The sequence below is a fragment of the Salmonella sp. SAL04214 genome, from assembly GCF_046550615.1.
Taxonomy (GTDB): Bacteria; Pseudomonadota; Gammaproteobacteria; order Enterobacterales; family Enterobacteriaceae; genus Salmonella; species Salmonella enterica.
The window spans coordinates 109,753-163,006 of the sequence record NZ_JBGDXT010000012.1 but is presented as its reverse complement, the minus strand read 5'-3'; the positions used below and the strand labels follow the sequence as shown (position 1 = coordinate 163,006).

Here is a 53,254-nt window from a genome sequence, read left to right as displayed (position 1 = left end):
CAAAACGCTAACGCGTTTTGGCGAGCACTGCCCAGGACCAAAATGGCAAGTAAAATAGCCCTAATGGGATAGGCTCTAAGAAGGGATTCTGATAGCGTCCCTTCCTTCAATTTACACTCTATTTTCAATACTAAGATTGGCCTCATCAGGCCTGTTAAACGTCGACCCGACGGAAAAATGTTTATCGCAGGGCGTCCAGCCCTGCGAGCGTCAACATTTCTGCAAACGGAGTAAGGTTAGCCAATAAGTTTAAGATTTTTTATCACTCAATCATTTAACCGTTCCAGGCCTTAACCGGCCTACAAATACGCTTATTTAGCTAACCAGTCGAGTATCCCCTGCGCGGCATGTCGGCCTTCTGCCATCGCCGTCACCACCAGATCGGCGCCGCGCACCGCATCGCCGCCGGCGAAAATTTTCGGGTTGGACGTCTGGTAACGAAACTCGCTCTCGACGCTGGCGGCAATACGTCCCCAGTTATCCACCTTCACGCCATGCGATTCCAGCCACGACATACCATGCGGATGAAAACCAAACGCCATAATGACCGCATCCGCCGGCATCACGAACTCGCTGTCCGGTACAGGTACCGGGCGGCGTCGCCCCTGACTATCCGGTTCGCCAAGCCGCGTACGCAAAAAGCGAATACCGCTGGCGCGCCCGTGCGTATCCAGCACCAACTCAACCGGCTGAACGTTAAATTCAAAGTTCGCGCCCTCTTCCCGCGCGTTTTTCACCTCTTTTTTCGACCCCGGCATATTGGCCTCATCGCGGCGATAAGCGCAGGTGACGTTAGCAGCGCCATGACGCAGCGCCGTACGCACGCAGTCCATTGCGGTGTCACCGCCGCCCAGCACAACCACGTTAAGGCCCGCAGTATCAATAAACGGCTCGTCAGGCAACGCCGGAAGCCCCATCACCTGTTTGGTATTGGCGATGAGGAATGGCAACGCATCATATACCCCCGGCGCGTCTTCATTCGGTAAATCAGCCTTCATGGAACGATAGGTTCCTACCCCGACAAAGACGGCGTCATAACTTTCCAGCAGCGTCTCCAGAGAAATATCTTTCCCTACTTCGCAGTTAAGCTCGAAACGAATCCCCATCGCGCTGAAGATTTCCCGACGGCGCGCCAGCAGAGATTTATCCAGTTTGAAAGCCGGAATACCAAAGGTGAGCAAACCGCCGATTTCCGGATGGCGATCGTAGACGGTGGCGCTTACGCCATGGCGCGCCAGCACGTCAGCGCAGGCAAGACCTGCCGGCCCCGCGCCGATAATCGCCACGCGCTTATCGCTCTTCTGTACGTCCGACAGGTCGGGACGCCAGCCTTTGCTCAGAGCGCGATCGGAGATATAGCGCTCAATGTTGCCGATGGTAACCGCGCCATACTCATCGCGGAGTGTACACGCACCTTCGCATAGCCGGTCCTGCGGACAGACGCGCCCGGTAATTTCCGGCAGGCAGTTGGTCTGGTGGGAAAGCTCTACCGCCGCATCAATATCGCCAGCTTTCACCAGTTCGATCCACTGGGGAATATGGTTATGCAGCGGACAGGTCCATTCGCAGATACTGTGTTCCCCGCATGTGAGGCAGCGGGACGCTTCACGCTCGGCCTGCGCGGCGCGAAACGGCAGATAAATTTCCTCAAAGGTGGTTTTACGCGCTTCAATCGCCAGTTTATCCGGTTCGCCGCGCGGCGGCGTCGCCTGCATACGCTCGACTTTGCTGCTTGCTGTCCCACGGTGTTGTGTATCAACGGTATGCCAGGGGCGAATCTCCTGCCGGGCGGTACGCAGCCGTCGCGTTTTAGCCAGACGGGTCAACGAGTCTTCGGTGACCAGTTGCAGCGCATCCGCCGGGCAATTTTCCACACAAGCCGGACCCTGTTCACGTCCCTGACACAGATCGCATTTATGCGCGCTGGCTTTGAACTGGTTTGGCGCGACGGGCGTCAATACCATCTGCATGGTGCCGAATGGGCAGGCGACGACGCAGGATTTACAGCCGATACACTTCTGCGCATTGACCTGCACGCTGTCGTTAATATGCGCGATCGCGCCGTTCGGACAGCTACGGGCGCAGGGCGCATCTTCGCAATGGTGACATGTGACCGCGCTGCGCTGGTGCTGATGTTTGATGACAGTAATTCGGGGCTGATAGCGCTGTGACGTCAGGACATGTCGCTCATCATTGTGAGCCATTACGCAGGCGACCTCGCAGGCATGGCAGCCCAGACACTGCTGGCTATTGGCCATAATAAAACGATTCATGGCATCCTTCTGTTTTGGTTGTAAAAACCTTATTCTTTATATGAGCATTGTTATTAACTGACGAAGGCGGGGTCGGCAATGTTCATCTGCCCAGGAAGCACAACTATCTGTCCAGAACCTGTGGCAGATCAATTTATTTCAAAGCAAATGCAATTGCGATTCAGCTAAATGCGGGGAGTGCCAGCGTGACGGTTAAACGCCCGGTCTCAGCCAGTCTGGCTAAGGCTTTTTTCTATATTGTGCTGTTGTCTATTCTGTCCACCGGCAGCGCATTACTGACGCTGACCAGCAGTTTACGGGATGCAGAAGCGATCAATATCGCCGGCTCGCTACGAATGCAGAGCTATCGGCTGGGTTACGATCTGCAAAGCCGTAGCCCGCAGATTAATGCGCATCGTCAACTTTTCCAGCACGCGCTCAACTCGCCGGTACTGCAAAATCTCAACGCCTGGTATGTGCCGCAGGCGGTGAAAACTCGCTACGCGCGCCTGCACGCCAACTGGCTGGAGATGAATAGCCGCCTACAGGACGGCGACATTGCCTGGTATCAGACCAATATCAACAATTACGTCGATCAAATTGATCTCTTCGTTCTGGCATTACAGCATTACGCCGAGCGTAAAGTCATGCTGGTCGTCGCCATATCGCTGGCGGGCGGTATCGGCATCTTTACGCTGGTCTTTTTTACCCTACGGCGTATTCGCCAGCAGGTCGTTCGCCCGCTGAATCAACTGGTCACCGCCAGTCAGCGAATTGAACATGGTCAGTTCGCCCCGCTGCCGCTGGATACCAGCTTACCCAATGAGCTGGGATTGTTGGCGAAAACGTTTAGCCAGATGTCGAGCGAGCTGCATAAACTTTACCGTTCGCTGGAAGCCTCGGTGGAAGAAAAAACGCACGATCTGCACGAAGCGCATCGCCGCCTGGAGGTGTTATACCAGTGCTCCCAGGCGCTGAATACCAGCCAAATCGATGTCCACTGTTTTCGCCATATTTTGCAAATTGTCCGTGAACATGACGCCGCCTGGTATCTGGAGTTAACCGTGGGCGATAACTGGCGGATTAGCGAAGGCATGCAAAGCCCCGACCTGCCGATGCAAATGCTGCCAGTGACGATGCAGGACACGGTCTATGGCGAACTCCACTGGCAAAGCCCCAACGTTAATGCCTCTACGCCGCTGCTGAACAGCGTCTCCACGATGCTGGGGCGTGGTTTGTACTTTAATCAGGCGCAAAAACACTTCCAGCAACTTTTGTTAATGGAAGAGCGCGCGACGATTGCCCGTGAGCTACACGATTCACTGGCGCAGGTACTTTCTTATTTACGTATTCAGTTAACGCTTTTGAAGCGCGCCATTCCAGAAGATAACGCCGGCGCGCAAAGCATCATGGCGGATTTTTCCAGAGCGCTGAACGACGCCTACCGTCAGCTTCGCGAGCTACTCACCACGTTCCGTCTGACGTTACAGCAGGCCGATTTACCCTCCGCATTGCATGAGATGCTGGAAGATTTACAGAGTCAGACCCCGGCCAAACTCACGTTGGATTGCCGTTTACCCACGCTGGCGCTGGATGCGCAAATGCAGGTGCATTTGTTGCAAATTGTGCGTGAAGCGGTCCTGAACGCCATTAAACACGCCAACGCGAGCGAAATCGCCGTGAGCTGCGTCACCGCGCCTGACGGCGATCATACTGTTTATATTCGCGATAATGGCATTGGTATCGGCGAACCGCATGAGCCTGCCGGACACTATGGTCTGAATATAATGCGTGAGCGCGCGGAGCGCCTTGGCGGCACGCTGAATTTTTCGCAACCCTCCGGCGGCGGCACACTGGTCAGTATCAGTTTTCGCTCCTCCAACAAGGAAGAGAGTCAGTTAACGTAAAGAACGGCAAATCGCCGGAAGGCCAGATGTCAGGCTTTCCGGCGTTGGCACAAAAAGTATGCTGTAAAAGCGCATGATAATTTACATTATCTCCTTTATTTCTCCACGTTTGGCTCGTAGCTTGCCGCTACAGTGAAGCAGTTCAAATCTATAACGATATGTAGAAACACGAGGTTCCCCTTTAATGGCGAATTTTTTTATCGATCGCCCCATTTTTGCCTGGGTGCTGGCTATCCTGTTGTGTCTGACAGGGGCGTTAGCCATTTTTTCTTTACCTGTTGAACAATATCCCGATCTGGCACCGCCCAACGTACGTATTACCGCGAATTATCCGGGAGCGTCGGCGCAAACGCTGGAAAATACCGTAACCCAGGTTATTGAGCAGAATATGACGGGCCTCGATAATCTGATGTACATGTCATCACAAAGCAGCGGAACCGGACAGGCGACCATTACGCTGAGCTTCATTGCGGGAACCGATCCTGATGAGGCGGTTCAGCAGGTGCAAAATCAGTTACAGTCCGCGATGCGTAAACTGCCGCAGGCGGTACAGGATCAAGGCGTCACGGTACGCAAAACGGGCGATACCAATATTTTGACCATCGCTTTCGTCTCTACCGACGGTTCTATGGACAAGCAGGATATCGCCGACTACGTCGCCAGTAATATTCAGGACCCACTCAGCCGCGTCAACGGCGTCGGCGATATTGACGCTTATGGTTCACAGTACTCTATGCGTATCTGGCTCGATCCTGCCAAATTGAATAGTTTTCAGATGACCACGAAAGACGTGACCGATGCAATTGAGTCGCAGAATGCGCAAATCGCCGTCGGGCAGCTTGGCGGTACGCCTTCGGTCGACAAGCAGGCGCTGAACGCCACCATTAATGCGCAGTCATTGCTGCAAACGCCGCAACAATTTCGCGATATCACCCTGCGCGTTAATCAGGACGGTTCCGAGGTCAAACTGGGCGATGTCGCCACCGTGGAGCTGGGGGCGGAAAAGTATGACTACCTCAGCCGTTTTAACGGCAATCCGGCTTCCGGTCTTGGGGTTAAGCTGGCTTCCGGCGCGAATGAAATGGCGACCGCGAAGCTGGTACTGGATCGCCTCAACGAGCTGGCGCAGTACTTTCCCCACGGCCTGGAATACAAGATCGCGTATGAAACCACCTCCTTTGTCAAAGCCTCGATTATCGATGTGGTCAAAACGTTGCTGGAGGCTATCGCTCTGGTTTTCCTGGTGATGTACCTGTTCCTGCAAAACTTTCGCGCCACGCTGATTCCGACGATCGCCGTGCCGGTAGTATTAATGGGCACCTTCTCTGTGCTTTACGCGTTTGGCTACAGTATTAACACATTAACCATGTTCGCGATGGTGCTGGCAATCGGGCTCCTGGTCGACGATGCCATCGTGGTGGTGGAAAACGTCGAACGTATCATGAGCGAAGAAGGACTCACGCCGCGTGAAGCGACGCGCAAATCCATGGGACAAATCCAGGGGGCGCTGGTCGGTATCGCGATGGTGCTGTCTGCGGTATTCGTGCCGATGGCGTTCTTTGGCGGTACCACCGGGGCGATTTATCGTCAGTTTTCTATCACCATTGTCTCGGCAATGGTGCTGTCGGTGCTGGTCGCCATGATTCTGACGCCAGCGCTGTGCGCAACGTTATTAAAACCGTTGCACAAAGGCGAACAGCACGGGCAACGCGGATTTTTCGGCTGGTTTAACCGTACCTTCAATCGTAATGCCGAACGTTATGAGAAAGGCGTAGCGAAAATTTTGCATCGCAGCCTGCGCTGGATTCTGATTTATGTTCTGTTGCTTGGCGGCATGGTGTTCCTGTTTTTGCGTCTCCCCACCTCCTTTCTGCCGCAAGAAGATCGGGGCATGTTCACTACGTCTATCCAGCTACCGAGCGGTTCTACGCAACAGCAAACCCTGAAAGTCGTTGAAAAGGTTGAAAACTATTATTTCACCCATGAGAAAGACAACATTATGTCGGTCTTTTCGACGGTCGGTTCCGGCCCTGGCGGGAACGGGCAAAACGTCGCGCGCATGTTTGTTCGCTTGAAAGACTGGGACGCGCGCGATCCCACCACCGGCTCCTCGTTCGCCATTATTGAGCGGGCGACAAAAGCGTTTAACCAGATTAAAGAAGCTCGCGTCTTCGCCAGCAGCCCGCCGGCAATTAGCGGTCTGGGCAGCTCCGCCGGTTTTGATATGGAATTACAGGATCACGCCGGAGCAGGCCATGACGCGCTGATGGCCGCACGAGATCAACTCATTGAGCTGGCCGGGAAAAACAGTTCCTTGACCCGCGTGCGCCACAACGGCCTGGACGACAGCCCGCAACTGCAAATTGATATTGACCAACGAAAAGCGCAGGCGCTGGGCGTATCGATTGACGATATCAACGACACCCTGCAAACAGCCTGGGGATCGAGCTACGTCAACGACTTTATGGACCGGGGCCGCGTGAAGAAGGTCTATGTTCAGGCCGCAGCGAAATATCGTATGCTGCCGGATGATATTAATCTTTGGTATGTCCGTAACAAAGACGGCGGCATGGTCCCCTTCTCCGCCTTCGCCACCTCGCGCTGGGAAACCGGATCGCCGCGTCTGGAACGCTATAACGGCTATTCGGCGGTAGAAATTGTCGGAGAGGCCGCGCCGGGGGTCAGTACCGGGACGGCGATGGATGTCATGGAGTCGTTGGTGCATCAGCTACCGGGCGGTTTTGGCCTGGAATGGACAGCCATGTCTTACCAGGAACGGCTCTCCGGCGCGCAGGCGCCCGCGCTGTACGCTATTTCGCTATTAGTCGTCTTCCTGTGTCTGGCGGCATTGTATGAAAGCTGGTCGGTGCCCTTCTCGGTGATGCTGGTTGTGCCGCTCGGCGTCATTGGCGCGCTACTCGCTACCTGGATGCGCGGGCTGGAAAACGATGTTTACTTCCAGGTGGGGCTGTTGACCGTTATCGGCCTCTCGGCGAAAAACGCGATTCTGATTGTGGAATTCGCCAACGAAATGAATCAGAAGGGACACGCGCTGTTAGACGCCACGCTGTACGCCAGCCGCCAGCGCCTGCGACCGATACTGATGACTTCGCTGGCGTTTATATTTGGCGTATTGCCGATGGCCACCAGCACCGGGGCAGGCTCGGGTAGCCAACATGCTGTCGGAACCGGCGTGATGGGGGGAATGATCTCAGCAACCATTCTGGCTATCTTCTTTGTACCCCTGTTTTTCGTGCTGATACGTCGCCGCTTCCCGCTGAAGCCGCGCCCGGAATAAGCTCCCGGCCAGCCTGATACGAGGTATCGGGCACAAAAAAGGCGACTTTCGTTGAGTCGCCTTTTCTTATCCCCTATGGGAGCGCAGTGCCTTCCAGGCATTTATTTACGAAGCATGACTTCGATAAAATCTTTCCAGTTCCCCAGTTCACGTTCAATCATAATAGCCTCTCTTATTATTATGGGTATTCTACGTAGTTAGCGGTATAGAGAGAAGTTCATTTAACCGATTGTTGCGATATCCTCTGGTTACGCTGTCTATGATATTACTATGGCGCTGTAGCCGTAAATTTTATGTGACTTACTGCAATATTTAGCAACATTAATACCTTTTCTACTACTTTATCAAATCGGGTTAAAAAACAATCAATTGCATGTGCGCAAAATAGGATTTTCCTCGCGAATTATAAACAAGCCACATCTGGAACGTTTTGGAATCATTATTCACATTCACTCAACAATGTTATATTGATTGCCGATCAGCGCTGGATAAATAACCATTAACAGCCACACTTATTATCCCGCAGACGATACTATTGATTATTTATTCGAATTTCGCGTTAAAGGATTCAATATGATTACCCTCTATGGCATTAAGAATTGCGACACGATCAAAAAAGCGCGCCGTTGGCTGGAGGAGCATGGCATTGATTATCGTTTTCACGATTACCGTGTGGATGGCATAGACCTCCCTCTTCTTAATACCTTTATTGCCGAACTCGGCTGGCAGCCTTTACTGAATACGCGCGGCACAACATGGCGCAAACTGGATGAAGGCGATCGCAGCGGGATTACCGATGCCGACTCCGCCGCTGCTCTCATGGTTGAACAGCCGGCAATCATCAAACGCCCATTGCTCTGCGCGCCCGGGAAGCCTATGCTGCTTGGTTTCAGTGAATCCCGTTATCAGCAGTTTTTTGATGAGGTGTAGTCTATGTCGTGCCCGGTTATTGAGCTGACACAGCAACTTATTCGTCGCCCCTCCCTGAGTCCGGATGACGCAGGCTGTCAGGCATTAATGATTGAACGCCTGCGTAAAATCGGTTTTACCATTGAGCATATGGATTTTGGCGACACGCAAAATTTTTGGGCATGGCGTGGGCGTGGCGAAACGCTGGCGTTCGCCGGGCATACTGACGTCGTACCGGCTGGCGATGTCGATCGCTGGATCAATCCGCCGTTTGAGCCTACGATTCGCGACGGAATGTTGTTCGGTCGCGGCGCGGCGGATATGAAAGGTTCACTGGCGGCAATGGTGGTGGCTGCTGAACGTTTTGTTGCGCAGCATCCTCATCACCGGGGCCGCCTCGCGTTTTTGATTACCTCTGATGAGGAAGCCAGCGCAAAAAATGGCACCGTCAAGGTGGTTGAAGCGCTGATGGCCCGTCACGAGCGGCTGGATTACTGTCTGGTCGGCGAACCTTCCAGTACTGAAATTGTGGGTGATGTCGTCAAAAACGGGCGTCGCGGTTCCCTCACCTGTAACCTCACTATTCATGGCGTTCAGGGGCACGTCGCCTATCCGCATCTGGCGGATAACCCTGTTCATCGCGCCGCGCCTTTTCTTAATGAACTGGTCGCTATCGAGTGGGATCGGGGCAATGATTTTTTCCCGGCCACCAGTATGCAGGTAGCCAATATCCAGGCAGGCACCGGCAGCAATAATGTCATTCCCGGCGAACTGTTCGTGCAGTTTAACTTCCGTTTCAGCACGGAACTGACCGATGAGATGATCAAAGAGCGGGTACATGCGCTGCTTGAGAAGCATCAGCTACGTTATACCGTAGACTGGTGGCTTTCCGGCCAGCCGTTCCTGACCGCACGCGGCAAGCTGGTGGACGCGGTGGTAAACGCCATTGAGCACTATAATGAAATTAAACCGCAATTACTGACGACGGGCGGTACGTCCGACGGACGTTTTATCGCCCGTATGGGAGCGCAGGTGGTAGAACTGGGGCCGGTGAACGCCACCATTCATAAAATTAATGAATGTGTGAATGCCGCCGATCTCCAGCTACTGGCCCGTATGTATCAACGCATTATGGAACAGCTCGTCGCCTGATGAGCGTTCCGGTAAGAGGAAATAAGCATGGACTGGCTGGCAAAATATTGGTGGATTCTGGTATTGGTGTTTCTGGTAGGCGTACTGCTGAATGTGATCAAAGATCTCAAACGCATCGACCATAAGAAATTCCTTGCCAATAAACCTGAGCTGCCCCCGCATCGCGATTTTAACGATAAGTGGGACGATGAAGACGACTGGCCGAAGAAAGATCAGCCGAAAAAGTAACCGGATAACATGCCGGACAGGTATCGCTATCCGGCATGGTCCCCACCGCCGGGCATTACGTCGCGTAAACGCTGCGTTCGTCCGGCATCCAGCGCAATCAGCGCCTGCGCCGCCTGCGCACGCTGCAACGCCAGCAGAGCTTTACGGCCTGAAATGCGTAGCCGGGCGCACAGTTCGGCATCGCTGGCTTTTTCTTCCAGCCGCCCTCTCAGCGCCGGTAATGGCAATGCGCTGTATTGCAGTAAACGATGCAGGCAACCTAACGATGTCAGTAGCGGGCGGTGCGCGAAAGCAAAACCGACCAGCTCACGCCAGTCTTCATCATTAAGCGCCTGTTCGCGTAACGCCGCCAGCGGTATCGCCTCGCCGTTCCACTGCGTCAGGATATCCGCATCGCGGCGCAAACGTTGGTGTTCCTGCTGCGCCAGCCGTTTTCCCGCGTCGCTCAGCGGCAATAACGCCATCGCCGTATAGCAACCGCTGCTCGCCTCCCGATGGTTGCCCATCCGTACCAGCACAAAGCCGCAGCGTTGCCAGAAACGCCACAGCTCCGGCGTATAGCCAAAGCTGACGGAAAGATAATCACACTGCGCCGCCTGCTCGCACGCGCAGGCAATCAACTGCTGACCGATGCCTTCGCGCTGGCGGGCGGGGTGCACCGCGATACGGCTTACGCGACGCCCGACCAGCGTCGCGGCTAAAGGGTCGCTACCGTGCGCCGCCAGCGACTGCGCCACCAGATTTCCACGCGGACGCCGGAAACCGCACCATACAGCCTGACTGAGTTCTGCGGATAACCCGCCCTCTTCGACCAGCCAGACGGCGCCCGCCACACGGTTATTCGCCGTGGCCTGCAAGAAATGCTGTCCTGGCGCATCCATCATTCGGCGCAGATCCAGCGGCGAAGTACGATAGTGCGCCCCCGACAGTAACTGATACACAGCCCTCGGCAACGCGGGCGTCTCCCCCCAGGCCTGCTGGTAAAACGCCGAGATTGCTATCGCACCATGTGGCGCCTGCGCAAACGCTTCATCGTTGAATATCAGCGCCTCGCTGACGATATTTTCCAGCGGGCATTCTGGCGCCCAGCGGACAGGCTGACGAAGCGTGAAGCGGTGAAGCTGCGGAAAACGGGCGCAAAACTTAAGTAAAAAACCGCGTCCCGTGCCTTCGTAGCCCTGAACGGTGGTGGTGAGTAGTATGCGGGGAAAGCGCGAAACCAGTTGCAGCAGCAGCGGTGCGGGGATTGCCGCCGCCTCGTCAACCACCAGCCAGTCGGCACTTGCTCCGCTCGCCAGCAACGCATCCGGCGCCATAAAGCAGAACCGCTCACCGGCAAACGCTGCCAGGATATCCGTTGCCGTTTTCGCCGGTGCGGTCACGATAGCCGTGCCCGCCATCCGGGAGATGAATTGCCCGGCCAGCGCCGATTTGCCGCGCCCACGGGGGGCAATCACCGTCGCCACGCCGGGCGGCATTTCACGTAAACGCGATAAGATAGCCGCCTGCTCCGGCTGCGGCTCGCCGGTGGCGGGTCGCCAGCGTCCACGGAAAGGATAAGATGGCCAGCAAAACGGCTGGCGCTGTCGCCAAAGCAGCGTTTGCGGATCGCGGGAAAGAGTCCGTTTAAGATGCTGTGCAAACTGCGGTGTAGGGATAGGCTGCGCGCAGTCGCTCCAGCGCAGTGAATCGGTATCAGGCCTGCTTTCCCACGTCTCATACGGCGGCATCAGCAGAAGCAGCCAGCTTCCGGCCTGCAAGGTCCCGCTCAGGGCGGCAAACGCTGCGGCGTCAAAGCCCTGCCAGGCATCAAATATCGCATGACGGAATTCACGGCCCAGCAGCGTTTGTAACGCCTGTGGCGTACAGCGCGGCTGGGCGGGCGCGTCAGGCGCGACCCACAGCCAGTCACCGGGCAGCGCAGCGCGTATCGCCTCGGCCCGCTCCCGGCACCACGCCGCATCGCCGCTGATGACCAGTAAACGGCGAATGCCTTCCTGTGTCATTTGCGACGTTAACGCCTGTAGCGCATCGATATCAGACATCCCTGCCCCGGTTTATCAAAAGTTTTTGCCAAACGTATTACATTGCGCCGGGTCACCGCTGTCAAAGCCACGCTTAAACCAGCTGTAGCGCTGTTCTGAGGTGCCGTGGGTAAAACTATCCGGCACGACGCGCCCCTGCCCCTGTTGCTGTAAGCGATCGTCGCCGATAGCCTGTGCGGCATTGAGCGCCTCTTCCAGATCGCCCGCCTCCAGTACGCCTTGCTGCTGCATACTGTGTCCCCACACGCCAGCAAAGCAATCCGCCTGTAGCTCCATGCGCACCGAAAGGCGATTCACCTCCGTTTGCGACGCGTTTTGCTGCAACTGGCGTACTTTCGGCTCAATACCTAACAGTTTTTGTACGTGGTGGCCGACTTCGTGGGCGATGACATAACCCTGAGCAAAATCACCGTCCGCGCCCAGCTTATTTTTCATATCATCGTAAAATGAGAGATCGATATAGACGGTGCCGTCCGCCGGGCAGTAAAACGGCCCCATCACGGACTGACCCGCACCACAGCCGGTACGCGTCATACCACGGTACATCACCAGTTTTGGCTGCTGATAGCCGCGGCCCATTTTTTGAAAGAGTTGCCCCCAGGTATCTTCGGTCGTCGCCAGAATCACCGAGGTAAATTTTGCCGCTTCATCATCATTGGGGCTTATCGAACGCGTCGACTGCTGCTGCGAAACCGGCTGACCGGTCAACAGACCGGTTAAATCCACCCCATAGTACCCTGCGACCAACACCACCACCAACAGAATGATGCCGCCTTTTCCGCGCGGAAGACGAAAGCCTGGGCCACCCAGCGAGGGGCCGCCTGGCCGATTACGTCTGTCCTCTACATTGTTACTTTCACGACGCCCTTGCCAGCGCATAATCACCTCATTCTCTCTTTGTTATACAGATGATCGTAGGCGGTCAGGCGCAGGATTACCACAGGTAAACGCTATCAGAATGAGGAAAGGATGATACCGGAGAGCGGTTGCCCTCCGGTCAGAAGCGGAATTAATCTAATTTCACGCCCAGGCGATGCGCGACGGCTTCATAGGCTTCAATCAGACCGCCCAGACTCTGGCGGAAGCGGTCTTTGTCCATTTTGTCCAGCGTCTCTTTATCCCACAGGCGGCTGCCGTCCGGCGAAAACTCATCGCCCAGCACCACTTCGCCTTTATACAGGCCAAACTCCAGTTTGAAATCCACCAGGATAAGACCCGCGTCATCAAACAGTTTTTTCAGTACGTCGTTGGCTTTGTAGGTTAGCTCTTTCATACGCGCCAGATTTTCCTGACTTACCCAACCGAACGTTTCACAGTAGGAACTATTCACCATCGGGTCGTGCAGCGCGTCGTTTTTCAGGAACAGATCGAATATCGGCGGGTTAAGCTCCATGCCTTCTTCCACGCCCAGACGCTTGACCAGCGACCCTGCCGCACGGTTGCGCACCACACATTCAACCGGCACCATCTCCAGCTTCTTCACCAGACACTCGGTATCAGACAGCAAACGTTCCATCTGGGTCGGGATGCCCGCCTCGGCCAGTTTGGTCATAATGAAATGGTTGAATTTGTTATTTACCATGCCTTTGCGATCAAACTGTTCAATGCGCGCGCCATCCCCTGCTGACGTATCATTGCGGAATTCGAGCACCAACAGGTCCGGGTTTTCCGTGCTGTATACGGTTTTCGCTTTACCACGATACAACTCAGCTTGCTTTTGCATCTTTAACACTCCTGGGTGTGAATTAACGATAAGTATTCATTTCCTGCTACGCCTGCCGGAGACGTCGGCCTGTAATTGTGGTGCGAAATAGCGGTTAAATCGCGTTTTTGTACCGACGCACACGTTTGCGTATCTTATCAGAAAAAAGGGCCGGATTACTCCAGCCCTGTTAAATTACTTGTTGAACGCTGCCTGGAAGACGGCAACCAGCGCGTCGTTCTGGCTTTGCGTCAGAGTATGCCCCTTAGGATCGATAAACTGCAAGCTGCTGCGGTTATCTAAATCGCCGACCTGCAATTTATAGTCTCCGGATGCCAGGCCCGGGTCGCTAGCGCCCAGATCCCGCCAGTCGCTGTCAGACAACGGTTTGTACGTTACCGCCATGCTGCCCTGAGAGCGAGTGCTGTCGGTGACTTTCATGCCCACTTTTTCCAGCGCGGCCGGGAGGCGTTGCCACACGAGGTTGAACGGACCGCGAACGACCAGCATAGGTAAACCGGTATCATCAGCGGCGCTCTGCACATCCATCGTTGCGGCGGAACGGTTCTGCGCGGCATTTGCCGCATCCGTAGCGGTCTTATCCAGACCGGCAGAAATGACGTTCATCATTTCCGTGCTATAGCGCTGCAGCGACGCCGCGTCAGCGACCGGCTTGCCAGCCTGTTCCAGATTAACCAGTTTTACCGTTACCGCCTGCTGATAGCCCTGCGGCTTCACCGAGATTTGATAACGTCCACGATACTGTTCGTCTTCATCCAGGCGGTTCCAGTTCACCCAATCGGTCGTCAGGGTCTGGCTGGCATCGTCACGTTTTTCAATCGGATAATTTTTCGCCTGAATCACGCTGACGACTTGCGGCCACAGCGTGCTGCTACGACCATTTTCCACCAATAGCGTAGCGGTATCGCCAGAGAACTGGGTACGCGCGCCGCTCACTAACGCTAACGGCTGCGCTGGCGGACGGATATCCAACGCCTTACCAACCGCGCCGCTCCCCTTCGTGACCGGAATAACGTAGTCGCCGGTCGTTATCGGCAGGATCATTCCTGCCGGGGCGTGAAGTTCAGCAAGCGGCGCGGCATCCAGATAGGATTCATCGCCGCTTACCTGGCGCTTGTAGCGCGAATCGGAACTACAGGCAGCGAGCAGCAAAACAAGCGAAACACCCGCAACCTTCGCCAGGCGCGACTTTTGTACTGAGTAAGCCATCAAATCTCCCTAAACTTTACAGCAGGCCAGCATGCTGAAGCGCTGCTTTGACGATGTCACGACCATGGTCCGTGATAGGCGTCATTGGCAGGCGCAGCGTGTCGGTCGCCACAAGACCCAATGCCTTACATGCCCATTTCACCGGGATAGGATTGGGTTCGACAAATAGTTTGTTGTGTAACGGCATCAGACGCTGGTTGATAGCGCGCGCCTCGGCAAATTGCCCTTCCGCCGCCAGTTTGCACATGTCAGCCATCTCGCGCGCCGCTACGTTAGCCGTAACGGAAATCACGCCATGACCACCCAGTTGCATAAAGTCCAGCGCAGACGCGTCATCGCCGCTAAGCAGAATAAAATCGTCTGAAACCAGCTCTTTGATCTGGTGAACGCGGGTTAAGTTCCCTGTCGCCTCTTTGATAGCGATAATATTTTTTATTTCCGCCAGACGACCCACGGTTTCCGGCAACATGTCGCAACCGGTACGGGACGGCACATTATACAGAATTTGCGGCAAGTCAGTGTGTTCCGCGATGGCTTTGAAATGCTGGAACAAACCTTCCTGCGTGGGGCGATTGTAGTACGGCGTTACCGTCAGGCAGCCTACAATACCGCTATCGTTAAAACGCTGCGTCAGGCTAATCGCTTCCGCGGTCGCGTTTGCGCCCGTGCCGGCGATAACCGGAATACGTCCGTCAGCCAGTTCCAGCGTCATCATCACGACATCGCCATGTTCATCATGGCTTAGCGTGGCAGACTCGCCGGTAGTGCCAACCGAAACAATCGCCGAGGTACCGTTGGCGACATGATAATCAATGAGTTTTTTCAGGCAAGACCTACTGACGTTACCTTTCTCATCCATCGGCGTAACAAGCGCGACAATACTTCCCGTGAACATGGGCCATCCTCTGTGCAAACAAGTCTCTCAATGGTACGTTTGGTATGGCAATAAAAGCAAGCGACCAAAGCCGTTCTGATTGTTGTATGCAGGTTTTTTTTATGGTTTCCTTAAGATTACCTCACCGCTCAAAGGAATAACTGGTTTGACACCGTCATCACAACACTATTTGGTTATCACTGCGCTGGGCGCCGACAGGCCCGGTATTGTGAATACCATTACTCGCCATGTCAGCAGTTGCGGCTGTAATATCGAAGACAGCCGACTGGCGATGCTGGGCGATGAATTCACGTTTATTATGCTGTTGTCCGGCACGTGGAACGCGATTACCTTGATTGAATCGACATTGCCGTTAAAAGGCGCGGAGCTGGATCTGCTGATTGTGATGAAACGGACGTCCGACCGCCCCCGCCCGGCAATGCCCGCGACGGTATGGGTTCAGGTTGAGGTCGCCGACTCCCCGCATTTAATTGAGCGATTCACCGCGCTGTTTAATAGTCATGAAATGAATATTGCGGAGCTGGTCTCCCGCACGCAGCCGGCTGAAGGTGATAAAGCTGCGCAATTATTTATTCAAATCACCGCACATAGCCCGGCGTCGCAAAATTCCGCAAATATTGAGCAAGCCTTTAAAGCACTATGTACAGAACTCAATGCGCAAGGCAGTATAAACGTCGTCAATTACTCACAACATGATGAACAGGATGGAGTTAAGTAATGAATCCACTGAAAGCCGGTGATATCGCACCGAAATTTAGCTTGCCGGATCAAGACGGGGAACAAGTAAATTTGACCGACTTCCAGGGACAGCGCGTTCTGGTTTATTTCTACCCAAAAGCCATGACACCCGGCTGTACCGTGCAGGCCTGCGGCTTACGCGATAACATGGACGAGCTCAAAAAAGCAGGCGTGGACGTGCTGGGCATCAGCACCGATAAACCTGAAAAACTCTCCCGTTTCGCTGAAAAAGAGCTGCTGAACTTTACCCTTTTGTCCGATGAAAACCATCAGGTGTGTGAACAGTTCGGCGTCTGGGGCGAAAAGTCGTTTATGGGCAAAACGTATGACGGCATTCACCGCATCAGCTTTTTGATTGACGCTGATGGTAAGATTGAACACGTCTTTAATGATTTTAAAACCAGCAATCACCATGATGTGGTGCTGAACTGGCTGAAAGAAAACGCGTAAAAGCCTCAGGCCGCGCTGATGTGCGGCCTGGAAAGGGAATGCGCCGTCAGGCTTGCCGCGCCAGACGCCATATCGCCGCCACATTGCGCGCCGACAGGCTCAGGTTATATTCCGCCTCGTGTAAGGCTTCCGGCAACGTAACGATATGCGACAAAATCGACAGCGCCGCATCGATACCCTGTTGATACACAACGTGATGATCGTGTTGCAGCCCACCGGCGAGCGCGATAACCGGTTTATGATACCGCTTCGCCACTCTGGCGACGCCAATCGGCGTCTTGCCGCAAATACTTTGGCTGTCCAGCCGCCCTTCTCCGGTAATCACCAGATCGGCATCTTTAACCGCCTGCTCAAGCTGTAGCGTTTCCACGACAATCTCTACGCCGGCGCGTAATTCCGCATTGAGCAACCCTAAAAGCGCGGCGCCCATTCCACCTGCCGCGCCCGCGCCGGGAGCATTAATCACCTCACGCCCCGTAGCCTGATAAATATGTCGGCCCCAGTTTTCCAGCGCCGCGTCCAGGGTATTCACCATTTCCGCTGTCGCCCCTTTTTGTGGGCCAAAAATGGCCGATGCGCCCTGGGGACCACACAGCGGATTGTTGACATCGCACGCCACGGTTATCGATACCTTACGCAGCAATGGGTGACAACCGGACAGATCGATAGAGGCCAGCGCCGCCAGCGCCTCGCCGCCCGGAGAAAGCGAGCGCCCCTGTTTATCGCGCAATATAACGCCAAGCGCCTGCATCATCCCCGCGCCGCCGTCATTCGTCGCGCTGCCGCCAATTCCCAGAATAATACGCTTTACGCCACGCTCCAGCGCCGCGACGATTAACTCGCCGGTGCCGTAGCTGGTGGTATTAAGCGGGTTGCGCAATTCAGGCGAAACGTGATGCAGCCCGGATGCCGCCGCCATTTCAATCACGGCGGTATCGCTATCGCCCAGCATTCCCCAGCGCGCGGCCACCGGTTGCCCAAGCGGGCCTTGTACCCACTGGTCGACATAACGCCCGCCGCTGGCCTCCACCATTGATTGTACGGTTCCTTCCCCGCCATCCGCCATGGGCACTTTAACGTAGTCGGCGTCAGGATAAATTTCGCGGAACCCCTTTTCTATCGCCTCAGCGACCGCCATTGCGGACAAACTTTCTTTAAATGAATCAGGAGCAATAACAATTTTCATAGGGATTATCCTGCAAAACCAAAGAAACCGAACATCAGAGTAGAAATAAAGGTAATGGCTAACCCCACCAGCGTTTCATACGGCATTAGCTTTAAACGTTCATGAATTTGCATATTGACGCTGCCGCCCGTCGCGTGGAAAAAGCTGCCGTGCGGCAGATGGTCCAGCACCGTGGCGCCCGCATGGATCATAGCGGCTCCCGCCAGGGCGGAAACGCCAAGTTCAAGTAACGTGGGAGAGAAAACGCCGGACGCCACCGCCGTTCCCGCTGTGGTTGAGGCCGTCACCATTGACATCATGGCGCCAGACACGGGCGCCAGCAGCCAGGACGGCAATCCCGAAGCGGTGAGGCCATGAATCAGGACATCTTTAAGTTCGGAATTAGCGATAATGCCGGCCAGCGTACCGGTTCCCAGCAACATAATAGCGACAGGCGCCATACGCATCAGACCAGCGACCATGTACTGGTTACAGTGGCGCGCGCGTCCCATCAACAGCAGACCGACCAATCCCCCTACGGGCAGGGCAATTAACGGGTCAATGGAAATGCCGGCAAACGGACGGAGAGAAAGCAGGAAAATAGCGACCAACGGCGCGCTAATCGCCACCAGAAAGCCGGGTCTGGCGACGGAGTCATCATGGTGAGTCACTTCATGATCGGCGACGCCCGCGCCTTTATTATTCAGCCGTTTCGCTAACAGATAGGCGATAATAAGCCCAACGATGCCCGGAACCACGCCCGCCAGCATAATAGAGGTAAGAGGAACATGAAACGCATCGGAGGCGGCAATAGCGTTCGGGTTGGGTGACATCACGTTACCCGCTTTGCCGCCGCCAACCATCGCCAGCAGAATAGCGCTTTTTGACAGGCCTGCATTACGCGCAATCGACAGCGCAATCGGCGCGACGGTAATCACCGCCACATCAATAAATACGCCGACGGCGGTCAGACATAGTGTAGCAATGGCTAATGCCAATAACGCCCGGGTTTCCCCCACTTTGCGGACAATCGTCTCAGCAATCGTATTCGCCGCCCCGGACTCAATTAATACGCCCGCCAGTACGCCTGCGGCCAGAATACGCAATACGGCATTAACGATGCCCTGCGCGCCTGACACCATCAGCGACACGGTTTGCAGAAGATCGGCGCCGCCAATCAAACCGCCGACCAGCGCGCCCGCCATCATGCCGTAGGCTGGCGACACTTTTCTTAAAATTAATACGATGGCCACAACCAATGCGGCAATGGCTCCCAGGGTGGATATCGACGTCATATACTGCGCCTCCTTTAACATGGAGCGCGCAGTATGGAAAAACCCGCCTAAAAATCCGCTGGAGCTTTCAACAAATTTCGATTCGACCTGGCAGCGGTAACTTGTCGGACGGTACAGATTCGGCCTGGAGCTCCATACCGATATAAAGCCAAAGCGTACTTTTTAACTCGTTGATTTTTACGTGTGTAATATCCTCACAGCGCTGTAAGCGATAGCGCAATGTATTCACATGAATATGCAATGCTTTGGCTGTTTGCGTCAGGTCACAATTATGTTCAAACCAGGTCCGCAGCGTCTGTTGCAATACGCCTTTCGCGTCATGTTGCGCCAGTTGCAGCCACAGACGCGATAACTCCTGCACTTGCCAACTTTCAGACAGCCCGCTTAGCAGCGCGGGAAGCGCGTGGTCATGATAAAAAATGTACTGGCTGCGCAGCTTTTGTCTTTTCGCCATCGCCTGCGTGGCTCTCGCAGTGAGCAAAGATCGGTGCAATCCCGTCTCGCCGGCAAAATACCCCCCAACCAAAATACGGCTAAAGCCCGATGATGCAGCCCATGATTTAAAAATCTGCAATTCGCCCATTTCCTGGCGGGTATTCCACTTTCCCTCTTTTAACGTGATAGGCTTAATAATGATTAATTCATTAAATTCGGTAAACGTCACCAAATGGTTGCGCGCGTGATTCTCGAAATAATCCATTACATTGCGTAGCGCTTCGCGATCCGGCTGGGAAAGTTCAATAATCAGCACCACTCTGGGAACCGCCAGATCAATACCCAGATAGGCCGCCATGGATCGCAACGACTCTGTTGAATTTTCCCGCAAAATCAATTGGTTGATCAGCTCTTCGCGATAGCGTTTATCCCACTGTCGCTGTTCGATCAACACCATATGCTCGATTACCAGCTCCGCCGCCATTTTAACCAGCTCGGCATACGCGCGAACCTCCTCCGGCTCGCCGGTAATGCCGACCACGCCGATAAGCTGTTCATGAAAAGAGATGGGAAGATTAATGCCGGATCGCACGCCTTTTAGCTGATTGGCGGTAGCGGAATCAATTTCTACAATACGGTTTTCCTTCAGCGCCAGAATGGCCCCTTCATGACGCTGGCGAAGCCGCGAAGGTTCGCCAGACGCGATAATGACGCCATGTTCATCCATGACGTTTACCGAGTAAGGAATAATTTTCATGGCTCGCTGTACAATTTGCCGCGCGGTATACCCTTTCAAGTAATGTTTTCTCAACACACTCATTCCCTGTTTCGTTATCGCTTCACATTAAAAAAACAATCTCGCATCAATGATGTCACTTATTAACGAATTTCTCAGAAGAATGCTTAGGCTAAGTCACCAAATTTTGGCGGCTTTACAGCGAGAATTTTGTAGGTTCCGACAATAAAAATGCCGCAACACGGTGCGGCATTAAAAAAAAGAGCGGCTTTCTAAGCGCTTGTCCCTCATCAGGCGTGCGCAAAATGGCGGCAGGGCACTATGATGTCGTTCACGCTTTACAACTTTTGTACAGACCGCTCAGGATGAGGCATCTGTCACCTGACCATCCGGCCAGGCATGGACAACGGCTTTAATCAGCGTCGCCAATGGAATGGCGAAAAACACTCCCCAGAAACCCCACAGACCGCCGAAAATCACCACTGACAGAATAATCACCAGCGGATGCAAATTCACCGCTTCGGAGAAAAGTACCGGTACCAGCAGATTGCCATCCAGCGCCTGAATAATCAGATAAACGGCAAAACAGCTCCAGAATTCCGTCCCCAGACCAAACTGAAACAGCGCGACGCCCACCACCGGAATTGTCACCACAAAGGCGCCGATATAGGGGATCAGGACCGAAAAGCCCACCAGTACCGCCAACAGTAGCGAATAGTTGAGGCCAAACAGCAAAAAGCCCAGCCAGGTCGCCACGCCCACCACTACCATCTCCAGCACTTTTCCGCGGATATAGTTGGTGATCTGCTGATTCATCTCATTCCACACCTGCCCCGCCAGCCCGCGATTACGCGGCAGCACGCGTCGCACGGCATTCAGCATCTGCTCTTTATCTTTTACCAGGAAAAAGACCATCAGCGGCACCAGCACCAAATATACCGCCAGCGTCAGTAGCCCGACTAACGAAGCCAGCGAATACTTCACCACCGAATCGCCCATGTTAAGCATCCGGGTACGCATGTTTTCCGCCATCGCATCAATAATGCCCGCATCCATCAGCGCCGGATAGCGTCGCGGCAAGGTCGCGGCAAAATCGGACAGTTTATTCAGCATACCGGGCATATCACGAATCAGGTAAATACCCTGCTGCCAGGCAATCGGCATCACCACAAACGCCATTAATAACAGAATGCCGACAAAGAGGATAAGGACAATGGAGGCTGCCCAGCGCCGGGAACAGCCAATCGCCTGCAGGCGCGCCGTCGGCCACTCCAGCAGGTAGGCCAGTACGATAGCGACCAGCAGCGGCGCTAACAGGCCGCTAAAGAAAAAGAGGATGCTAAAACCAGCCACCAGAATGACCAGCAAGGCAATCGCCTCCGGGTCGCTGAAGCGACGGCGATACCATTGCATTAACATTTCGAGCATAAAACCCTTCCCAGAACTCAACTGCGGGATTGTGATGCCGAATTGTATCGAAATGTCACAAAAAAGACTTCGCTTTTTATCGTTGATTCAGGAAACTAAAATAGTGAGTCTGTGCTCATCACAGTTACACTTATGAAGTGTCGGAGCGTGGAACGATATTTCACGACGTTGGTCAAAGGGCTATCTCAAAACAACAGGATAGAGGTTATGTTCAGGCAGTTGAAAAAAAACCTGGTGGCAACCCTCATTGCAGCATTGGCTCTCGGTCAGGTCGCGCCCGCATTTGCCGACCCTGCCGACACGCTGCCCGATATGGGAACCTCGGCAGGAAGCACGCTTTCTATCGGACAAGAGATGCAAATGGGCGACTTTTATGTGCGCCAGCTACGCGGCAGCGCGCCGTTAATCAACGATCCGCTGCTGGTGCAATACATTAACGCGCTGGGTATGCGTCTGGTCTCGCACGCCGACTCCGTCAAAACGCCCTTCCATTTTTTCTTGATCAATAATGACGAAATCAACGCGTTCGCGTTCTTTGGCGGCAATGTGGTGCTGCACTCGGCGCTTTTTCGCTACGCGGATAACGAAAGCCAGCTAGCTTCAGTCATGGCGCATGAAATCTCCCACGTGACGCAGCGCCACCTGGCGCGCGCGATGGAAGATCAAAAGCGCAGCGCGCCGCTTACCTGGGTGGGCGCGCTGGGTTCCATTTTGCTGGCCATGGCCAGCCCACAGGCCGGTATGGCGGCGCTAACCGGTACTCTGGCGGGAACGCGCCAGGGAATGATAAGTTTCACCCAGCAAAATGAGCAAGAAGCCGACCGTATTGGTATTCAGGTACTGCAACGCGCCGGATTTGACCCACAGGCGATGCCCTCTTTCCTCGAAAAACTGCTCGACCAGGCGCGTTACTCCACGCGTCCGCCTGAAATTTTGCTCACTCACCCCTTACCGGAAAGCCGCCTTGCGGATGCCCGCAACCGTGCCAACCAGATGCGCCCGGTCGTGGTGCAATCTTCCGCCGACTTCTATTTCGCCAAAGCGCGCGCCCTGGGAATGTACAATTCCGGACGTAACCAGCTCACCAGCGACCTGCTGGATCAGTGGTCTAAAGGCAACGTGCGTCAGCAACATGCGGCGCAATATGGCCGGGCGTTGCAGGCGATGGAAGCGAGCAAGTACGATGAAGCGCGCAAAACGTTGCAGCCGCTATTAAGCGCGGAACCGAACAATGCCTGGTATCTTGACCTCGCCACCGATATTGACCTCGGGCAGAAAAGAGCCAACGACGCGATTAATCGCCTGAAAAATGCACGCGATCTGCGCGTTAATCCTGTGCTGCAGTTAAACCTCGCCAATGCGTACCTCCAGGGAGGCCAGCCGAAAGCGGCGGAAACCATTCTGAATCGCTACACCTTTAGCCATAAAGATGACGGTAACGGCTGGGATCTGCTTGCTCAGGCCGAAGCCGCGCTGAACAACCGCGATCAGGAACTGGCGGCGCGCGCTGAAAGTTATGCGCTGGCGGGACGACTGGATCAGGCAATTTCACTGCTCAGCAGCGCCAGCGCCCAGGCAAAACTGGGTAGTCAGCAACAGGCGCGTTACGATGCGCGTATCGACCAGTTGCGCCAGTTACAGGAACGCTTCAAGCCATACACGAAAATGTAATCGCCGTTTATTAGCCGGATGGCGTCACAAGGAGAACTCATGACCGACACGATTAAAATCTACCATAACCCGCGCTGCTCGAAGAGCCGCGACACGCTGAACCTGCTGAAATCTAACGGCGTGGAACCGGAAGTGGTGCTTTATCTGGATACGCCCGCCGATGCCGCCACCGTGCGTGAACTGCTGCGTATGTTGGGCATGTCCAGCGCGCGCGAACTGATGCGCCAGAAAGAAGATCTCTATAAAACGCTTCACCTGGCGGATAGCCAGCTAAGTGAAGAGGCGTTAATCCAGGCGCTGGTTGAATACCCTAAACTGATGGAGCGCCCCATTGTGGTGGCAAATGGTCAGGCGCGCATTGGCCGACCGCCTGAGCAGGTGCTGGACATCCTCGGTTAACCGTTGAACGCCGCCGTCGCGGCGTATTACAGTTTCAGGATCTCTTTGACAAACGGGATCGTCAGTTTTCGCTGGGCAGTGATCGACGCATGATCGAGCTGATCCAGCGTCATAAACAGCGTGCGCATTTCGCGATCAAGACGTTTGAGTAAAAACCGCCCGACATCTTCCGGCAGTTCAAACCCCCGTAACCGGGCGCGCAACTGTAGCGCCTGAAGTTTGTCTTCATCGGAAAGAGGCTGGAGTTTATAGATTTGCCCCCAGTCCAGACGGGAAGCGAGATCGGGCAAGCCCAGATTTAACTGTCTTGGCGGACGATCGCCGGTGATCAATAACCGCGTCTTACCGGACTCCAGAATGCGGTTATAGAGATCAAAGATCGCCATCTCCCACAGTTCATCGCCAGCGACACACTCAATGTTATCAATACACACCAGCGAGAGGTGTTCCATACCGTCGAGCACTTCTGGCACGAACCAGGTGCGTTTATCGAGCGGGACGTAGCCTACCGCATCTCCACGCTGCGACAGTTCAGCGCAGGCGGCGTGCAGCAAATGGCTGCGGCCCGCGCCTTCACGCGCCCAAAGGTAGATATATCCACTATGTTCCTGGCGCAACACGTTTTGTAACGCGGCCAGTAGAGAGGCGTTATCCCCCGGCCAGAAACTTGCGAAAGTTTCGTCGTCAGGAAGATAAAGTGGCAAAGAGAGCTGTGCCGGTGTGTTCAGAAATACCTCAACCCAGGATGACATAAAATCGCGCTGAGTTTACCACATAATTCCCGTGAGATAGAACCGGGCAGCATCGCTGCCCGGCAACCCGTTACTGATGCGGGGGCTCCGCATCATTTGCCTCCAGTACCACTTCTTCCGGACGCAACAGGCTAATCAGTTTAAAAATCAGGCTCAGGCAAATCCCGACGATGGTCGCCAGCGCCATCCCTTTCAATTCTGCCGCGCCGATATGCACTTTCGCGCCGCTCACGCCGATGATCAAAATCACCGAGGTGAGGATCAGGTTTTGCGCTTTGTTGTAGTCGACTTTCGATTCGATCAATACGCGAATCCCCGACGCGCCGATAACGCCGTACAACAGCAGCGAGACGCCGCCCATCACGGGTAACGGGATAATCTGAATCGCCGCCGCCAGTTTGCCGACGCAGGAAAGCAGAATGGCGAAAATCGCCGCGCCGCCGATAACCCAGGTACTGTAAACGCGGGTGATCGCCATGACGCCAATATTTTCCCCATAGGTGGTATTCGGCGTGGAGCCGAAGAAACCGGAAACGATCGTCGATAGTCCGTTAGCGAACATCGAGCGGTGCAAACCGGGATCGCGCACTAAATCTTTTTTGACGATATTCGCCGTCACCACCAGATGACCGACATGCTCGGCGATCACGACCAACGCTGCGGGCAGAATCGTCAGGATCGCGAACCATTCAAAACGCGGCGTATAGAAAGTCGGTAGCGCAAACCAGTGCGCCTGGGCAATCGGCGTGGTATCGACCACTCCCAGCGCGAATGACAGCGCATAGCCCGCCAGCACGCCGATTAAAATCGGAATGATCGCCAGGAAACCGCGAAACAGTACGGAGCCGAACACCGTCACCGCCAGCGTGACCATGGAGATGATAATTGTTTTCGTGTCCGGCGACTGCCCTTGCGCAGGCAGCAATCCGGCCATCCCCGCCGCGACGCCAGCCAGCTCCAGACCGATGACGGCAACGATTGCGCCCATTGCCGCAGGCGGGAACATCACATCCAGCCAGCCGGTGCCCGCTTTTTTAACGATGAAAGAGACCAGACAGAACAGCACGCCGCACATAATAAAACCGCCCAGCGCCACTTCATAACCCAGCGGCAACAGCAGTAGTACCGGGGAAATAAAGGCAAAGCTCGATCCGAGGTAGGCCGGAATTTTACCTTTGCAGATAAAGAGATACAGCAGCGTTCCGATACCGTTAAACAGCAGCACCGTCGCGGGGTTGATATGAAACAGAACTGGCACCAGCACGGTCGCGCCAAACATGGCGAAAAGGTGCTGTAAACTAAGCGGGATTGTCTGTAAAAGCGGCGGTCTTTCACTCACCCCGATAGCACGGCGCGTCATAGTGTTTTCCTCTAAGTGTGTTTGTTATGAGTTGTTTTATTCAAAAAAAAGCCGACTCTTAAAGTCGGCTTTTAATTATTTATTCACTTATTTGGTACCAAAAATCTTATCGCCGGCATCGCCAAGCCCCGGAATAATGTATCCGTGCTCGTTAAGCCCCTGATCGATAGAGGCGGTGTACAGTTCAACGTCCGGGTGCGCTTTTTCCAGCGCCGCAATGCCTTCCGGCGCGGCGACCAGCACCAGCACCTTAATGCTGCTACAGCCTGCTTTTTTCAGCAGGTCGATGGTCGCGATGACAGAACCGCCGGTCGCCAGCATCGGGTCGACGATCAGCGCCATGCGCTCATCAATGTTCGATACCAGTTTCTGGAAATAAGGTACTGGCTCAAGCGTCTCTTCGTTACGGTACATCCCGACTACGCTGATACGCGCGCTCGGTACATTTTCCAGAACGCCTTCCATCATGCCCAGACCCGCGCGCAGAATCGGCACAACGGTAATTTTTTTACCTTTGATCTGGTCGATTTCCACCGGGCCATTCCAGCCTTCGATGGTGACTTTTTCCGTTTCCAGGTCGGCTGTCGCTTCATACGTCAGCAGGCTGCCTACTTCTGAGGCGAGTTCACGAAAGCGTTTAGTGCTAATGTCGTTTTCACGCATCAGACCCAGCTTGTGTTTGACGAGTGGGTGTTTGACTTCCACGATCTTCATACTCTTCTCCTATCCTCAGATGACTGGCAACCACAAAAAAAATCGCCGGATTATACCGCTTTTCCTCTCTGGCGCAACACAATGTATGCTTGACCTGGATCAACCAAAAGCGCTGATAGTGGAAAAGTGAGTATAAATCACTCACGTTGAAACAGGCGATAAAGGCTAACAACCGTTTGAATCTTAGCAATTTTAAGGATGAATGACCTGTCCCGACCGCCTGTCGTAAACCAAGTGCTGGATATCCTTTTCTTTTTTACCAACAGAGAAATTTTCAAGCAGCGACCGAAACCATGCCAAAAAAATCGTCCGGATATCCAGGGCGCAGACCACGCTCGCAAACGTTTGCTTTCCCTGTTAGAATTGCGCCGAATTTAACTTTTACCGCAAGAAAAAACGTGGGGAACCAGGCAGTGACCGATAAGACCTCTCTTAGCTATAAAGATGCCGGCGTCGATATTGATGCGGGTAACGCTCTGGTTGATCGAATCAAAGGCGTAGTGAAGAAAACTCGCCGCCCGGAGGTTATGGGCGGTCTGGGCGGTTTCGGTGCGCTGTGCGCGTTGCCGCAAAAATATCGTGAACCGGTACTGGTTTCCGGCACTGACGGCGTAGGCACCAAACTTCGCCTGGCGATGGACTTAAAGCGCCACGACGCTATCGGTATTGATCTGGTGGCGATGTGCGTAAACGATCTGGTCGTTCAGGGCGCGGAACCGCTGTTTTTCCTCGATTACTATGCCACGGGTAAACTGGATGTCGATACCGCCGCCAGCGTGATCAACGGTATTGCCGAAGGCTGCCTGCAATCCGGCTGCGCGCTGGTCGGCGGCGAGACGGCGGAAATGCCGGGCATGTATCACGGCGAAGATTACGATGTGGCGGGTTTCTGCGTCGGCGTAGTCGAAAAATCAGAAATCATCGACGGCTCCCGGGTTGCCGAAGGCGACGTGCTGATTGCGCTCGGCTCCAGCGGCCCGCACTCGAATGGATATTCGCTGGTGCGGAAAATTATTGACGTTAGCGGCTGCGACCCACAAACCACTCTGCTGGAAGGGAAGCCGCTGGCCGATCATCTGCTTGAACCGACCCGTATCTACGTAAAATCGGTTCTGGAACTGATTGAAAACATCGATGTACACGCTATCGCCCACCTCACCGGCGGCGGCTTTTGGGAAAATATTCCGCGCGTTCTGCCGGAGAATACCCAGGCGGTAATTAATGAGTCGTCATGGCAGTGGCCCGCCATCTTTACCTGGCTGCAAACCGCCGGTAATGTCAGCCGACATGAAATGTACCGTACCTTTAACTGCGGCGTCGGCATGGTGATTGCGCTCTCCGCTCCGGAAGCGGACAAAGCGCTTGCTCTGCTAAACGAGGAAGGTGAAAACGCATGGAAAATCGGTATCATCAAAGCCTCTGATTCCGAACAGCGTGTGGTTATTGAATAATGAATATTGTGGTGCTGATTTCCGGCAATGGAAGCAATTTACAGGCGATTATCGATGCCTGCGAAGCGAAGAAAATTAAAGGCACCCTCAGGGCAGTATTCAGCAATAAGGCCGACGCGTTCGGCCTTGAACGCGCCAGAGAAGCCGGCATTCCGGCGCAAGCGTTGACTGCCGATCGGTTTGACAGCCGCGACGCCTTCGATCGCGAGTTGATTCGCAAGATAGACGCGTATGCGCCCGATGTGGTCGTGCTGGCCGGTTTTATGCGTATTCTGAGTCCGATGTTTGTCGCGCATTACTACGGGCGTCTGCTGAACATTCACCCTTCCCTGCTGCCAAAATATCCGGGGTTGCATACCCATCGCCAGGCGCTGGAAAACGGCGACGAGGAGCACGGTACCTCAGTGCATTTCGTGACAGACGAACTCGACGGCGGCCCGGTCATTCTCCAGGCGAAGGTGCCGGTTTTTGCCGACGACAGCGAAGATGATATCACCGCACGCGTACAGACTCAGGAACATGCGATTTATCCGCTGGTGATTAGCTGGTTTGCGCAGGGGCGTCTAAAGATGCGCGATAACGCCGCCTGGCTGGACGGGCGTCGTCTGCCGCCGCAAGGTTATGCGTCTGACGAATAATACGTCATCGGACAGGACTGCGTCTGCTTGCCGGATGGCGGCATAAATGCCTATCCGGCCTACTCTTTTCCCTTCCTTTATGCTATCAGTTTATTGTCATATTTTTCTGGCGCAGTTGGACATTAACGCGTAATGCTCGCCATAATCATCAGGCAGTGTCCCGTGAATAAAACGGAGTATAGGTAGTAATGGGTCAGGAAAAGCTATATATCGAGAAAGAACTAAGCTGGTTAGCATTTAACGAACGCGTGTTACAGGAAGCGGCGGACAAATCCAACCCGTTGATTGAGCGGATGCGGTTCCTGGGAATCTATTCTAATAACCTCGACGAGTTCTACAAAGTGCGTTTCGCTGAACTGAAACGACGCATTATTATCAGCGAAGAACAGGGTTCAAATTCTCATTCACGCCATTTGTTAGGCAAAATTCAGTCCCGCGTGTTGAAAGCAGACCAGGAGTTCGACGGCCTGTACAACGAATTACTGCTGGAAATGGCGCGTAATCAAATCTTTCTGATCAACGAGCGTCAGCTCTCGGTGAACCAACAAAGCTGGTTGCGCCACTATTTTAAGCACTATTTGCGCCAGCATATAACCCCGATTCTCATTAACCGGGAGACGGATCTTGTTCAGTTTTTAAAAGATGATTACACCTATCTGGCGGTGGAGATTATCCGCGGCGACACCATCAACTATGCGCTGCTGGAGATACCGTCCGACAAAGTCCCACGCTTCGTTAATCTGCCGCCGGAGACACCGCGCAGACGCAAACCGATGATCCTCTTGGATAATATTCTGCGCTACTGCCTGGATGACATTTTTAAAGGGTTCTTCGACTATGACGCGCTTAATGCCTATTCGATGAAAATGACCCGCGATGCCGAATATGACCTGGTGCATGAGATGGAATCCAGTCTGATGGAGCTGATGTCTTCCAGCCTGAAGCAGCGCCTGACCGCTGAACCTGTGCGCTTTGTCTATCAACGCGATATGCCCGCCGCGCTGGTCGACGTACTGCGGGAAAAACTGACGATCTCCCGGTATGACTCAATCGTACCCGGCGGGCGCTACCACAATTTTAAAGACTTTATTAATTTTCCGAATGTCGGTAAAGCCAACCTGGTCAATAAACCGTTACCGCGGTTACGCCATCTTTGGTTTGATAAAGAGAAGTTTCGTAACGGTTTCGACGCGATTCGCGAACGTGATGTGCTGCTCTATTATCCTTATCACACCTTTGAACATGTGCTGGAACTGCTGCGTCAGGCGTCGTTTGACCCAAGCGTGCTGGCGATCAAAATCAATATTTATCGCGTAGCGAAAGACTCGCGCATTATTGACTCGATGATCCATGCCGCCCATAACGGCAAAAAAGTCACCGTGGTGGTGGAGTTGCAGGCGCGCTTCGATGAAGAGGCAAATATTCACTGGGCCAAGCGGTTAACCGAAGCGGGCGTCCATGTTATTTTCTCTGCGCCCGGGCTGAAAATTCACGCCAAACTCTTTCTCATCTCACGAAAAGAGGGCGATGACGTGGTGCGTTATGCGCATATCGGCACCGGTAACTTCAACGAAAAAACGGCGCGGCTGTATACCGATTATTCGCTGCTGACCGCCGATGCGCGCATTACCAATGAAGTGCGTCGGGTCTTTAATTTTATTGAAAACCCCTATCGCCCGGTCACTTTCGATTATTTGATGGTTTCTCCACAAAACTCACGGCGTCTGCTGTATGAGATGATCGATCGTGAAATCGCCAATGCCCAGCAAGGCTTACCGTCAGGGATTACCTTAAAGCTTAACAACCTGGTCGATAAAGGGTTGGTCGACAGGCTATACGCCGCGTCGGGTTCGGGCGTCCAGGTCAATCTGCTGGTGCGCGGTATGTGCTCTCTTATTCCGCAGCTGGAAGGCATTAGCGATAATATTCGCGCGATTAGCATCGTGGATCGCTATCTGGAACACGATCGGGTTTATATTTTCGAAAACGGCGGTGATAAGCAAGTTTGGCTCTCTTCAGCTGACTGGATGACGCGTAATATTGACTACCGTATCGAAGTCGCTACGCCTATCCTCGACCCGCGGCTTAAACAACGCGTCCTGGATATCATTGACATTCTGTTTAGCGACACGGTAAAAGCGCGTTTTATCGATAAAGAACTCAGCAACCGCTACGTACCGCGCGGCAATCGCCGTAAAGTCCAGGCGCAGCTGGCAATTTATGACTACATCAAATCACTCGAGCAACCAGACTAACGCTATGCCAATTTACGATAAATCCCCTCGCCCGCAGGAGTTCGCTGCGGTCGATCTCGGCTCAAACAGCTTTCATATGGTCATTGCCCGCGTGGTTGACGGCGCAATGCAGATTATCGGGCGCTTAAAACAGCGCGTCCATCTGGCGGACGGGCTGGGCGCAGATAACAAACTCAGCGAAGAAGCCATGGAACGGGGGCTTAGCTGTCTGTCGCTGTTTGCTGAACGCTTACAAGGTTTCTCCCCTTCCAGCGTCTGTATCGTAGGCACCCATACGTTACGTCAGGCGCAAAATGCCGCTGATTTTCTCAAACGCGCGGAAAAGGTTATTCCCTACCCGATAGAGATTATTTCCGGTAACGAAGAAGCGCGCCTGATTTTTATGGGCGTAGAACATACGCAGCCGGAAAAAGGCCGCAAGCTGGTGATCGATATCGGCGGCGGGTCAACAGAGCTGGTCATTGGCGAAAACTTCGAACCCAGGCTGGTTGAAAGCCGTCGTATGGGCTGCGTGAGCTTCGCGCAGCTCTACTTTCCCGGCGGCGTTATCAATAAAGAAAACTTCCAGCGCGCCCGAATGGCGGCGGCGCAAAAACTGGAAACCTTAACCTGGCAGTATCGTATTCAGGGTTGGAACGTGGCGATGGGCGCTTCCGGTACGATTAAGGCCGCTCATGAAGTTCTCCTGGCGCTGGGTGAGAAAGATGGCTTCATTACGCCGGAGCGCCTCGATAAACTGAAGTCAGAAGTGTTGAAGCACCGCTCCTTTAATGCGCTCAGCCTGCCGGGTCTGTCTGAAGAACGCAAAGCGGTCTTTGTGCCGGGCCTGGCAATTCTGTGCGGCGTTTTTGATGCTTTGGCTATCCGCGAGCTTCGCCTTTCCGACGGCGCGTTGCGTGAAGGCGTGCTGTATGAAATGGAAGGCCGCTTCCGCCATCAGGATGTTCGCAGCCGTACCGCAAAAAGTCTGGCCAATCAATACAACATTGACAGAGAACAGGCCAGACGCGTGCTGGAAACCACCATGCAAATGTACGAGCAGTGGCAAGCCCAGCAGCCAAAACTGGCGCATCCGCAGCTTGAAGCGTTGCTCCGCTGGGCGGCAATGCTGCATGAGGTTGGACTGAATATTAATCACAGCGGTTTACATCGCCATTCGGCTTATATTCTGCAACACAGCGATTTGCCCGGCTTTAATCAGGAGCAGCAAATGATGATGGCGACGCTGGTGCGTTACCATCGTAAAGCCATAAAACTGGATGATATGCCCCGCTTTACGCTGTTTAAGAAAAAACAGTATCTGCCGTTAATTCAGCTACTTCGGCTGGGCGTATTACTGAACAACCAGCGGCAGGCGACCACTACGCCGCCGACGCTGCGACTAACGACCGATGACAGCCACTGGACGTTATGTTTTCCGCATGACTGGTTCAGCCAGAATGCGCTGGTACTGCTTGATCTGGAAAAAGAACAGCAGTACTGGGAAGCGGTAACTGGCTGGCGTCTCAATATTGAGGAAGAAAGCTCGCCGGAGATCGCCGCGTAAATTGTGAGCCAGACGCCGCGCCGCGGCGTCTGTCTTTACTGAATCTCAGATAATAGCTGCGGCTCGCCAATTAAATATCCCTGAAGATAGTCGATCCCCAACGAGAGCACGACGCTTCGTATTTCTTCGCTCTCGACATACTCCGCGACGACCTGCATATTTTTCATTCGCGCTAAATGACAAATAGAAGCCACAATCTGATAATCGAGACTGTTTGACACTATATTGCGAATAAAACTGCCATCAATTTTAAGAATATCGGCGTCAACGTTTTTCAGCCGCGCATAGCTGGCGTAGCCAGTACCGAAATCATCAATCGCTATCTGACAGCCAAACTGCTGTAGCTGTCCCAGCGTCAACTGCGCCTGCTCAGCATTGGTGAGAGAGTTGCTTTCCGTTACCTCAAAAACCAGTTGCCAGGGTTCAACCTGATATTGCGTAAGCAGTTGCTTAACTTCTGCAGGAAAACGGGCGCGGCATACCGATGTTGGCGACAGATTAATGGCAAAACGATGCGCGGGCATATATTCCCGGCTAGCCGCCATAAACCGCAGCGTGTTTTCAATCACCCAGAGATCGATAGCGGAAGACAAACCAAACTCATGCGCCACGGGTAAAAAATTGTCCGGGTTGATAACGTCGCCGTTGTCATCCCTGAGTCGCAGTAAAATTTCATGGTAAACGTCCCCACGAACGCCGAAAATAGGCTGCGCCATCAGGAAAAAATGATCGTGCTCCAACGCCTGTTGCAGCCGATTCATCATCGCAATTCTGCCCTTCAAATCGCGCTGCAGGTGCATTGCGCCGCGCCGCTGTAAATCCTCCGGCGCGTTAGTCGTCAACGAAAGATCGGAACTGGTGCTTAATTCGCCCAGCAGAAGATAAAGGTGGCTAACCGGAGAACGCACGCAGCAGTAGCTCACGCCGACAGGCGGCTGTAGCGGCAGTCCATCCCAGATAAACCGAAACTGCTTAATATGTTTATCCAGCGCTTCAATACGCTGCTGATGCGCCTCTGTATTAAGACGCAGCACCAGGTCGTGCCCTGACATCTGGTAGACGCACTCATTTGAGGCCAGCATCGGCGTAATCCAGTGAGAGAGCTTTTGCTTATACTGGATGCGTAGCATGACGCCATAATTTTTACCCAATAGCTCCAGGCCCGGCACGTGTAAAAAACAGATCGTAGACCAGGGCGCATTTTGGAGCGCGCGGTTTAACGCACGTAAATTGGGAAGATGTACAACCGGGTCAAGATAGGCCAGCCGCCGTGCGCGACCACTCACTACGCGCTGGCGCGTGGCCAGTACAGCCATATAATTAACAATAAAAGAAAAAACCAGATAGCTCGAAGAGGTAATCGCTAATTGCGTATCATAACCTGAATACCAGGGCATATAACGCTGATAATAATGAATCGACGTAATTAGCACGACGGCCCAGATAATTGAAATAAACTTATAGCCATAGCGCATCGCGCCCCATAGCATGACCGGCAATAATAACGAAAGCGTATAGTTGGTACTAAATATTGAACTATTATCAGTCAATGGCATACACAGTATAAACATTAGTGTAGTCAATACGGCCAGCCAAATAACGATCTCTTTTTTAGTGGCCTTGCTATCAATCTGTAGCTTTAATTGCTGATAATACCCCCGCAGGTGCAGCGGATTGCGGAGAGTACGAATAATAAAATAGCACAATGGCACGCCGACAAGGTTACCGACCAGTAACGCCTGGTAATTAATCAGCGTGTTGATATTAAAGGGCATTACCCCCATCAGGCTGGCTTTGCTTTCGTACATGCCAACAAAAGCGGCAAACTGGTAGATGACCAGAAATAATGTTGCTGAACAAAATACCTGCCAGAATATTCGTTGAAACAACAGGTGGGCGTCGCCGTGGGAAACATTGTTTCGCCGGGGGGAAAAGACACGATAGCCGCCCCAGCTTAGCACGATAGTAATGATAAAGTGCATCGTCACGGAAAGGGTTTCATACAGCCCTGTCTGCGGGTATCTGCGCCAGAAGATAGCAAGCACAATGCCCGGCAGTGCTGCCCAGCCGAAAAAGAGCATCAGGCTAAGCATAAAAGCTAACGGCAGGTAAAAAAGAACCACATTTCCAGTGCTGGTAAGCGCATAAGTATTTGCGCTACTTAAAACAGGTAGTAAAATCGAAGGGAGAATGAGCGGTAGTCCCCACCATTTATCTCTGATATTTATATAAGTTTTATTTAATTTCATAGATGCTCAGCAGAACCCCCCAATCCCAAAGGGGCGTTAACAGACAGGCATCCCACCTGACTTTAAATTGATGATGCGATATACATCACACGATAGTCATCGATTGTAATTATTAAACAAAAGTAACATTTGATTTAAGTCAATTATTACCTTTCTCCTGCAGCCTTTATTCGTCTTTTTATTCTTTGTTATCATTAATTTATTATTAATGTAAATACTAAAATTATCTTCCATAACAATATAAGATAAATCAACTGACGCAATTTTACATTAAGAGGAATTGACCATCGGTTCGCAGTATGCCTTAATGTAGAGTGAACGCAGGCTTGTTACGTTCTTCGCCTTGATAATACCCTTGAAGAACCCAGCCTGATCCCGCCCATATCGCTGGGCCAACGTTAAGGAACCCTTTGTGAGTCAGGCCAACAGTATGCGAAAACGACATCGATTTAACACTCGCATGACCCGTATCGTACTGCTTATCAGTTTTCTCTTCTTCTTTGGACGTTTCGTCTACTCTTCTATCGGCGCCTGGCAGCACCATCAGGATAAAAAAGAAGCGCAACAGTCATCGCTTTCTGTCACCACGCCGGGACAACGTTAAGCTGTTATCCGTTGGCGGTATTATCGTCACAGGCTTACTGTGTTATCCAGAACTCTGTTTTCCCTTCCCTGGCTTAGCATGAACCGATAAAAACAAAGCATCGTACTATCTAATGCTTTGTTTTTTAGTCTAAAAAAACAATCAACTACAAGAAACGATAGTTTACTTTTTTTAAGATTAGTCTTAAATACATTCCTTTTTGCGTTATTACCTAAACAAGGAATTGTGATGAATTTTAAAAAAAATGCTTTGCCTCTGGTTTTGTTTGCCTCTTTTTCTCTTGCCGGATGCCAGTCCAATGCGGATGACTATGCCGCAGATGTTTACCAAACCGGGCAGTTAAACGCGAAGCAAGAAACAAAGACCGTCAATATTATCTCTGTTTTGCCAGCGAAAGTTGCCGTAGATAACACCGCCAATAAAAAAACCGCTCAGACCTTCGGCGCAATTCTTGGGGCTGTAGCGGGCGGCGTTACTGGTCATAACGTGGGTTCAGGTAGCGGTTTGGGTACTACTGCCGGCGCGGTTGGCGGCGGAGCCGTTGGCGCAGCGGCGGGTTCATTAGTTAAAGATAAAACGTTAGTTGAAGCTGTATCTTTGACTTACAAAGAAGGAACGAAGGTTTATACCTCCACCCAGGTTGGAAAAACGTGCCAATTTACCACCGGTCTGGCGATGGTGATATCGACCAAAGATAACGAAACGCGAATTCAACCCAATACGAAATGTCCTGAGAAAAGCTAACTATCAGGAGATTTTATGAAGAAAGTTATTTTAGCCACTGTTTTATTCACCCTAAGCGGCTCGGTTTTATCTTCTTCTTTGCAGGATCAGCTTGCGGCGGTAGCCCAGGCTGAACAGCAAGGAAAAAATGAAGAAAACAGACAACGTGATGCTCTGCAAGCCAAACGAGATCAAGAGGCTCAACAGGAAAGACAAAGGCAAGCCAATGCGGCCGCGGTTGCTAAGCAGCGAGCAAAAGCGGCAGAAGCTGAACGGAAAGCACGGCAAGCAAAATTGGCAGCGGAAGCCGCGCAAGATAAAGCGCGCGATCAAAGCTACGAAGATGAGCTTCGTCGTTTAGAAATTCAGAAACAAAAACTGGCGCTGGCCAGGGAAGAGGCCCGGGTAAAAAGAGAAAATGAATTCATCGATCAAGAGCTGAAAAGTAAAGCTGCCCAGACAGATGTTATTCAATCTCATGCTGATGCAAACAGAAATCTATCTGAAGGCGGTCGCGATCTGCTGCAAAGCGAAGGTAAAGCCCGTGAGGAAAAGGCAAGCGGCTGGTTTAACTGATTTCGCTAATTATTTATGACCAGTAAAAACCTCTGCGTGAGCGGAGGTTTCTGTCTGGTCGCACAGTATTTTCGCTGTTCAGGACGGGTCACCCTACATAAAAAAGCCCGCGCAATAAAAAGAAGCTTTAGCGTTAACGCAAAAAGACAATCCCACTCAATGGGTTCAGGCCATGATCAGACGCTTAAAGAGCAACCGCGGGATATCCTGCCTGGGTGACAAGATCATATGCGCGGTTACTAAGATTCCCTCGACCGAATACAAAATCCGATAGCCTTCAGCGTGGTTAAACCCCCGGTAGCTGGCACAAGTTCAGGGCAAATCTGGCATCCCAGCGGGCACTGGCGTACGGTACTCTCAAACTGTGTAAGTATCTCTGCGATAGCCGGATGCGGCTCAACCTCAACGCACTTCAGGAAACCCGCTATTGTGTCGATGCAGTGCTTTACCGTAAACGTATACTCAAAGGTCACCTGCGGTTCCGCCCTATCCGCCAGAGTCAATGCGAAATCAGGAAGATAACCATCGTGGAAGGAGAATAAGGTGACCAGTCCCATACGTCAGAATTTGTTTTGTAAAGAGCCCATTAAGCTCTGAAATTTTTTAGGCGTAGTCGGCCTGGTGCCAGGAACGGAAGTTTCAATCGTATTTTCAAATGGCCAAACTCTGTAAATCACAACAGATTTCAAACAGGTGGATAATTTTTCTTCAATCATAAACTCACCTTCCTATTGTCGTTAGCATCTGTTATAAAAAACTTAACATCTAATAGAATAACGAATTATTAAAAAGGTCATCGATGAAAAAAACATGCTCTTCATTAAACCTTGGCATCACTCATTCTCTATTGTTCTATATGGCAGTACTCGTCATCATGCCTCAGAGAGCGCCTCTATATCCCATTGTTATTTGGTTGGGTATGATTATTCTCAGTGGGCTAATTGTACACAATTATTGGAATAAAAAGTCATCCAATCAACTGGTCGTTCGCTTACGAAAGAATTATAAAAAAACGCAAGGTGCAGCACTATTGTCGGCATTGCTATTTTTATTAACATGTATTTCCTTTAAAGTCATTAATTATATCAATACCATCATTCCAAGCGCATTAGTTTTTATGACGGCATTGTGTATCATATACACTATATCATCTCACATACAATCGTTCGATAACAAAGAAAAAAACATAGCTATAAAAGTAAAGCTAGGGATTAAATACTCATGGCTAATCGTATCATTAATTTCATATTATCTTGCGCGCTCGCTAATCTCCAATATATTTGATATTCCTTTTGATACCACACTCAATAAACTCATGACGGCAGTCTCAGCATTGCTTTTTATTTTCATATTCTATTATACCATTTACTTTATTTGCATTTCTTATTTAATACTCATGGCCCCAAAAATAAAAAAAAGAAAAGCAACACCATCTGATGACATTAGCTATTCAATGTCAGTTTTCGCTCCACTATTTTTTATTGGTTACATTTCATATATTGCATTTAGTATACAGACGTTTTCCATCATCAAATTCGGTTTCGGATTTGCCATGGAGTATGACACGCGCGATACTTTCTTTTGCAATAATAAGTATATGTGGCTCAGCGAATATTCTAAAGCTCGCTTTATGTTTATCGCTGAAGGAAATTATCGCGCATTAATACCTCACCGTGATGACTTTACAATATCACGCTTGACCTGTACAAATAGTGAACCATTCTATTTACTAGTTACTGTACAAGATAAAAAAGATTTTATGTTAGAAGCTTTGGAAAAACAGGCAGAGATGCTTACTAGTGACCTAAAGACGGCAATATCACTGAATGTTCGATGACGATCTGAATCGCCAAATTCTCGGTAGCCAACTTTCGCACCTCACTCATAATGGACAACCATACTCAAATCTCCCACATTACAGGACAGTTGAGTATGAACACGTCACCGTGAAACAAAGACCGTATCATCGGCCAAAAAAGACCACTTCAGATATCTCATATCTGGGGTATCCGAATCCGGCTTGAACTGGAAGGTAAAACGAGCGATTTGGCTCAGTGATCTTACCCAGCAATAGTGGACACGTGACTTAGTGAGTAAACTCTCAACCAGAGGTAGCTCACATGACAAAACCAGTATCAACCATCAAAAAGATCCGCCAGCAGTTCCGTCTGAGTTGCGACAGCGCCGTGCACCAGGCTCTTCACCGGGCAAAACAGCGCTACGGGGCACTGCGTCTGACCGGTGAACTGCATGCTCAGGGTTACTGCTTCAACGTGAAGACCGTGGCAGCCAGCCTGCGTCGTCAGGCGCTGCGGGCGAAAGCTTCGCGGAAGTTTATCCCGGTCAGTTACCGCGAGCATGGCCTGCCGGTGTCGGAGAACCTACAGAAGCAGGATTTTTACGCCAGCGGTCCAAACCAGAAATGGTCGGGTGATACCACCTGTTTACGTACTGATGAAGGCTGGCTGTATCTGACTGTCGTCATTGACCTGTGGTCGCGTGCCGTTACAGTGCCAGTGGCGGTCTCAGCCCGGAACAGTTTGAAAACCAGAACCTCGCTTAGGTCTGTGTCCACATTACGTGGGTAAGATCACTATAATTGTTGGTCATGGTTAGAAGGGGTGAGTAAATGGACACTACTGAACCATTGAATGGTACCTACTTCTACGGCGGGTTATCCAACCTGACACCACAACAACTATGGTGGGCTATCACCATCGCCGTTGTGAGCGAGCATCTGGGGATCTCAGTGGTTGATGCTGCACTGGTTATCTCAGGGCAACCAATTCTACCTACGAGGGGGAAACCTCGTGGGACAACTCCAGTAACATCAATTGCTTCTAAGTACATCAGTAATTGGTTGAACTATAAACTGCCACCTGGGATCAGATTACCAACGTTGACAGGCAAAACCATCAACTCATTACAGCTAAGCTCAACGAATAATTTAGGTCGTTTCGTTGTTCGTAATGTACCCTGGCTCGGTTGGGTTATGACATTCACTACGATTTATGATATCCAGCGTGATATTAAAGATACATTTAATCGTGTGGCGGTTCCTAAAGATCGCATTCAGTGGACGTACTTCTAATGAGAGATATTGAGAAAGAAATTATCGATTTTATCGATCAGGAATATAACACTAAAAAGTACTTTCTCTGTGGGCCAAAGCGAACCATCACGCTTGATATCAGTATTAAGGATGATCTAAAACTCGTTTTTGAAGATAGTGAAGAACTTCTACAAGAGTACTTCAAGCGTTGGAATGTAGATTCAGAAGGATTTGACATACTCAACTATCTGAATCCAGAGTACTTTGGAAGTAAAGAGCCTGATCCGCGTAAACTACTAACGGTTGGTATGCTCGTTGAAAGTGCTAAAGCTGGACGTTGGTTATATAGTTGAAGAATAAGTTACTATATTTTAAATGCCCCTTATTTGGGTTGTATCGCCACGGATAACCAGGGCACTTCTGAGTCGTTGGTAGATCTTTTTCTTTATCCGTTCACGCTTCAGTAGCTGGAAAAAGCTTTCTGCAACCGCATTGTCATGACAGTTATCGCGACGGCTCATACTGCCCTCCAGTCCGTGCGATTTCAGCCATTCATAGCGGGTGTACTGACTACCCTGATCAGAATGAACCTGCACCTGTTTTTGGGGATGACGTCGCCACACGGCCATCAGAAGCGCATTCAGGACAATATCTTTTGTCATTCGTGGTTGCATTGACCAACCGATAACTTTGCGCGAGAACAAATCAACGACCACGGCAAGATACAGCCAACCTTAGTGAGTTCGTAATTACGTCAAATTTGCCGTCAGAAGCTGTGCACTACACAGAAAACTCATCTATGCACATAAATAAAAACCCTCTGCAAAAACAGAGGGTTAAATTCACTTTTACCTGTTCATGAAAACACAGGAAGGGTTATCGGCTTATTCCCATTCAATGATTTAGGAACCATCCAACATCTTGTTATCACGGAATTTTATGACAACCATTTCCAGACGATACTGTAATAAATACCGTCAAAATGATGAAATTTGTGATATTAATCATGTTGCTATGATGGTTTACAGACACGCTCTTTAGATTTGTATTATTGCCGTACAACACGCATTTAGGGTTATCAGGCCATGATCAGACGCTTAAACAGCAGTTGCTGCACGTCCTGCCGATGTGCCAGGATCGCATGCGCGGTCACTAACGTTCCGTCTACTGAATACAAAACCCGGTAGCCTTCAGCGTGGTTAAACTCCCGGTATTTGGCGCAGCCAATTTTAAGCAATTCGGGGCAAATCTGGCAGCCCAAGGGGAACTGGCCTACGGTACTCTCAAACTGTGTGAGAATATCTGCGATAACCGGACGTGGCTCAACATCAACACGCTTCAGAAAGCCCGCTATTGTGTCGATGCAGTGCTTTACCGTAAGCGTGTACTCAAAAGTTACCTGCTGTTCCATGGAAATCCCTTAATGTTGAGCGCGCTGCATTTAATCCTCAAGGCTATCCAGCAACTGGTCTTTCGAGAACACGCGCCCTTCCGCTTTATCTTTCTCTGACAGGGTCAGCAATTTCAGCAAAGCAATGGCGTTTTCCCGTTCCTGCTGCTGGTCATAGGACTCTATAACATAAGCAGGCACACCATTTTGTGTGACCAGGATGGGTTCTGACAGATCAAGCGTTGCTGCGTTCTTTTTAACGTAGCTGATTGTCTCTACTTTCATGTTGGTCCGCCTAATGGTCATGTCTCGATTTTAATATAGACTATATTTAGACCACCAACAAGGCCTCATGCCCCCTGTTGACCTTCCCCCTGTAAACAGTGCCAGTCTAAACTGAAGTCTCTGGTCTTTCTTCCATCTCACAGAGAGGCGCATTGTCATGAAAAAGACCCGTTATACCGAAGAACAGATTGCATTTGCCCTGAAACAGGCTGAAACCGGCACCCGCGTCGGGGAAGTCTGCAGAAAGATGGGAATTTCTGAGGCCACATTTTACATCTATGGACTACCTCCGTTTTGCAAGTACTGAATCTGGTTTTGGGTTGTTGCTTACATCTATCCGGCATCAGGAAAATCTGTGCCCAAATGGGTAATCCGCACACAATCGCCTCAACAACTGGACGGCCTCTGAGGCCAGTATAAAAATCAGGTTCCGATTGTGCAGGTGCAACCTGTCATCATTTCTCAGTACGCTGCAACTTTTGCTGGCAGGGGATTAATTTCACACTACCTGATACCCGGTATCATTTCTCAGCATCGACCAGATTATTCTCGCGTTTTTGTTAGCGACCGCCACGGTCGTTTTATTAAATCCGCGCCGTTCCTTTAACCGGTTAACCCACTGATTCATATGACCATCATTGTTATTCGTGGCAACCCTGACGACAGCGCGGGCACCATGAATAAAAAGTGTCCGCAGATGCTTGTCGCCTTTTTTCGTCATATTCATCAGCACCTGCCTGTCGCCACTCGAATGCTGGCGTGGAACCAGACCTGGCCATGCAGCAAAGTGGCGACCATTCTTAAATTCAGTTCCTTTGCCAATAGCAACAACGGCCGTGGCCGTTTCAGGACCAATGCCTTTAACTTTGGCGATACGCTGACAGGCTTCTGATTGCCTGAATACTGTTTCAATTTCCTTATCAAAAAAATGGATCCGACGCCCGGGATCGTTAAAGAGATCATAGAGTTCGGCAATTGTTCTGCGCATACGGGAACTTAGACCGTTTTCTGCATCTTCAAGGATAAGAGGAATAGCACGGCGAGCTCTGGAGACAGCACTGCCAATGGGGATCCCCCGGTCAAGTAACAGCCCCCTTATTTGACAGACTGTAGCAGTGCGGTGATTGACAATACGCTGCCTTGCCCGGTGTAAAGCCTGGATATCCTGCTGTTCGGGGCTTTTTGGCGGCACGAACTGCATTGTCGGTTGCATCAGAGCCACTGCGATGGCCTGTGCATCATTACCATCATTTTTTTGCCCGCGGACAAAGGGTTTTACATACTGAGGACTGATGACCTTTACTTTGTGCCCCAGTTTCTCAAACTCACGCTGCCAGTAAAATGCCCCGGTGGACGCTTCGATCCCAATCAGACATGCAGGAATATTTGCCAGCGTCTGGAGCAATTCTTTTCGGCCAGTGCGTTTCGTATAAACCGGTTTGCCGGCCTGGTTTAACCCGCAGAGCTGAAAAAAATTTTTAGCCAGATCAATACCCAGAAATACGATATTCATGGTGATTCTCCTGGTGAGCACATTTCGTACAGTTAACCGCAGCGGGAGGAGGTAGTCCATCCCATTAACTGGAAGAAAAAATTTGCTGGGCCGGGCGTGACCGAACTGCGGCGTCTGCGGCAACTGGAGGATGAGAATCAGCGGCTGAAGAAGCTGGTCGCTGAGCTGAGTCTGGACAAGGAGATGCTGCAGGAGGTACTGAAGCAAAAGTTCTGAGGCCGGCTCAGAAGCGCCAGGCGGTGACATTTTTGCGGGAGGCTTACCGTATCAGCGTCCGGCGGGGATGCGGGTTGCTGATGCAGAGCAGAACCGTTTACCACTGGCAGAGCCAGCGTGACGATCGGGCGATAACCCTGCGTATCCGGGAAATAGCGGAAACTCGGATACGCTACGGTTGCCCGCGTATTCATATTCAGTTGCGCCGGGAGGGATGGCCTGTTAACCACAAGAAAACCCACCGGATTTATTGTCCGGAAGGCCTGAACCTGCGCAGAAAACGCCCCCGCAGACATGTCAGTGCAGCACTCCGTCAGCAGCGCCCGGTCCTGACGCATGTCGATCAGTGCTGGAGTATGGATTTTGTGTCAGATAATCTGTTTAACGGGCGGCGTTTTCGGGCGCTGACTGTAGTGGATAATTTTAGTCGGGAATGCCTGGCGAGCCATGCCGGAAAATCGTTAAAAGGCGAGGATGTGGTCAGAATAATGGAGGCACTGCGGGTGCCGGATAAGCGGCTGCCGGTACGTATCCAGACGGATAACAGCAGCGAGTTTATCTCAAAAAGTCTGGATAAATGGGCGTATGAACACGGCGTCACAATGGATTTCTCGCGCCCCGGAAAATCGACAGATAACCCGTTTATTGAATCATTTAACGGCAGTCTGCGGGATGAATGCCTGAACATTCACTGGTTCCTGTCACTGGAAGATGCGCAGGAAAAACCCGACAACTGGCGCAGGGAATACAATCATGAGAGAACGCATTCATCATTAAATGACATGACCCCGGCTGAATTTATCCGAAGTCTCCGGAAAGACGAAGATCTCTGATTTATCACTGTACTGAATTTGGGCCAAGGTCAGGTTCTGTCACGAGGAAAAAATGTGGCTATCGAACTGGCCTTGATATCCTGAGCGGGATTCTTAAAGTCATGCCCCCGGTTTTTCGCGTATGTATAAACGCTACTGATAATCTCACGCGCCTGTACCGCCGTGGCATTACCGCCACGATCCACGATGCGATCGCATAGGGTTCGAACCATTGACGGCGTAATCTCCGCCATTTGCTTGTTACCCAGAAAAGGAATGATGTCCCGGTCAATAACGGCCTGCTTCATCGATCTCGTGCTGTCCGCAAGGGAGGCACGCTTCATATAGCTGACGGTAAAATTTGCGAAAGTTTCCGCATTTCTGATCTGATTTTTACCGTCACGTTTCTTCACAGCAGGCGACACGCCTGACTTGATCAGCTTTTTGGCGGCAATGAGTTGTTCACGCGCTTCAGCCAGTGAAATACCGTCAACGCCATACTGTCCAATGGTCAGGGTTTCACGACGGCCATTAATCCGATAATCGTAACGAAATGAGTGAGTTCCGGTGGGCGATACGGCTACATAGAGCCCATCACGATCGGTAACTTTGTAGATTTTTTCCTGCGGTTTAAGTCTTTTAAGCTGGATATCGGTAAGCATACGCCCTCCGGAAACACCGTCAGAATTGACTAATTACTGTATGTATTGACTAATGAGGACTGTCTACTTTTTCGACGATTACGTCAAATTTGCCGCCAGAAGCTGTGCACTACACAGAAAACTCATCTATGCACATAAACAAAAACCCTCTGCAAAAACAGAGGGTTAAATTCACTTTCACCTGTTCATGAAAACACAGGAAGGGTTATCGGCTTATTCCCACTCAATGGTAGCCGGTGGTTTACCGCTGATGTCATACACCACACGGGAAATCCCGTTGACTTCATTGATGATGCGGTTGGAAACACGACCGAGGAAGTCATACGGCAGGTGCGCCCAGTGTGCGGTCATAAAGTCGATGGTTTCGACGGCACGCAGAGAGACCACCCAGTCATACTTACGACCATCGCCCATCACGCCAACGGAACGGACCGGCAGGAAGACGGTGAACGCCTGGCTGACTTTGTCGTACAAATCCGCTTTGCGCAGCTCTTCAATGAAGATAGCGTCCGCGCGACGCAGCAGGTCGCAGTACTCTTTCTTCACTTCACCCAGTACGCGCACGCCGAGGCCCGGCCCCGGGAACGGATGACGGTACAGCATGTCGTATGGCAGGCCCAGCTCCAGACCAATCTTACGCACTTCGTCTTTGAACAGCTCTTTCAGCGGTTCAACCAGCCCCATCTTCATCTCTTTCGGCAGGCCGCCGACATTGTGGTGAGATTTGATGACGTGCGCTTTACCGGTTGCAGACGCCGCAGATTCGATAACGTCAGGGTAGATGGTGCCCTGCGCCAGCCATTTCACGTCTTCCAGTTTGAGCGCTTCTTCGTCGAACACTTCAACGAAAACGCGACCGATGATCTTACGCTTGGCTTCCGGATCGTTTTCGCCAGCCAACGCGGACAGGAAGCGCTCTTCCGCCGGAACGTGAACGATATTCAGGCCAAAATGGTCGCCAAACATGTCCATCACCTGCTCGGCTTCGTTCAGGCGCAGCAGGCCGTTATCGACGAAAACACAGGTCAGATTTTTACCGATCGCACGGTGCAGCAGCATCGCGGTGACGGAAGAATCCACGCCGCCGGAGAGACCGAGGATCACTTTATCGTCGCCTACCTGCTCGCGAATGCGCGCCACGGCGTCGTCGATGATCTTCGCCGGCGTCCACAGCGCTTCACACTGGCAGATATCGCGTACAAAACGCTCCAGCATACGCATACCTTGGCGGGTGTGGGTCACTTCCGGGTGGAACTGTACGCCGTAGAAGCGTTTTTCTTCGTTAGCCATGATGGCGAACGGGCAGCTTTCGGTGCTGGCGACGGTCACGAAGTCGGACGGAATCGCCGTCACTTTATCGCCGTGGCTCATCCACACGTCCAGCAGCGGTTTGCCATCTGCGGTCAGGGAATCTTCAATACCGCGAACCAGCGCGCTGTCGGTCAATACTTCGACCTGCGCGTAACCAAATTCACGCTCATTAGAACCTTCTACATGACCACCAAGCTGCATCGCCATGGTCTGCATCCCGTAGCAGACGCCAAATACCGGCACGCCTGCTTCAAAGACATACTGCGGCGCGCGCGGGCTGTTTTCTTCGGTGGTGCTTTCCGGGCCGCCGGAAAGAATAATGCCGCTTGGGTTGAAGTCACGAATTTGTGCTTCTGTCACATCCCACGCCCACAGTTCGCAGTAAACACCCAGCTCACGCACGCGGCGCGCAACCAGTTGAGTGTACTGAGAACCGAAGTCCAGAATGAGGATGCGATGCTTATGAATGTTTTCCGTCATTGACGCTTATTCCGAGGCAAGTGAAACAGATTAAATAAATCGCCCGACGCGAAGGTCGGGCGAAGAAAATCAGGAGCCCAGACGGTAGTTCGGGGACTCTTTGGTGATGGTCACGTCGTGAACGTGGCTTTCCTGGATACCCGCACCGCTGATACGCACAAACTCCGCTTTAGTACGCAGTTCGTCGATGGTAGCACAACCGGTCAGCCCCATACAGGAGCGCAGGCCGCCCATCTGCTGGTGAATGATCTCTTTCAGGCGACCTTTATAGGCTACGCGGCCTTCGATACCTTCCGGCACCAGTTTGTCAGCAGCGTTGTCGCTCTGGAAGTAACGGTCGGAGGAACCTTTGGACATCGCGCCCAGCGAGCCCATGCCGCGGTAAGATTTGTACGAACGGCCCTGGTAGAGTTCGATTTCGCCCGGGGATTCTTCGGTACCGGCCAGCATAGAGCCCACCATTACCGCGCTCGCGCCTGCGGCGATGGCTTTGGCGATATCGCCGGAGAAACGAATACCGCCGTCAGCGATAACCGGAATTCCGGTGCCTTCCAGCGCTTCAACTGCGTCAGAAACAGCGGTGATCTGCGGAACGCCCACACCAGTCACGATACGAGTGGTACAGATGGAACCCGGGCCGATACCCACTTTCACCGCGCTGCAACCGGCTTCCGCCAGTGCGCGAGCGCCTGCGCCAGTGGCGACGTTGCCGCCGATGATTTGCAGGTCAGGATATTTAGCGCGCGTCTCACGGATACGTTGCAACACGCCTTCTGAATGACCGTGAGAGGAGTCGATCAGCAGAACGTCAACGCCTGCCGCCACCAGCGCGTCAACGCGCTCTTCGTTGCCCGCGCCTGCGCCGACCGCCGCGCCGACACGTAAACGGCCCTGCTCATCTTTACAGGAGTTTGGTTTACGTTCCGCTTTCTGGAAATCTTTTACGGTAATCATGCCAAGCAGATGGAAGTTATCATCAACGACCAGCGCTTTTTCTACGCGTTTTTCGTGCATTTTTGCCAGCACGACTTCACGGGCTTCGCCTTCACGAACGGTCACCAGACGCTCTTTCGGCGTCATGTAGACACTCACCGGCTGGTTCAGGTCAGTCACAAAACGCACGTCACGACCGGTGATGATACCCACCAGCTCGTTATCTTCAGTCACCACCGGATAGCCCGCAAAACCGTTACGCTCGGTCAGGGCTTTCACTTCATGCAACGTGGTGGTTGGCAGGACGGTCTGCGGGTCAGTCACTACGCCGGACTCGTGTTTCTTCACGCGGCGAACTTCTTCCGCCTGGCGCTCGATGGACATGTTTTTGTGGATAAAACCAATGCCGCCTTCCTGGGCCAGGGCAATTGCCAGGCGCGCTTCCGTCACGGTGTCCATCGCCGCAGAAAGCATAGGAATATTCAGACGAATGGTTTTCGTCAACTGCGTGCTGAGATCGGCAGTATTCGGCAAAACGGTGGAGTGAGCGGGAACAAGGAGGACGTCGTCAAACGTCAGGGCTTCTTTAGCGATACGTAGCATGGGCAATATCTCACCTGGGAGGTTAATAAATATTGCCGCGGCATTATACAGAACGTAATCGGTTGCATCTACATTTTTTTGCAAATAGTGCTTGCGATCCCCCGTGAGCAGGTTACTATCGATTGAATAACCTGCTGATTTAGAATTTGATCCCGCTCACATGTTATCCTCTCAAACTTCCTCAATTTTTACCGTAAGCCGCCTTAACCAGACGGTTCGTCTGCTGTTAGAACAGGAGATGGGACAGGTATGGATCAGCGGCGAGATTTCTAATTTCACGCAGCCTGCGTCGGGTCACTGGTACTTTACGCTCAAAGACGATACCGCTCAGGTGCGCTGTGCGATGTTCCGTAACAGCAATCGCCGGGTGACGTTCCGCCCGCAGCACGGGCAGCAGGTGCTGGTACGCGCCAACATTACGCTGTACGAGCCGCGCGGCGATTATCAAATCATCGCCGAAAGTATGCAGCCGGCGGGCGAAGGCTTGTTGCAGCAGAAATATGAGCAGCTAAAAGCCAAACTCCAGGCCGAAGGCTTGTTCGATCAGCAGCATAAACAGCCGTTGCCCTCCCCGGCCCACTGTGTGGGGGTGATCACCTCGAAAACCGGTGCGGCGCTGCACGACATTCTCCACGTGCTAAAGCGTCGTGACCCATCCCTGCCCGTAATTATCTATCCAACCGCAGTCCAGGGCGACGACGCGCCGGGGCAGATCGTTCGTGCTATCGAACTGGCGAACGCGCGCGGCGAATGTGATGTACTGATCGTCGGACGCGGCGGCGGTTCGCTGGAAGATTTGTGGAGTTTTAACGACGAACGCGTGGCGCGGGCGATTTTTGCCAGCCGCATTCCGATAGTCAGCGCCGTCGGCCACGAAACGGACGTCACGATAGCTGATTTTGTCGCCGACCTGCGCGCGCCGACGCCATCAGTAGCGGCAGAAATTGTCAGCCGCAACCAGCAGGAGTTGTTGCGTCAGATCCAGTCCGCCCAGCAACGTCTGGGCATGGCGATGGACTACTACCTCGCCAACCGCAGCCGTCGTTTCACGCAGATTTTTCACCGTCTGCAACAGCAACATCCGCAACTGCGTCTGGCCCGTCAGCAAACCGCGCTGGAACGTCTACGCCAACGGATGGGATTTGCGCTTGAGGCCAGGATTAAGCAGGCCACTCAGCGCCAGCAACGCGTAAGTCAACGCCTGAGCCAGCAAAATCCGCAGCCGCGCATTCACCGCGCGCAGTCGCGCATCCAACAGCTGGAATATCGTCTGACGGAGAATATCCGCTCACGGTTAAGCGAACAGCGCGAGCGTTTCGGCAACGCGGTCACGCATCTGGAGGCGGTCAGCCCGTTAGCCACGCTGGCGCGCGGCTATACGGTTTCGACGACAACGGACGGCAAGGTGCTGAAAAAGATCAAACAGGTCAAAGCAGGCGATATCATGACTACGCGACTGGAGGACGGCTGGCTTGAAAGTGAAGTCAAATCCGTCACGTCGGGCACGTAATCCAATATTCCCCCACCCTCGGCAGCGCAATGTCAGGTTTCGGTTTCTCCTCAGCCAACCTACGCGCCACGTCGGATAAGGTGTAGCCGCAATCCGACGATCAACCGGTTTGTCATTCGCCTCAAAACCGGGCAGGGAATACCCGCCCGGTTTTGTCTAACTTACCAGTTATAGCGCAGATTCAGGCTACCGTTCAGATCGCCAAAATCATTGCTGCCAGTCTGCCCGGCAACCTGAGCGCGAACGCTCCACTGCTTATCGATATCTGCCTGCAGACCCACTTTCAGCTCCGCACGGTTAGCCGGAAGATCCTGTTTTACCGTGGCATCATCAAACGATACCGACACATCATCGCTGGTGTGCAGCCAGTTAGCTTCAGCAAACGGCTGGATAACCGTACGGCTGCCTTTGTACAGCTTGCCGTCAACACGCAGACCCAGGCGCGTTGTCCAACTGTCGCCATCCTGACCATCGATCCGGGTGCCGTAGTTATCCTTCACGCTATCCGCTGAGTAATTCTGCCAGACAACCTGCGCCTGCGGCGTCAGACTGACAGTATTGCTGTTGCTAAGCGCAATATCGTAGCGATAACCGGTTTCCAGCGAGACGGCGTTAGCGGTTGAATCGTAAGATTCAGAACCCGCATCACCGCTCTCTACGCTGTTGTTGTAGAAACCATATTGGTACCAGCTGTCGACATACGCGCCGCTATGCGTTTGGGCATCGGCAAACCAGGTGGCATAGACGCCAAGGTTATAGCCGTCTACGTTGCCGCTACTGGTGAACTGGCTACCGTCTGCGCCACGGTTACCGGTGCTGTCGGTATCGGCGTTGATGTAGCTCGCCATGACGCCAACGGTAAAGCTCTGCTGGCCGTTACCCCAGGCCAGAATGTCGCCGCCTAGCTGGAACTGGGAGTAGTTGCTGTCCATATCGATATTGCCGCTGACAGCCTCGGATTCCGCTTTACCCGCTTTGAAGCGCGCCCATACGCTGCCATCGGCATTACGATACTGGCTGCCCTCGCGGTCATAGAGGGTCTGCATTTGCAGGTTGCGCGCCATCCACTGGTTGCCCATGTACGCGCCGATATCCGCACGGTACTGCGGTGCGACATCGCCGCCATCGTCCGGAGGCGTGACATTACCGCCATCGCCGCCATCGTCCGGAGGCGTGACATTACCGCCATCGTCACCGCCATCCGAAGGCGTGACATCACTGTCATCACCACCGCTGTCGTCATCATCAGACTGTGCTTTTGACGCCAGATACCAGTCGTTGTCACTTTCATTCCAGTACAGACGGTAGGTATAGAGACCGGCGTTAACCTCATTTTTTAGCTCAAACGCATCGCTGGTCGATACGCCGCCAACATCCACCACTTCGATACCGTTAGTGGTCTGTGCTCCATCGCCGATGCCGTTGATGTATAGATCGGTGGTGCCGGAGGCATCGCCGGTAATGACTAACTTATCGGTCGCCGAATCATCGTCGCCCAGGACGGTATTCAGGTAAAGCGAGCCGCCGTTGCCGGTATAATCGCCGTCAACATAAAGCGTATTGCCCGGCGTGCTGGCGCTGCTGCCGCTGGTCATTGTCCCCATGTTGACCAGATCGCCATTGAGGGTGAAGATAGCGCCTGTTTCCTCGCTGTCGCCAAAGACCAGCGTCCCTTCGTTGGTCACCTTACCGTTAACGGTAGTACCGTTGCTGCCGCCGAAGGTCGCCCCGGAGGCGACGTTCACCGCCTGCTGGCTGCCCATTTCGCCAATCGAGCCGTCTCCGGACAGCCACAGCGTGCCTTCCTGTACGTTGGTATCGCCGCTATAGGTGTTCGCGCCGCTCAGCGTCAGTTTACCCGCGCCCAGTTTGGTCAGCGATTTACCGTCCCAGTCGCTGTTGCCGGTTTTATCGCCCAGTACGCTGGTGACTTCAAAACTGTCGCCTGCGCCCAGGGTAAACGTGCCGTGTGCTGGCGTCGCTGATGTGGCGGTCGCATTCCAGCTCAGCCCTTCGGTAAGCAGATATTCTGACGCATCTTCAGGATTGATTGTCCCGGTTACGGTCAGATAGTCCGGCTGGTCAGTGAGGTTCATCGTCAGGCTGGTAAAGTCGCCGCTGATATCGCTGTCCATATCCATCAGTTTAAAGGACTGGAACTCCGCGTCGGAGGCGCGCGCTTGCAGGCTGGCGTCGCTGACGACCAAATCGCCGCCAAGCGTGGCGCTGCCGCCGGTGATCAGCGGTTGCACTGAGTCACTATTCAGCTCAACGTTCAGCGTACTGCCATCTTGCTGAATTAACGCGCTGTCGCCGAGATCCAACGAGGTGCCGAGCGCCAGTTGGGTCGTCGCGCCGCTATGAGTGGTGATGCCGCCCACCGCGCTGACTTCACCGTCTGCGTCCAGCACCAGCGTGGCGTTATTGTCTACCAGACCGGTGCCCAGCGCCGTCGTACTGGCGGCGACCAGCGTACCTTCATTGATGGTGGTGCCGCCGCTGTAGTCGTTGTCGCCGGAGAGGATCAGCGTGCCTGCGCCTTCTTTGGTCAGCGATTTACCGTCCCATCTGCTACCCGGATCCAGCGTGTCATCAACGTCTGTCAGTGTAGCCGCGACGTTAAAGCTGCCGTCAGGGTCGCTCAGGGTAAAGGTGCCGTGGGCGTCGGTAGTGGCGTTGTCTCTGTCCGCATACCAGGAGAGGGAGGCCGTCAGGTCATAGTTGGTGTTGTCCGTTTCATCGACTTTTCCGTCGATAGTCAGGAAGTCAACATCTTCTCTATTCATTCCCGCGACGGTCAGATCGTCGAAATCACTCGTAATGGCGCTGTCGCTGTCAATCAGCGTGTAGGTGTATGCCTCAGGCGTCCAACTGTCTGTAACGCTGCCGATGCCGGTAACATTCAGCGTGCCGCCCAGCGTGACGCTGTCGGCGGTAATCATGGCCTCGTCGGTGGCCGCGCCGAGGTCAATACTTAGCGTACTGCCGTCTTCCTGGGTGAGCTGGCCCGCGTCAAGGGTGCTGCCCGCCGCCAGCGCGGTAGTGGCGCCGCTATGGGTGGTGACGTTCGCAAGCTCAAATGCGCCGTTGGCATCCAGCATCAGCGTACCGCTGTTGTCGACATCACCGCCGCTCAGCGCGTTAACGTTGGCGGCAATCAGCACACCGTCGTCAATGGTGGTGCCGCCGGAGTAAGTGTTGTCGCCGCTTAACGTCAGCTCGCCCGTGCCGATTTTCACCAGCGAACCGGTGCCGGAAAGCGTATTTTTCAGCTCGCCCTCGCCGACCTGAAGCACGCCGTTGTTGGCAACAGCTCCGGTCCCCAGTGAATCCGCATTGTCAGCAATCAGCACACCGTCGTCAATGGTGGTGCCGCCGGAGTAATCGTTATCGCCGTTTAACGTCAGCTCGCCCGTGCCGATTTTCACCAGCGAACCGGTGCCGGAAAGCGTATTTTTCAGCTCGCCCTCGCCGACCTGAAGCACGCCGTTGTTGGCAATAGTCCCGGTCCCCAGTGAATCCGCATTGTCAGCAATCAGCACACCGTCGTCAATGGTGGTGCCGCCGGAGTAAGTGTTGTCGCCGCTTAACGTCAGCTCGCCCGTGCCGATTTTCACCAGCGAACCGGTGCCGGAAAGCGTATTTTTCAGCTCGCCCTCGCCGACCTGAAGCACGCCGTTGTTG

General features: G+C 52.8%; 42 protein-coding genes and 8 pseudogenes. 24 read left to right on the top strand and 26 right to left on the bottom strand.

Annotation, left to right across the window (positions count from 1 at the left end):
• Positions 1 to 311 precede the first annotated feature (311 nt).
• The gene (aegA, locus tag ACLJQD_RS19210; protein WP_023242679.1) at positions 312 to 2,273 is read right to left on the bottom strand and encodes a formate-dependent uric acid utilization protein AegA; all 1,962 of its coding nucleotides are present in this window, start codon (positions 2,271 to 2,273) and stop codon (positions 312 to 314) included.
• A gap of 185 nt (positions 2,274 to 2,458) precedes the next feature.
• Between aegA and narQ the strand changes: the two genes are divergently transcribed.
• Positions 2,459 to 4,159, top strand: coding sequence for a nitrate/nitrite two-component system sensor histidine kinase NarQ (gene narQ, locus ACLJQD_RS19205; RefSeq protein ID WP_000216812.1), 1,701 nt, complete (start codon positions 2,459 to 2,461; stop codon positions 4,157 to 4,159).
• A gap of 184 nt (positions 4,160 to 4,343) precedes the next feature.
• On the top strand, positions 4,344 to 7,457 hold the full coding sequence (gene acrD, locus ACLJQD_RS19200) for a multidrug efflux RND transporter permease AcrD (protein ID WP_001263076.1): 3,114 nt from the start codon (positions 4,344 to 4,346) through the stop codon (positions 7,455 to 7,457).
• A gap of 101 nt (positions 7,458 to 7,558) precedes the next feature.
• Here acrD and ypfM read toward each other — a convergent pair whose 3' ends face one another.
• Complete coding sequence (gene ypfM, locus ACLJQD_RS19195) at positions 7,559 to 7,618, bottom strand: protein YpfM (protein WP_001386977.1); 60 nt, start codon at positions 7,616 to 7,618, stop codon at positions 7,559 to 7,561.
• 412 nt (positions 7,619 to 8,030) lie between these two features.
• Between ypfM and ACLJQD_RS19190 the strand changes: the two genes are divergently transcribed.
• From ACLJQD_RS19190 to ACLJQD_RS19180, 3 genes are read left to right on the top strand one after another with little or no spacing between them, the layout of a single operon-like run.
• Positions 8,031 to 8,387 (top strand): ArsC family reductase, encoded by a 357-nt coding sequence (locus ACLJQD_RS19190; protein ID WP_000631923.1) that lies wholly within the window; start codon positions 8,031 to 8,033, stop codon positions 8,385 to 8,387.
• A 3-nt stretch (positions 8,388 to 8,390) separates the two neighbouring features.
• On the top strand, positions 8,391 to 9,518 hold the full coding sequence (dapE, locus tag ACLJQD_RS19185; protein WP_001277822.1) for a succinyl-diaminopimelate desuccinylase: 1,128 nt from the start codon (positions 8,391 to 8,393) through the stop codon (positions 9,516 to 9,518).
• A gap of 27 nt (positions 9,519 to 9,545) precedes the next feature.
• Positions 9,546 to 9,746 (top strand): YpfN family protein, encoded by a 201-nt coding sequence (locus ACLJQD_RS19180; RefSeq protein ID WP_000383839.1) that lies wholly within the window; start codon positions 9,546 to 9,548, stop codon positions 9,744 to 9,746.
• Positions 9,747 to 9,772: 26 nt separating this feature from the next.
• Here ACLJQD_RS19180 and tmcA read toward each other — a convergent pair whose 3' ends face one another.
• The 5 genes from tmcA to dapA form a co-directional block, all read right to left on the bottom strand.
• A complete protein-coding gene (gene tmcA, locus ACLJQD_RS19175) occupies positions 9,773 to 11,791 on the bottom strand; it encodes a tRNA cytosine(34) acetyltransferase TmcA (protein ID WP_017441386.1) in 2,019 nt (672 codons plus the stop codon).
• Between the two features lie 15 nt (positions 11,792 to 11,806).
• The gene (locus tag ACLJQD_RS19170; protein WP_001267523.1) at positions 11,807 to 12,670 is read right to left on the bottom strand and encodes a neutral zinc metallopeptidase; all 864 of its coding nucleotides are present in this window, start codon (positions 12,668 to 12,670) and stop codon (positions 11,807 to 11,809) included.
• Positions 12,671 to 12,800: 130 nt separating this feature from the next.
• Positions 12,801 to 13,514, bottom strand: a complete 714-nt coding sequence (purC, locus tag ACLJQD_RS19165) for a phosphoribosylaminoimidazolesuccinocarboxamide synthase (RefSeq protein WP_001171630.1) — start codon at positions 13,512 to 13,514, stop codon at positions 12,801 to 12,803.
• A 174-nt stretch (positions 13,515 to 13,688) separates the two neighbouring features.
• Positions 13,689 to 14,723, bottom strand: a complete 1,035-nt coding sequence (gene bamC / locus ACLJQD_RS19160; protein WP_000331877.1) for an outer membrane protein assembly factor BamC — start codon at positions 14,721 to 14,723, stop codon at positions 13,689 to 13,691.
• A 16-nt stretch (positions 14,724 to 14,739) separates the two neighbouring features.
• Positions 14,740 to 15,618 carry a 4-hydroxy-tetrahydrodipicolinate synthase gene (gene dapA / locus ACLJQD_RS19155; RefSeq protein ID WP_000494020.1) on the bottom strand — a complete coding sequence of 293 codons (879 nt, stop codon included), beginning with the start codon at positions 15,616 to 15,618 and terminating at the stop codon, positions 14,740 to 14,742.
• A gap of 145 nt (positions 15,619 to 15,763) precedes the next feature.
• Here dapA and ACLJQD_RS19150 point away from each other — a divergent pair, with 145 nt between their 5' ends.
• Both ACLJQD_RS19150 and bcp read left to right on the top strand, forming a co-directional pair.
• Complete coding sequence (locus ACLJQD_RS19150; protein ID WP_000189061.1) at positions 15,764 to 16,336, top strand: glycine cleavage system transcriptional repressor; 573 nt, start codon at positions 15,764 to 15,766, stop codon at positions 16,334 to 16,336.
• Complete coding sequence (bcp, locus tag ACLJQD_RS19145) at positions 16,336 to 16,806, top strand: thioredoxin-dependent thiol peroxidase (RefSeq protein ID WP_001068686.1); 471 nt, start codon at positions 16,336 to 16,338, stop codon at positions 16,804 to 16,806. Before ACLJQD_RS19150 ends, bcp begins: the two co-directional genes overlap by 1 nt.
• Positions 16,807 to 16,852: 46 nt before the next feature.
• Here the strand turns inward: bcp and ACLJQD_RS19140 are convergent, their stop codons facing one another.
• The 4 genes from ACLJQD_RS19140 to ACLJQD_RS19125 all read right to left on the bottom strand — a co-directional run bounded on the left by ACLJQD_RS19140 (position 16,853) and on the right by ACLJQD_RS19125 (position 21,865).
• Entirely contained in the window at positions 16,853 to 17,992 is a 1,140-nt protein-coding gene (locus tag ACLJQD_RS19140; protein WP_000706377.1) for a glycerate kinase, read from the bottom strand.
• A gap of 5 nt (positions 17,993 to 17,997) precedes the next feature.
• The gene (locus tag ACLJQD_RS19135) at positions 17,998 to 19,266 is read right to left on the bottom strand and encodes a GntP family permease (RefSeq protein ID WP_017441385.1); all 1,269 of its coding nucleotides are present in this window, start codon (positions 19,264 to 19,266) and stop codon (positions 17,998 to 18,000) included.
• A 67-nt stretch (positions 19,267 to 19,333) separates the two neighbouring features.
• Entirely contained in the window at positions 19,334 to 20,521 is a 1,188-nt protein-coding gene (locus ACLJQD_RS19130; protein WP_023242680.1) for a sugar diacid recognition domain-containing protein, read from the bottom strand.
• A 276-nt stretch (positions 20,522 to 20,797) separates the two neighbouring features.
• The gene (locus ACLJQD_RS19125) at positions 20,798 to 21,865 is read right to left on the bottom strand and encodes an AI-2E family transporter (protein ID WP_000892056.1); all 1,068 of its coding nucleotides are present in this window, start codon (positions 21,863 to 21,865) and stop codon (positions 20,798 to 20,800) included.
• Between the two features lie 207 nt (positions 21,866 to 22,072).
• Between ACLJQD_RS19125 and bepA the strand changes: the two genes are divergently transcribed.
• Positions 22,073 to 23,536 carry a beta-barrel assembly-enhancing protease gene (gene bepA / locus ACLJQD_RS19120; RefSeq protein WP_000489630.1) on the top strand — a complete coding sequence of 488 codons (1,464 nt, stop codon included), beginning with the start codon at positions 22,073 to 22,075 and terminating at the stop codon, positions 23,534 to 23,536.
• Positions 23,537 to 23,575: 39 nt separating this feature from the next.
• A complete protein-coding gene (gene arsC / locus ACLJQD_RS19115; RefSeq protein WP_017441383.1) occupies positions 23,576 to 23,935 on the top strand; it encodes an arsenate reductase (glutaredoxin) in 360 nt (119 codons plus the stop codon).
• 26 nt (positions 23,936 to 23,961) lie between these two features.
• Here arsC and ACLJQD_RS19110 read toward each other — a convergent pair whose 3' ends face one another.
• From ACLJQD_RS19110 to upp, 3 genes are all read right to left on the bottom strand, one after another.
• The gene (locus tag ACLJQD_RS19110; RefSeq protein WP_061835882.1) at positions 23,962 to 24,663 is read right to left on the bottom strand and encodes a DnaA inactivator Hda; all 702 of its coding nucleotides are present in this window, start codon (positions 24,661 to 24,663) and stop codon (positions 23,962 to 23,964) included.
• 94 nt (positions 24,664 to 24,757) lie between these two features.
• Positions 24,758 to 26,047, bottom strand: coding sequence for a uracil permease (uraA, locus tag ACLJQD_RS19105; protein ID WP_000198343.1), 1,290 nt, complete (start codon positions 26,045 to 26,047; stop codon positions 24,758 to 24,760).
• An 87-nt stretch (positions 26,048 to 26,134) separates the two neighbouring features.
• The gene (gene upp / locus ACLJQD_RS19100; RefSeq protein ID WP_000706208.1) at positions 26,135 to 26,761 is read right to left on the bottom strand and encodes a uracil phosphoribosyltransferase; all 627 of its coding nucleotides are present in this window, start codon (positions 26,759 to 26,761) and stop codon (positions 26,135 to 26,137) included.
• Between the two features lie 413 nt (positions 26,762 to 27,174).
• Here upp and purM point away from each other — a divergent pair, with 413 nt between their 5' ends.
• The 4 genes from purM (at position 27,175) to ppx (ending at position 32,651) form a co-directional block, all read left to right on the top strand.
• Positions 27,175 to 28,212, top strand: a complete 1,038-nt coding sequence (gene purM, locus ACLJQD_RS19095) for a phosphoribosylformylglycinamidine cyclo-ligase (protein ID WP_023242682.1) — start codon at positions 27,175 to 27,177, stop codon at positions 28,210 to 28,212.
• On the top strand, positions 28,212 to 28,850 hold the full coding sequence (purN, locus tag ACLJQD_RS19090; protein ID WP_001028589.1) for a phosphoribosylglycinamide formyltransferase: 639 nt from the start codon (positions 28,212 to 28,214) through the stop codon (positions 28,848 to 28,850). Before purM ends, purN begins: the two co-directional genes overlap by 1 nt.
• Before the next feature lie 188 nt (positions 28,851 to 29,038).
• The gene (gene ppk1, locus ACLJQD_RS19085; protein ID WP_000529555.1) at positions 29,039 to 31,105 is read left to right on the top strand and encodes a polyphosphate kinase 1; all 2,067 of its coding nucleotides are present in this window, start codon (positions 29,039 to 29,041) and stop codon (positions 31,103 to 31,105) included.
• 4 nt (positions 31,106 to 31,109) lie between these two features.
• Positions 31,110 to 32,651, top strand: a complete 1,542-nt coding sequence (gene ppx / locus ACLJQD_RS19080; RefSeq protein ID WP_001123330.1) for an exopolyphosphatase — start codon at positions 31,110 to 31,112, stop codon at positions 32,649 to 32,651.
• Between the two features lie 35 nt (positions 32,652 to 32,686).
• On the opposite strand, the gene ACLJQD_RS19075 is transcribed toward ppx, so the two are convergent.
• Both ACLJQD_RS19075 and ACLJQD_RS19070 read right to left on the bottom strand, forming a co-directional pair.
• Positions 32,687 to 34,900 (bottom strand): sensor domain-containing phosphodiesterase, encoded by a 2,214-nt coding sequence (locus ACLJQD_RS19075; RefSeq protein WP_000773643.1) that lies wholly within the window; start codon positions 34,898 to 34,900, stop codon positions 32,687 to 32,689.
• Positions 34,901 to 34,996: 96 nt separating this feature from the next.
• Positions 34,997 to 35,134 (bottom strand): hypothetical protein, encoded by a 138-nt coding sequence (locus tag ACLJQD_RS19070; RefSeq protein WP_001581698.1) that lies wholly within the window; start codon positions 35,132 to 35,134, stop codon positions 34,997 to 34,999.
• A gap of 178 nt (positions 35,135 to 35,312) precedes the next feature.
• Here ACLJQD_RS19070 and ACLJQD_RS19065 point away from each other — a divergent pair, with 178 nt between their 5' ends.
• The 3 genes from ACLJQD_RS19065 (at position 35,313) to ACLJQD_RS19055 (ending at position 36,803) form a co-directional block, all read left to right on the top strand.
• The gene (locus ACLJQD_RS19065; protein WP_000075924.1) at positions 35,313 to 35,504 is read left to right on the top strand and encodes a YfgG family protein; all 192 of its coding nucleotides are present in this window, start codon (positions 35,313 to 35,315) and stop codon (positions 35,502 to 35,504) included.
• 228 nt (positions 35,505 to 35,732) lie between these two features.
• A complete protein-coding gene (locus ACLJQD_RS19060; protein WP_001009636.1) occupies positions 35,733 to 36,248 on the top strand; it encodes a glycine zipper 2TM domain-containing protein in 516 nt (171 codons plus the stop codon).
• A gap of 15 nt (positions 36,249 to 36,263) precedes the next feature.
• Complete coding sequence (locus tag ACLJQD_RS19055; RefSeq protein WP_000755794.1) at positions 36,264 to 36,803, top strand: DUF5384 family protein; 540 nt, start codon at positions 36,264 to 36,266, stop codon at positions 36,801 to 36,803.
• 165 nt (positions 36,804 to 36,968) lie between these two features.
• Here the strand turns inward: ACLJQD_RS19055 and ACLJQD_RS19050 are convergent.
• Positions 36,969 to 37,112, bottom strand: a pseudogene (locus ACLJQD_RS19050) (hypothetical protein); the annotation flags it as partial.
• 251 nt (positions 37,113 to 37,363) lie between these two features.
• A complete protein-coding gene (locus ACLJQD_RS19045; protein WP_000568804.1) occupies positions 37,364 to 37,519 on the bottom strand; it encodes a hypothetical protein in 156 nt (51 codons plus the stop codon).
• A gap of 83 nt (positions 37,520 to 37,602) precedes the next feature.
• Here ACLJQD_RS19045 and ACLJQD_RS19040 point away from each other — a divergent pair, with 83 nt between their 5' ends.
• The 5 genes and pseudogenes from ACLJQD_RS19040 to ACLJQD_RS19020 all read left to right on the top strand — a co-directional run bounded on the left by ACLJQD_RS19040 (position 37,603) and on the right by ACLJQD_RS19020 (position 40,208).
• Positions 37,603 to 38,640: a hypothetical protein gene (locus tag ACLJQD_RS19040; RefSeq protein WP_017441380.1), complete on the top strand. Its 1,038-nt coding sequence runs from the start codon at positions 37,603 to 37,605 to the stop codon at positions 38,638 to 38,640.
• A 125-nt stretch (positions 38,641 to 38,765) separates the two neighbouring features.
• A pseudogene (locus tag ACLJQD_RS19035) lies at positions 38,766 to 38,858 on the top strand (integrase); the annotation flags it as partial.
• 98 nt (positions 38,859 to 38,956) lie between these two features.
• Positions 38,957 to 39,310, top strand: a pseudogene (locus ACLJQD_RS19030) (IS3 family transposase); the annotation flags it as partial.
• Between the two features lie 122 nt (positions 39,311 to 39,432).
• Positions 39,433 to 39,894, top strand: a complete 462-nt coding sequence (locus ACLJQD_RS19025; protein WP_000381627.1) for an STM2901 family protein — start codon at positions 39,433 to 39,435, stop codon at positions 39,892 to 39,894.
• Positions 39,879 to 40,208 carry a DUF1493 family protein gene (locus ACLJQD_RS19020; protein ID WP_077907231.1) on the top strand — a complete coding sequence of 110 codons (330 nt, stop codon included), beginning with the start codon at positions 39,879 to 39,881 and terminating at the stop codon, positions 40,206 to 40,208. The genes ACLJQD_RS19025 and ACLJQD_RS19020 overlap by 16 nt, the downstream gene beginning before the upstream one ends.
• A 78-nt stretch (positions 40,209 to 40,286) precedes the next feature.
• Here ACLJQD_RS19020 and ACLJQD_RS19015 read toward each other — a convergent pair.
• From ACLJQD_RS19015 to ACLJQD_RS19005, 3 genes and pseudogenes are all read right to left on the bottom strand, one after another.
• Positions 40,287 to 40,589 (bottom strand): annotated as a pseudogene (locus ACLJQD_RS19015) (DDE-type integrase/transposase/recombinase); the annotation flags it as partial.
• Positions 40,590 to 40,933: 344 nt separating this feature from the next.
• Positions 40,934 to 41,101, bottom strand: a pseudogene (locus ACLJQD_RS19010) (type II toxin-antitoxin system RelE/ParE family toxin); the annotation flags it as partial.
• Between the two features lie 195 nt (positions 41,102 to 41,296).
• Positions 41,297 to 41,530 (bottom strand): type II toxin-antitoxin system Phd/YefM family antitoxin, encoded by a 234-nt coding sequence (locus ACLJQD_RS19005; protein ID WP_017441377.1) that lies wholly within the window; start codon positions 41,528 to 41,530, stop codon positions 41,297 to 41,299.
• A 157-nt stretch (positions 41,531 to 41,687) separates the two neighbouring features.
• Between ACLJQD_RS19005 and ACLJQD_RS19000 the strand changes: the two are divergent.
• A pseudogene (locus ACLJQD_RS19000) lies at positions 41,688 to 41,804 on the top strand (transposase); the annotation flags it as partial.
• Between the two features lie 225 nt (positions 41,805 to 42,029).
• On the opposite strand, the gene ACLJQD_RS18995 reads toward ACLJQD_RS19000, so the two are convergent.
• Entirely contained in the window at positions 42,030 to 43,043 is a 1,014-nt protein-coding gene (locus ACLJQD_RS18995) for an IS110 family transposase (protein ID WP_017441376.1), read from the bottom strand.
• A 66-nt stretch (positions 43,044 to 43,109) separates the two neighbouring features.
• Here ACLJQD_RS18995 and ACLJQD_RS18990 point away from each other — a divergent pair.
• Positions 43,110 to 44,092, top strand: a pseudogene (locus tag ACLJQD_RS18990) (IS3 family transposase); the annotation flags it as partial.
• A 32-nt stretch (positions 44,093 to 44,124) separates the two neighbouring features.
• Here ACLJQD_RS18990 and ACLJQD_RS18985 read toward each other — a convergent pair.
• The 3 genes and pseudogenes from ACLJQD_RS18985 to guaB form a co-directional block, all read right to left on the bottom strand.
• Positions 44,125 to 44,733 (bottom strand): annotated as a pseudogene (locus ACLJQD_RS18985) (tyrosine-type recombinase/integrase); the annotation flags it as partial.
• A 213-nt stretch (positions 44,734 to 44,946) separates the two neighbouring features.
• On the bottom strand, positions 44,947 to 46,524 hold the full coding sequence (guaA, locus tag ACLJQD_RS18980; RefSeq protein WP_000138296.1) for a glutamine-hydrolyzing GMP synthase: 1,578 nt from the start codon (positions 46,522 to 46,524) through the stop codon (positions 44,947 to 44,949).
• 69 nt (positions 46,525 to 46,593) lie between these two features.
• Complete coding sequence (gene guaB / locus ACLJQD_RS18975) at positions 46,594 to 48,060, bottom strand: IMP dehydrogenase (protein WP_000944174.1); 1,467 nt, start codon at positions 48,058 to 48,060, stop codon at positions 46,594 to 46,596.
• Positions 48,061 to 48,220: 160 nt separating this feature from the next.
• Here guaB and xseA point away from each other — a divergent pair, with 160 nt between their 5' ends.
• The gene (gene xseA / locus ACLJQD_RS18970; protein WP_017441373.1) at positions 48,221 to 49,570 is read left to right on the top strand and encodes an exodeoxyribonuclease VII large subunit; all 1,350 of its coding nucleotides are present in this window, start codon (positions 48,221 to 48,223) and stop codon (positions 49,568 to 49,570) included.
• A gap of 161 nt (positions 49,571 to 49,731) precedes the next feature.
• Here xseA and shdA read toward each other — a convergent pair.
• Positions 49,732 to 53,254: fibronectin-binding autotransporter adhesin ShdA (gene shdA / locus ACLJQD_RS18965; protein WP_369554726.1), on the bottom strand; the 3,523-nt coding region annotated here is incomplete at its 5' end.

Coding starts and splice junctions, on each gene's coding strand:
- aegA (WP_023242679.1), bottom strand. CDS start 2,273: ATGAATCGTTTTATTATGGCCAATAGCCAGCAGTGTCTGGGCTGCCAT.
- acrD (WP_001263076.1), top strand. CDS start 4,344: ATGGCGAATTTTTTTATCGATCGCCCCATTTTTGCCTGGGTGCTGGCT.
- ACLJQD_RS19190 (WP_000631923.1), top strand. CDS start 8,031: ATGATTACCCTCTATGGCATTAAGAATTGCGACACGATCAAAAAAGCG.
- dapE (WP_001277822.1), top strand. CDS start 8,391: ATGTCGTGCCCGGTTATTGAGCTGACACAGCAACTTATTCGTCGCCCC.
- ACLJQD_RS19180 (WP_000383839.1), top strand. CDS start 9,546: ATGGACTGGCTGGCAAAATATTGGTGGATTCTGGTATTGGTGTTTCTG.
- tmcA (WP_017441386.1), bottom strand. CDS start 11,791: ATGTCTGATATCGATGCGCTACAGGCGTTAACGTCGCAAATGACACAG.
- ACLJQD_RS19170 (WP_001267523.1), bottom strand. CDS start 12,670: ATGCGCTGGCAAGGGCGTCGTGAAAGTAACAATGTAGAGGACAGACGT.
- purC (WP_001171630.1), bottom strand. CDS start 13,514: ATGCAAAAGCAAGCTGAGTTGTATCGTGGTAAAGCGAAAACCGTATAC.
- bamC (WP_000331877.1), bottom strand. CDS start 14,723: ATGGCTTACTCAGTACAAAAGTCGCGCCTGGCGAAGGTTGCGGGTGTT.
- dapA (WP_000494020.1), bottom strand. CDS start 15,618: ATGTTCACGGGAAGTATTGTCGCGCTTGTTACGCCGATGGATGAGAAA.
- bcp (WP_001068686.1), top strand. CDS start 16,336: ATGAATCCACTGAAAGCCGGTGATATCGCACCGAAATTTAGCTTGCCG.
- ACLJQD_RS19140 (WP_000706377.1), bottom strand. CDS start 17,992: ATGAAAATTGTTATTGCTCCTGATTCATTTAAAGAAAGTTTGTCCGCA.
- ACLJQD_RS19135 (WP_017441385.1), bottom strand. CDS start 19,266: ATGACGTCGATATCCACCCTGGGAGCCATTGCCGCATTGGTTGTGGCC.
- ACLJQD_RS19130 (WP_023242680.1), bottom strand. CDS start 20,521: ATGAGTGTGTTGAGAAAACATTACTTGAAAGGGTATACCGCGCGGCAA.
- ACLJQD_RS19125 (WP_000892056.1), bottom strand. CDS start 21,865: ATGCTCGAAATGTTAATGCAATGGTATCGCCGTCGCTTCAGCGACCCG.
- bepA (WP_000489630.1), top strand. CDS start 22,073: ATGTTCAGGCAGTTGAAAAAAAACCTGGTGGCAACCCTCATTGCAGCA.
- arsC (WP_017441383.1), top strand. CDS start 23,576: ATGACCGACACGATTAAAATCTACCATAACCCGCGCTGCTCGAAGAGC.
- uraA (WP_000198343.1), bottom strand. CDS start 26,047: ATGACGCGCCGTGCTATCGGGGTGAGTGAAAGACCGCCGCTTTTACAG.
- upp (WP_000706208.1), bottom strand. CDS start 26,761: ATGAAGATCGTGGAAGTCAAACACCCACTCGTCAAACACAAGCTGGGT.
- purN (WP_001028589.1), top strand. CDS start 28,212: ATGAATATTGTGGTGCTGATTTCCGGCAATGGAAGCAATTTACAGGCG.
- ppk1 (WP_000529555.1), top strand. CDS start 29,039: ATGGGTCAGGAAAAGCTATATATCGAGAAAGAACTAAGCTGGTTAGCA.
- ppx (WP_001123330.1), top strand. CDS start 31,110: ATGCCAATTTACGATAAATCCCCTCGCCCGCAGGAGTTCGCTGCGGTC.
- ACLJQD_RS19075 (WP_000773643.1), bottom strand. CDS start 34,900: ATGAAATTAAATAAAACTTATATAAATATCAGAGATAAATGGTGGGGA.
- ACLJQD_RS19070 (WP_001581698.1), bottom strand. CDS start 35,134: ATGGAAGATAATTTTAGTATTTACATTAATAATAAATTAATGATAACA.
- ACLJQD_RS19060 (WP_001009636.1), top strand. CDS start 35,733: ATGAATTTTAAAAAAAATGCTTTGCCTCTGGTTTTGTTTGCCTCTTTT.
- ACLJQD_RS19055 (WP_000755794.1), top strand. CDS start 36,264: ATGAAGAAAGTTATTTTAGCCACTGTTTTATTCACCCTAAGCGGCTCG.
- ACLJQD_RS19045 (WP_000568804.1), bottom strand. CDS start 37,519: ATGATTGAAGAAAAATTATCCACCTGTTTGAAATCTGTTGTGATTTAC.
- ACLJQD_RS19040 (WP_017441380.1), top strand. CDS start 37,603: ATGAAAAAAACATGCTCTTCATTAAACCTTGGCATCACTCATTCTCTA.
- ACLJQD_RS19025 (WP_000381627.1), top strand. CDS start 39,433: ATGGACACTACTGAACCATTGAATGGTACCTACTTCTACGGCGGGTTA.
- ACLJQD_RS19005 (WP_017441377.1), bottom strand. CDS start 41,530: ATGAAAGTAGAGACAATCAGCTACGTTAAAAAGAACGCAGCAACGCTT.
- ACLJQD_RS18995 (WP_017441376.1), bottom strand. CDS start 43,043: ATGAATATCGTATTTCTGGGTATTGATCTGGCTAAAAATTTTTTTCAG.
- guaA (WP_000138296.1), bottom strand. CDS start 46,524: ATGACGGAAAACATTCATAAGCATCGCATCCTCATTCTGGACTTCGGT.
- guaB (WP_000944174.1), bottom strand. CDS start 48,060: ATGCTACGTATCGCTAAAGAAGCCCTGACGTTTGACGACGTCCTCCTT.
- xseA (WP_017441373.1), top strand. CDS start 48,221: ATGTTATCCTCTCAAACTTCCTCAATTTTTACCGTAAGCCGCCTTAAC.